The 56,054-nt window shown below is 64.1% G+C and carries 58 protein-coding genes and 1 other RNA gene (2 of these 59 cut by a window edge); 34 read left to right on the forward strand and 25 right to left on the reverse strand.

The features are described from left to right. Positions 1-1,123: the 3' portion of a hypothetical protein gene (locus F4036_00325; GenBank protein MYK36187.1), read on the forward strand. 413 nt of this gene lie to the left of the window's left edge; the window shows 1,123 of its 1,536 coding nt (coding positions 414-1,536); its start codon lies off the left edge, out of view; the stop codon is at positions 1,121-1,123. Here the strand turns inward: F4036_00325 and F4036_00330 are convergent. Continuing rightward, on the reverse strand, positions 1,092-1,526 hold the full coding sequence (locus F4036_00330; protein MYK36188.1) for a DUF2784 domain-containing protein: 435 nt from the start codon (positions 1,524-1,526) through the stop codon (positions 1,092-1,094). The two genes, F4036_00325 and F4036_00330, sit on opposite strands and share 32 nt — an antisense overlap. A 132-nt stretch (positions 1,527-1,658) precedes the next feature. Here F4036_00330 and F4036_00335 point away from each other — a divergent pair, with 132 nt between their 5' ends. Together F4036_00335 and F4036_00340 are read left to right on the forward strand one after the other, a co-directional pair. Beyond that, a complete protein-coding gene (locus F4036_00335; protein MYK36189.1) occupies positions 1,659-1,994 on the forward strand; it encodes a cupin domain-containing protein in 336 nt (111 codons plus the stop codon). A gap of 27 nt (positions 1,995-2,021) precedes the next feature. Further along, complete coding sequence (locus tag F4036_00340) at positions 2,022-2,492, forward strand: OsmC family protein (GenBank protein ID MYK36190.1); 471 nt, start codon at positions 2,022-2,024, stop codon at positions 2,490-2,492. 26 nt (positions 2,493-2,518) lie between these two features. Here the strand turns inward: F4036_00340 and F4036_00345 are convergent, their stop codons facing one another. From F4036_00345 to F4036_00375, 7 genes are all read right to left on the reverse strand, one after another. Continuing rightward, the gene (locus F4036_00345; protein MYK36191.1) at positions 2,519-2,929 is read right to left on the reverse strand and encodes a hypothetical protein; all 411 of its coding nucleotides are present in this window, start codon (positions 2,927-2,929) and stop codon (positions 2,519-2,521) included. After that, the gene (gene ilvA, locus F4036_00350; protein MYK36192.1) at positions 2,926-4,449 is read right to left on the reverse strand and encodes a threonine ammonia-lyase, biosynthetic; all 1,524 of its coding nucleotides are present in this window, start codon (positions 4,447-4,449) and stop codon (positions 2,926-2,928) included. Before ilvA ends, F4036_00345 begins: the two co-directional genes overlap by 4 nt. A gap of 57 nt (positions 4,450-4,506) precedes the next feature. Further along, positions 4,507-5,325, reverse strand: coding sequence for an orotidine-5'-phosphate decarboxylase (gene pyrF / locus F4036_00355; GenBank protein MYK36193.1), 819 nt, complete (start codon positions 5,323-5,325; stop codon positions 4,507-4,509). A 113-nt stretch (positions 5,326-5,438) separates the two neighbouring features. Then, positions 5,439-5,987 (reverse strand): hypothetical protein, encoded by a 549-nt coding sequence (locus F4036_00360; GenBank protein ID MYK36194.1) that lies wholly within the window; start codon positions 5,985-5,987, stop codon positions 5,439-5,441. Beyond that, positions 5,984-6,451 carry a GFA family protein gene (locus F4036_00365; GenBank protein ID MYK36195.1) on the reverse strand — a complete coding sequence of 156 codons (468 nt, stop codon included), beginning with the start codon at positions 6,449-6,451 and terminating at the stop codon, positions 5,984-5,986. Before F4036_00365 ends, F4036_00360 begins: the two co-directional genes overlap by 4 nt. Before the next feature lie 24 nt (positions 6,452-6,475). Further along, positions 6,476-6,910 (reverse strand): type II toxin-antitoxin system VapC family toxin, encoded by a 435-nt coding sequence (locus F4036_00370; protein ID MYK36196.1) that lies wholly within the window; start codon positions 6,908-6,910, stop codon positions 6,476-6,478. Next, a complete protein-coding gene (locus F4036_00375; protein MYK36197.1) occupies positions 6,907-7,185 on the reverse strand; it encodes a type II toxin-antitoxin system prevent-host-death family antitoxin in 279 nt (92 codons plus the stop codon). Before F4036_00375 ends, F4036_00370 begins: the two co-directional genes overlap by 4 nt. A 117-nt stretch (positions 7,186-7,302) precedes the next feature. Here F4036_00375 and F4036_00380 point away from each other — a divergent pair, with 117 nt between their 5' ends. From F4036_00380 to F4036_00390, 3 genes are all read left to right on the forward strand, one after another. Continuing rightward, positions 7,303-9,699 carry a TonB-dependent receptor gene (locus F4036_00380; GenBank protein MYK36198.1) on the forward strand — a complete coding sequence of 799 codons (2,397 nt, stop codon included), beginning with the start codon at positions 7,303-7,305 and terminating at the stop codon, positions 9,697-9,699. Between the two features lie 167 nt (positions 9,700-9,866). Further along, complete coding sequence (locus F4036_00385; protein ID MYK36199.1) at positions 9,867-10,688, forward strand: alpha/beta hydrolase; 822 nt, start codon at positions 9,867-9,869, stop codon at positions 10,686-10,688. 76 nt (positions 10,689-10,764) lie between these two features. After that, positions 10,765-13,191 carry a TonB-dependent receptor gene (locus tag F4036_00390; GenBank protein MYK36200.1) on the forward strand — a complete coding sequence of 809 codons (2,427 nt, stop codon included), beginning with the start codon at positions 10,765-10,767 and terminating at the stop codon, positions 13,189-13,191. 89 nt (positions 13,192-13,280) lie between these two features. Here F4036_00390 and F4036_00395 read toward each other — a convergent pair whose 3' ends face one another. The 9 genes from F4036_00395 to F4036_00435 form a co-directional block, all read right to left on the reverse strand. Next, positions 13,281-14,639: an NAD(P)-binding protein gene (locus F4036_00395; GenBank protein MYK36201.1), complete on the reverse strand. Its 1,359-nt coding sequence runs from the start codon at positions 14,637-14,639 to the stop codon at positions 13,281-13,283. A gap of 21 nt (positions 14,640-14,660) precedes the next feature. After that, on the reverse strand, positions 14,661-15,080 hold the full coding sequence (locus tag F4036_00400; GenBank protein MYK36202.1) for a PaaI family thioesterase: 420 nt from the start codon (positions 15,078-15,080) through the stop codon (positions 14,661-14,663). A gap of 18 nt (positions 15,081-15,098) precedes the next feature. After that, positions 15,099-16,103: an ATP-binding cassette domain-containing protein gene (locus tag F4036_00405; protein MYK36203.1), complete on the reverse strand. Its 1,005-nt coding sequence runs from the start codon at positions 16,101-16,103 to the stop codon at positions 15,099-15,101. Beyond that, positions 16,100-17,065, reverse strand: coding sequence for an ABC transporter ATP-binding protein (locus tag F4036_00410; protein ID MYK36204.1), 966 nt, complete (start codon positions 17,063-17,065; stop codon positions 16,100-16,102). The genes F4036_00405 and F4036_00410 overlap by 4 nt, the downstream gene beginning before the upstream one ends. A 9-nt stretch (positions 17,066-17,074) precedes the next feature. Beyond that, positions 17,075-17,923 (reverse strand): ABC transporter permease subunit, encoded by an 849-nt coding sequence (locus tag F4036_00415; GenBank protein ID MYK36205.1) that lies wholly within the window; start codon positions 17,921-17,923, stop codon positions 17,075-17,077. Positions 17,924-17,976: 53 nt separating this feature from the next. Beyond that, positions 17,977-18,906 carry an ABC transporter permease subunit gene (locus tag F4036_00420; GenBank protein ID MYK36206.1) on the reverse strand — a complete coding sequence of 310 codons (930 nt, stop codon included), beginning with the start codon at positions 18,904-18,906 and terminating at the stop codon, positions 17,977-17,979. 195 nt (positions 18,907-19,101) lie between these two features. After that, positions 19,102-20,670, reverse strand: a complete 1,569-nt coding sequence (locus tag F4036_00425) for a peptide ABC transporter substrate-binding protein (protein MYK36207.1) — start codon at positions 20,668-20,670, stop codon at positions 19,102-19,104. An 8-nt stretch (positions 20,671-20,678) separates the two neighbouring features. Next, entirely contained in the window at positions 20,679-22,139 is a 1,461-nt protein-coding gene (locus F4036_00430) for an amidohydrolase family protein (GenBank protein ID MYK36208.1), read from the reverse strand. Positions 22,140-22,162: 23 nt separating this feature from the next. Next, positions 22,163-23,620 (reverse strand): amidohydrolase family protein, encoded by a 1,458-nt coding sequence (locus F4036_00435; protein ID MYK36209.1) that lies wholly within the window; start codon positions 23,618-23,620, stop codon positions 22,163-22,165. A 114-nt stretch (positions 23,621-23,734) separates the two neighbouring features. On the opposite strand from F4036_00435, the gene F4036_00440 reads away from it, so the two are divergent. The 4 genes from F4036_00440 to F4036_00455 are packed head-to-tail and all read left to right on the forward strand — an operon-like array spanning position 23,735 to position 27,975. After that, entirely contained in the window at positions 23,735-24,571 is an 837-nt protein-coding gene (locus F4036_00440) for a formylglycine-generating enzyme family protein (GenBank protein ID MYK36210.1), read from the forward strand. Between the two features lie 34 nt (positions 24,572-24,605). Beyond that, positions 24,606-26,363, forward strand: coding sequence for a DNA polymerase III subunit gamma/tau (gene dnaX, locus F4036_00445; protein ID MYK36211.1), 1,758 nt, complete (start codon positions 24,606-24,608; stop codon positions 26,361-26,363). Beyond that, positions 26,360-26,968, forward strand: coding sequence for a recombination protein RecR (gene recR / locus F4036_00450; GenBank protein MYK36212.1), 609 nt, complete (start codon positions 26,360-26,362; stop codon positions 26,966-26,968). Before dnaX ends, recR begins: the two co-directional genes overlap by 4 nt. A 50-nt stretch (positions 26,969-27,018) precedes the next feature. Further along, positions 27,019-27,975: an SMP-30/gluconolactonase/LRE family protein gene (locus F4036_00455; protein ID MYK36213.1), complete on the forward strand. Its 957-nt coding sequence runs from the start codon at positions 27,019-27,021 to the stop codon at positions 27,973-27,975. Between the two features lie 41 nt (positions 27,976-28,016). Here F4036_00455 and rsgA read toward each other — a convergent pair whose 3' ends face one another. Next, a complete protein-coding gene (rsgA, locus tag F4036_00460) occupies positions 28,017-28,934 on the reverse strand; it encodes a ribosome small subunit-dependent GTPase A (GenBank protein MYK36214.1) in 918 nt (305 codons plus the stop codon). 42 nt (positions 28,935-28,976) lie between these two features. Between rsgA and F4036_00465 the strand changes: the two genes are divergently transcribed. Then, on the forward strand, positions 28,977-29,525 hold the full coding sequence (locus F4036_00465; GenBank protein MYK36215.1) for an oligoribonuclease: 549 nt from the start codon (positions 28,977-28,979) through the stop codon (positions 29,523-29,525). Here the strand turns inward: F4036_00465 and F4036_00470 are convergent. Together F4036_00470 and F4036_00475 are read right to left on the reverse strand one after the other, a co-directional pair. Then, a complete protein-coding gene (locus F4036_00470; protein ID MYK36216.1) occupies positions 29,517-29,894 on the reverse strand; it encodes a hypothetical protein in 378 nt (125 codons plus the stop codon). The two genes, F4036_00465 and F4036_00470, sit on opposite strands and share 9 nt — an antisense overlap. 10 nt (positions 29,895-29,904) lie before the next feature. After that, entirely contained in the window at positions 29,905-30,807 is a 903-nt protein-coding gene (locus tag F4036_00475; GenBank protein MYK36217.1) for a hypothetical protein, read from the reverse strand. 95 nt (positions 30,808-30,902) lie between these two features. Here F4036_00475 and F4036_00480 point away from each other — a divergent pair, with 95 nt between their 5' ends. After that, complete coding sequence (locus F4036_00480) at positions 30,903-31,382, forward strand: DUF1249 domain-containing protein (protein ID MYK36218.1); 480 nt, start codon at positions 30,903-30,905, stop codon at positions 31,380-31,382. 18 nt (positions 31,383-31,400) lie between these two features. Here F4036_00480 and F4036_00485 read toward each other — a convergent pair whose 3' ends face one another. Beyond that, on the reverse strand, positions 31,401-33,572 hold the full coding sequence (locus F4036_00485) for a tail-specific protease (protein MYK36219.1): 2,172 nt from the start codon (positions 33,570-33,572) through the stop codon (positions 31,401-31,403). A 9-nt stretch (positions 33,573-33,581) separates the two neighbouring features. Here F4036_00485 and F4036_00490 point away from each other — a divergent pair, with 9 nt between their 5' ends. After that, the gene (locus tag F4036_00490) at positions 33,582-33,866 is read left to right on the forward strand and encodes a hypothetical protein (GenBank protein ID MYK36220.1); all 285 of its coding nucleotides are present in this window, start codon (positions 33,582-33,584) and stop codon (positions 33,864-33,866) included. A 166-nt stretch (positions 33,867-34,032) separates the two neighbouring features. Here the strand turns inward: F4036_00490 and F4036_00495 are convergent, their stop codons facing one another. Then, positions 34,033-34,302 (reverse strand): hypothetical protein, encoded by a 270-nt coding sequence (locus F4036_00495; protein ID MYK36221.1) that lies wholly within the window; start codon positions 34,300-34,302, stop codon positions 34,033-34,035. 96 nt (positions 34,303-34,398) lie between these two features. Here F4036_00495 and F4036_00500 point away from each other — a divergent pair, with 96 nt between their 5' ends. Next, positions 34,399-35,562 (forward strand): hypothetical protein, encoded by a 1,164-nt coding sequence (locus F4036_00500; GenBank protein MYK36222.1) that lies wholly within the window; start codon positions 34,399-34,401, stop codon positions 35,560-35,562. Between the two features lie 142 nt (positions 35,563-35,704). Here the strand turns inward: F4036_00500 and F4036_00505 are convergent, their stop codons facing one another. Both F4036_00505 and F4036_00510 read right to left on the reverse strand, forming a co-directional pair. Next, positions 35,705-36,331: a hypothetical protein gene (locus F4036_00505; GenBank protein MYK36223.1), complete on the reverse strand. Its 627-nt coding sequence runs from the start codon at positions 36,329-36,331 to the stop codon at positions 35,705-35,707. Between the two features lie 26 nt (positions 36,332-36,357). Continuing rightward, positions 36,358-36,933 carry a hypothetical protein gene (locus F4036_00510; protein MYK36224.1) on the reverse strand — a complete coding sequence of 192 codons (576 nt, stop codon included), beginning with the start codon at positions 36,931-36,933 and terminating at the stop codon, positions 36,358-36,360. A gap of 80 nt (positions 36,934-37,013) precedes the next feature. On the opposite strand from F4036_00510, the gene F4036_00515 reads away from it, so the two are divergent. From F4036_00515 to F4036_00530, 4 genes are read left to right on the forward strand one after another with little or no spacing between them, the layout of a single operon-like run. Next, positions 37,014-37,487, forward strand: coding sequence for an ASCH domain-containing protein (locus F4036_00515; GenBank protein ID MYK36225.1), 474 nt, complete (start codon positions 37,014-37,016; stop codon positions 37,485-37,487). Beyond that, entirely contained in the window at positions 37,484-38,740 is a 1,257-nt protein-coding gene (locus tag F4036_00520; GenBank protein MYK36226.1) for a mechanosensitive ion channel, read from the forward strand. Before F4036_00515 ends, F4036_00520 begins: the two co-directional genes overlap by 4 nt. Positions 38,741-38,770: 30 nt before the next feature. Next, a complete protein-coding gene (locus tag F4036_00525) occupies positions 38,771-39,808 on the forward strand; it encodes a DUF1838 domain-containing protein (GenBank protein MYK36227.1) in 1,038 nt (345 codons plus the stop codon). A gap of 9 nt (positions 39,809-39,817) precedes the next feature. After that, a complete protein-coding gene (locus F4036_00530; GenBank protein ID MYK36228.1) occupies positions 39,818-40,849 on the forward strand; it encodes a DUF1838 domain-containing protein in 1,032 nt (343 codons plus the stop codon). Positions 40,850-40,858: 9 nt separating this feature from the next. On the opposite strand, the gene F4036_00535 is transcribed toward F4036_00530, so the two are convergent. Then, entirely contained in the window at positions 40,859-41,791 is a 933-nt protein-coding gene (locus F4036_00535) for a cation diffusion facilitator family transporter (GenBank protein ID MYK36229.1), read from the reverse strand. Positions 41,792-41,878: 87 nt separating this feature from the next. Here F4036_00535 and ssrA point away from each other — a divergent pair. The 16 genes from ssrA to F4036_00615 all read left to right on the forward strand — a co-directional run. Beyond that, positions 41,879-42,231: a transfer-messenger RNA gene (gene ssrA, locus F4036_00540) on the forward strand. A gap of 44 nt (positions 42,232-42,275) precedes the next feature. Then, positions 42,276-42,479 carry a type II toxin-antitoxin system HicB family antitoxin gene (locus tag F4036_00545; GenBank protein ID MYK36230.1) on the forward strand — a complete coding sequence of 68 codons (204 nt, stop codon included), beginning with the start codon at positions 42,276-42,278 and terminating at the stop codon, positions 42,477-42,479. Continuing rightward, positions 42,476-42,682: a type II toxin-antitoxin system HicA family toxin gene (locus F4036_00550; GenBank protein MYK36231.1), complete on the forward strand. Its 207-nt coding sequence runs from the start codon at positions 42,476-42,478 to the stop codon at positions 42,680-42,682. The genes F4036_00545 and F4036_00550 overlap by 4 nt, the downstream gene beginning before the upstream one ends. A 66-nt stretch (positions 42,683-42,748) precedes the next feature. After that, a complete protein-coding gene (locus tag F4036_00555; protein MYK36232.1) occupies positions 42,749-43,714 on the forward strand; it encodes an outer membrane beta-barrel protein in 966 nt (321 codons plus the stop codon). A gap of 71 nt (positions 43,715-43,785) precedes the next feature. Beyond that, entirely contained in the window at positions 43,786-44,550 is a 765-nt protein-coding gene (locus F4036_00560; protein MYK36233.1) for an SDR family oxidoreductase, read from the forward strand. Continuing rightward, on the forward strand, positions 44,441-45,340 hold the full coding sequence (locus F4036_00565) for an SDR family oxidoreductase (protein ID MYK36234.1): 900 nt from the start codon (positions 44,441-44,443) through the stop codon (positions 45,338-45,340). The genes F4036_00560 and F4036_00565 overlap by 110 nt, the downstream gene beginning before the upstream one ends. A gap of 6 nt (positions 45,341-45,346) precedes the next feature. Next, the gene (locus F4036_00570; protein ID MYK36235.1) at positions 45,347-46,087 is read left to right on the forward strand and encodes an alpha/beta fold hydrolase; all 741 of its coding nucleotides are present in this window, start codon (positions 45,347-45,349) and stop codon (positions 46,085-46,087) included. A gap of 30 nt (positions 46,088-46,117) precedes the next feature. Further along, positions 46,118-47,089, forward strand: a complete 972-nt coding sequence (locus F4036_00575) for an alpha/beta hydrolase (protein MYK36236.1) — start codon at positions 46,118-46,120, stop codon at positions 47,087-47,089. Between the two features lie 30 nt (positions 47,090-47,119). Further along, a complete protein-coding gene (locus tag F4036_00580) occupies positions 47,120-48,220 on the forward strand; it encodes a hypothetical protein (protein MYK36237.1) in 1,101 nt (366 codons plus the stop codon). After that, a complete protein-coding gene (locus F4036_00585; protein MYK36238.1) occupies positions 48,073-48,699 on the forward strand; it encodes a TRAP transporter small permease in 627 nt (208 codons plus the stop codon). Before F4036_00580 ends, F4036_00585 begins: the two co-directional genes overlap by 148 nt. After that, positions 48,696-49,988, forward strand: a complete 1,293-nt coding sequence (locus tag F4036_00590; GenBank protein MYK36239.1) for a TRAP transporter large permease — start codon at positions 48,696-48,698, stop codon at positions 49,986-49,988. Before F4036_00585 ends, F4036_00590 begins: the two co-directional genes overlap by 4 nt. Before the next feature lie 65 nt (positions 49,989-50,053). Continuing rightward, positions 50,054-52,600: a TonB-dependent receptor gene (locus tag F4036_00595; GenBank protein ID MYK36240.1), complete on the forward strand. Its 2,547-nt coding sequence runs from the start codon at positions 50,054-50,056 to the stop codon at positions 52,598-52,600. Next, entirely contained in the window at positions 52,576-54,024 is a 1,449-nt protein-coding gene (locus F4036_00600; GenBank protein ID MYK36241.1) for a sulfatase, read from the forward strand. The genes F4036_00595 and F4036_00600 overlap by 25 nt, the downstream gene beginning before the upstream one ends. A 19-nt stretch (positions 54,025-54,043) precedes the next feature. Next, a complete protein-coding gene (locus F4036_00605; GenBank protein ID MYK36242.1) occupies positions 54,044-55,372 on the forward strand; it encodes an amidohydrolase family protein in 1,329 nt (442 codons plus the stop codon). A gap of 7 nt (positions 55,373-55,379) precedes the next feature. After that, positions 55,380-55,871, forward strand: coding sequence for a MarR family transcriptional regulator (locus F4036_00610; GenBank protein ID MYK36243.1), 492 nt, complete (start codon positions 55,380-55,382; stop codon positions 55,869-55,871). A gap of 48 nt (positions 55,872-55,919) precedes the next feature. After that, on the forward strand, positions 55,920-56,054 hold the 5' end (the start) of the coding sequence (locus tag F4036_00615; GenBank protein ID MYK36244.1) for a formylglycine-generating enzyme family protein. Its footprint extends 765 nt past the window's final position; the window shows 135 of its 900 coding nt (coding positions 1-135); it begins with the start codon at positions 55,920-55,922; the stop codon falls past the right edge of the window.

A 56,054-nucleotide genomic window follows, 5' to 3' on the forward strand; every position in this document is an offset into this window, starting at 1 on the left:
TCCGCTGGCAGAGCGTTTTGCCCGCGCGCTGGACAGTGATGGCAAGACGCCGCCCTCGCCGGAGCGTGAAGGAGCGGGCATTTTTTCGGTCAACATGCGCGGCCACCGCCGGTGGTCGCCGGCTGACGCTTTCCTGCGGCCGGCGCAAGCCAGCGGGTGTCTTACCGTGACCACCGATGCGCAGGTGGACAGGATCCTGTTCGACGGCGATCGAGCGAGAGCTGTCGTGCTGGCGGGTGGTGGGCGAATCAATGCCCGCAAGGGGGTCGTTCTGTCGGCGGGGGCCATCGAATCGCCCGCCATTCTGATGCGATCGGGCATAGGTCCGGGGCAGGAACTGCAATCACTGGGTATCCATGTGATCCAGGATTCGCCGGAAGTGGGCGAGAACCTGCACGATCATCCGGTGATCGGAGTGCACCATGCCGGCGCGAATTCGGGTTACGGGTTTACGCTGGCGCAAATGCCGGCCTGGGCGATGGCGCCGTTTTCGTACCTGTTGGCGAAAAAGGGTCCGTTCACGTCCTGCATCGTCGAAGCGGGGGCGTTCTTCAACGCAAGGGGCGAGGGCGGTTCGCCCGATGTGCAGGTGCACTTTATCCCCTACATGATGGGTTGGAAGGGCCGGACCCTGGTATGGGGATCGGGCTACTGCGCCGATGTCGGTGTGTCTCGTCCCAGGTCCCGCGGAAAGCTTCGGCTTGCATCGGCCGACGCTGACGCTGCGCCCGAAATCGACCTTGGCCTTCTCAACCATCCCGACGACCTCGCCACCCTGATTGCGGGATTCAGGCGTCTGCGCGAGATCCTTGAGGCGGCGCCTTTCGGATCGATGCGCGCGCCCGAAGCTTTCCCGGCCGGCGCCGTAACTACCGACGAACAGATTGAACGCCATATCCGCGATCGCCTGGCTACCGCCTACCATCCGGTGGGCACGCTGCGGATGGGCGATGGCGAAGCGCCCGTGTCGCCACGCCTGAAGGTAAAGGGCGTTGAAGGCTTATGGGTAGCGGATGCGTCCGTGATGCCTCATGTGACTTCGGCGAACACGAACGCGCCGTCGATCATGATCGGACACCGCGCCGCCCGGTTCATCTCCGAGGATTTGCCCGTACAGGCCTGAAACGGCGCGGACGCACCCAGAGCCAGCTTCCGACGACCGCGGCCCCGAAGAGCGTATAACAGACCGCAAAAACCCATGCCGGCGCCCGGTAGTAAAGCAGCGTTTCCAGCCAGTGCGCCACGAACGATCCCGGATAAGTCGAATCGCCTGCGCGGGAGCGGAGCGTCATTTCAATGGTCGTGAGCGGGCAGATCGCCCCGAACCATGACTGAACCACCACCACCCCTATGGCGAGGAGGTGCGCCAGTCGAAACCACGGATTCCGGACCCACAACCAGCGACGCGCCTTGCCGGCGAGGATGAGCGTGAGACCACCGATAACGAACGCGACGAACAGCGCGTGCAGCAACAGAACCGCATCGGCAGCCAACAGATAGACCGAGGATGAACCTGCTTGCTCCACCGCCTCTCCCGCGACCTGGCTAATACCTAACCCTAACTGATCTTCCGTTCAACTACGGTTCGGTAGCAAGGGAAGGCACACGGCGCCGCCAAATTATTCTCCGAAGACCTACCCGTAGATAATTGATTGATGATGAATTCTGGAAGTGCTGTCCGGCTGACACCGGACGAAATGGCCCGACACATTCCCGATGCGGAAGGAAACAGGTTTCACGTCGGGCTGGAAAGGGGCCAGCTTCAGGTTGAGTTCTACATTCCCGAGGGCGCGGATCTGCAGCAACCCCATAGCCGGGACGAATGCTATGTGGTCATCCGCGGGTCGGGACGATTCCAGATGGGGAAAGACGTGGTCCCCTTCAATGCAGGTGACTTCCTATTCGTGCCCGCCGGCGTGGAGCACCGGTTTCTTGATTTCGGTGACGACCTGGCAACCTGGGTCATTTTCTACGGCCCCGAGGGCGGCGAGTGATCGCCTGGCCGTACGTCTGGTAAGGCAATGAAACGAGAACACACTTACACAACGACTATTACCTGGAAGGGAAACAAAGGCACGGGAACCGTCGCGTACGACGCCTACGCGCGGGACTACGAAATTGCCTGCGACGGGAAGGCAGCGATACGCGGCTCGGCCGATCCAATGTACATGGGGGACGCTAAGCGTCACAATCCGGAGGAAATGCTCGTCGCCGCGCTGTCGGCCTGTCACATGCTTTGGTACTTGCACCTTTGCGCAGCGAACGGTGTCGTTGTAGAGGCGTATGAGGACTCGGCGGATGGGCTAGTGCTGACGCGTCGTGATGGATCCGGTGAGTTCAATAAAGTGACGCTAAGGCCACGTGTAACCATTACGGCCAGTAGCGACGCGGCTGAAGCGGAGCGTTTACACACGAAGGCCAACGAGATGTGCTACATCGCTCGCTCCGTAAATTTCCCCGTACAACACAAGCCGGAAATCGTGCCCCGCTAGCCGGCTCCACTATCACGCGGCGGATTTCAGCAGGTGGTTGGCGTCCACGAGCGCTTGCGTCTGGCTACCTGTCGGGAGCGGTCTTCGCCGTCAAAACTCACCGGCTGCACATGCCGCACGTCGAGTTCCGTCAGTCGCAGATTGACCACTGACCAGGCGCCGTCCTCGTCCGAAAGTACCGCGCCCAGGCAGGTTCCGCACACGCGGCAAATATAGAAATCTGTCGCCCGCAGGCCAAAGCGATACTTCTGCAGATAACGCTCGTCCGCGATTCGAATCGTGGTCGAGCCTTTGGGATCGGCCCAGTATGTCGCACCGTGTTTCTGGCAGAAACTGCATTCGCAGGAACGCGCAACAATGTCATCGAGCGCCGTTCGCGTCGTGAGTTCGAACGAAAGGTTCCCACAGTGACAAGCTCCCGCGATGGTATGAGTCATCGATCGGATCCCAGGAACAGTTCGTAGGCCGAGTTGCCGGTCTCCTCGTGGAATGGGTAGTTCAGTTCCGACAGAAAGGCATGGAATGGCTCCAGTTCTCCGTCCGGCACCTGAATCCCCGCCAGCACTCTGCCATAGGCGGCGCCGTGACTGCGGTAATGGAACAGGCTGATATTCCAGCGCTTGCCCATGCGCGTAAGATAGCGCAGCAGCGCACCGGGCTGCTCGGGCAGATCGAACCGGAACAATCGCTCGTCGCGCAGGCCGGCTGCTCGGCCGCCCACCATGTAGCGCACGTGAATCCTCGCCATTTCGTTGTCTGAGAGGTCCACGACCTTGTAGCGGCGATTCGCCAGGTCGGCAATCAGTTCTTTCTTGTCCGAGCGACCGTTCCTCAGTTCCACGCCCACGAAGACGTGAGCCTTCTCTGCGTCGGCGTAGCGATAGTTGAACTCCGTGATCGACCGTTGCCCGATCGCCTGGCAAAACGTGCGAAAACTTCCCGGCTTTTCCGGAATGGTCACGCCGAGCAGCGCCTCGCGGCGCTCGACCAGGTCGGCAAGCTCCGCTATTCCCCGCAGCCGATCGAAGTCCACGTTGGCGCCGCTGACAACCGCCACCAGCACCTTGCCGGTCCATTCTTCCCGGGCGACGCAACGCTTGAGCCCTGCCAGCGCCAATGCGCCCGCCGGTTCGGCGATGCAACGCGAATCGTCGAAGATCTCCTTGATGGCCGTGCAGATCTCGCGATGGGTGACCGTAACGACCTCGTCCACGCACTTGCGCGCAATCCGAAACGGTTCCTCGCCGACCTGGCGCACGGCGACGCCATCGGCGAACGGGTCGACGTCATCGAGAACCACACGTTCTCCGGCTGCGAGCGCACGCGCCATGCAGGCCGCATGCCTCGGTTCCACGCCGACCACGCGAATGTCGGGGCGCAGCGCTTTCACGTAGGCCGCCATGCCGGCAATCAGCCCGCCACCGCCCACCGGAACGAAGATCGCATCCAGCTGCCCCGGCACCTGGCGCAGGATTTCCATTGCAACCGTGCCCTGTCCCGCAATCACGTCCTTGTCGTCATAAGGGTGAATGAAGGTGCTGCCGAGTTCTTCCGCCTTGTGCTGTGCGAACTCGAACGCTTCGTCATAGTTGCTCCCCTGAAGCTCGATGGCCGCCCCCAGGGCGCGCACGGATTCCAGTTTGATCTGCGGCGTGGTCTGCGGCATCACGATGAGTGCCTGCATGTCCAGTCGTTTTGCGGCCAGGGCGATGCCCTGGGCGTGGTTGCCGGCGGATGCCGCGATGACCCCGCGCTTTCTCGCATTGGCGGACAGCCCCGCCATCTTGTTGAACGCCCCGCGCAACTTGAACGAAAAGACCGGCTGAAGATCCTCCCGCTTCAGGTACACCCGGTTTTCGAGCCGCCGGGAGAGTATCGATACCGCCTGTAGCGGTGTTTCATTGGCGGCCGAATAGACTCGCGAGTTCTCGATTCTTTCTACGTAGTCCTGGAGCATGCGACCCTTCCTGCGTCGAAATCCAAGCTCGCCGGATCGCCTGCCGGAGCAGCCTGTTTACTCGGCTTCGTATCCCGCAATTTGGCCGGAAAGCCGGCGAGTCGCTTCTTCGATACCGTCCGGGGTCCCTCCGCCGGAGTAGATGATGGAACGCGACGCGCTGATGATCAGACTGTTCGGACTGACGGACGACCTGCCGTTCCGGATGCTCGAAGCCAGGGAGCCGTTCTGGGACCCGATGCCCGGCACGAGGAAAGGTACGGAAGGCGCAGCCTTGCGGGTAAGCGACATTTCCTTCGGGAAAGTGGCGCCGACCACGAGCATCACGTTCTGTTTGTCCTGCCAAAGTTCTTCCGCTTCAGCCGCCACTTTTTCGAACAACATGCTTCCGTCGATGTGCATATCCTGCAAGAAACCCGAACCGGGATTTGACGTCTTGCACAAGATAATGGCCCCTCGATCATCTCGCTCAATAAAGGGCTCTATGCAATCCAGCCCAAGAAACGGATTCACGGTTACCGCATCCGCGCCATAGCGTTCAAAGGCCTCCAGCGCGTACATCTTCGACGTGTGCCCGACATCTCCTCGTTTCGCATCCAGGATGACAAGCGAATCCGGCACTTCTTCCCGTATGTACTTGATCGTGTCGGCCAATTCATCTTCCGCGCCAACCGCGTGATAGAAGGCAGCCTGGGGCTTGAAAATGTTGCAGTGGTTCTTTGCCGAGTCGACGACACGTTTGTTGAATTCGAGAATCGGCCGCTTCGCGTTACGGAGGTCGTTCGGAATCTTGTGCAGATCAGGGTCCAGCCCTACGCACAATTGCGCATTGCTCCCACGAAAGGACCTGGCGAGTTTTTCTGGAAAAGTCAGCATTCTTTTGCGTGCACGGATTTTCTTGGTTGGATTTCGCGTATTTTACGGCTCTGCCACGATTCGAGCCATGAGGCCGTACTACCAGTCACCCGGCCCCATCGCGACTGAAGCGGTCAATTCGCCCTGGCAGCTTGTAATGTCCGAATGAAAGCTGCGGGATCCTCCAGGCTAATCAACACCGTCGTTCCATCGTTAAGCGCCAAGCTTGCCACCGACGAGCGGTCGGTCAACGCGACCAGCGCCTTGCCGCCGCCGACCAGCCTGAACCACCCGAGCGAATAACCCAGCGAGCCCAGCCCGTTGGTTCGCAGCCCAAGCCGCACTTCCCGGTCTGTTCTCATGTTCACGACGCGAGCGCCTGCCGGCTCGATTGTGTCAAGAGGAATCGAGCGGCCGTAGACCGGAACGCTGAATTCGAGTGCGTCCTCCGTAATCGTTACGCTGGAACGGTAGCCGCCGTAAAGAAAATAGACCAGGAGCAATGTAACCAACACAGGCAGGCCAACCGAGAGAGCCAGGCTGATCCAGGATTGCGACGCGAAGTAGCGCGCAGGACCTCCTCCGCTTACTACGATGAATACGCTGATCGCCAGTGGCAGGGCCGCCAGCAGCACCAGGACGGTCGAAGCCGTCGCATCAATCGGAATGATCGGAAATCTCATCGCGACAACTCAACGCGCAGTATTTTTGCGTTCTCCGGTTCTGTATTGAAGCACAGGCCGTTTTCCAGCAGAGGCGTAAGCCAGGGTTGCGCGCCTTTGGTCCACAGATGGCAGGTGGGGGTGATGCGGGAGGTGTCGTCGAGGGTGCCGGCCTTGATGCTTAGCGTATCGCTTCGGGCGCTTCGGGTTACGCCGCCCGCGTGGTAGATGCGGGCGCCGCAATTCTCGCAAAACGCGCAGAGTTTCTCCTTTCCCGAACCTCCGCGCGTGCGATAAATGCGCGGTTCCGCGCCCGAAAATTCGATGGCATCGCGCTCCATCCACATGGACAGACCGAACGCGCTCGAAGACTGTTTCTGGCAGTCTTTGCAATGGCAGGCATAAAGCGCCACCGGCGCCCGCAACAGCCGGTAACGAATCGCGCCGCACTGGCACCCGCCTTCCTGTCCGGGTTCGATGAGCATTCTCCTGGTAATTCCGCTGCGGGCCTATGCTGCGGGTTCAGGGATTACCTGCAGGCTCTCCAGTTCCGCCGCGTATGCGAGCCGCCTGTCCAGGCAAACGAATGACAGTGGTGCGGCCAACTGCTCCTGCACCAGGAGGGCTGCACCGAGTTGACCCGCGTCCGCAGCCCGCAACGGGTGCCGGGCAAGCAAGGCATTCGCGCGGGCCCGAACCGCCAGGACTTCGGTTACTTCATCCCAGGTGTCGGCGAAGGTGGCGAACCGCTCAAGCACCTCGCGGCGTTGTGGCCGGGACAGCAGGCCCTCGCGGGTTCGCCGCTCGACCGCGGCCACGATCTCGGTGCGGGACCAGGCCCAGGTCACGATGCGCCCGTCCTCGGCCAGCCAACGGCGCACTGCGTCGCTGGACGCTTCAGCGACGAGCAGCGGAACTAGAGCGGATGCGTCCCAATATCTCACAGCCGGTCGGTCCGATCTTCCATGAGCGCGTCCGACAGGCTGGTGGGCAGTTGAATTGGGGACTCCTCCAGAATAGCGGCCGCTTTTCCCTTGCCCGGCCGCAGCAGCCCGGTCCGGATGAGCGTCTGACGCAACCCGTCGCCGGTAGCCGCCGGAGGCGCCAAGCGGGCAACCGGCGTGCCTCTGTCAAGAACCTGAACCTCGCCACCGCGGCGAACTTCGCGGATATAGCGCGACAGATTTGCCTTCAGGTCCGAGATCGATACCGTCGTCATAATGACTAGTATGACCTATTTATAATGACTTATCTAGTCCACATTGTGACTCGCGGCGCAGCGCGGCGGTTTGGTCAAGGCCTAAGATAAGCAGTGAACCTAACCTATTTGTGGTCAATGCGGATGAGCCAACGCAAGCTCGACTCTTTCCGAATCCTCACGTTCACGGCGCTCTGGCTCGTGTGTGCGACTTCCCAGGCGCAATCTCCGGCGCCGGTGGAGGGCGTAATCGACGAGATCGTGGTTACGGCCACGAAGCGCAGCGCCCGGATTCAGGATGTGCCCTTTTCCGTGGCGGCAAAGACGGGAGAAGAAATTGCGCGCGCCGGCGCCCGGGGCATCGAAGACCTGGCGCTGGGCTTCGCCGGAATGAGCGTCCAGGACCTGGGGCCGGGGCAGAGCCAGGTCGCCATGCGCGGCGTGTCGGCCGGGCAGATCGTCCGCGACCAGCCGGGGGTCAAGGAGCAGGTGGGCATCTACATGGATGACTCGGTGGTTTCGCTCTCGTTGTTCACGCCCGACTTCGACCTGTTCGACCTGAACCGGGTCGAGGTATTGAGGGGTCCGCAGGGAACGCTTTATGGCGCCGGATCGGTGGGGGGCACGGTCCGCTACATCACCAACCGGCCCGAGCTGGAACGGGACTACGGACTCGTGGAAGCCGAGCTCAACTCGATCGCCGACGGCGATGCGGGGTGGCACCTGAAGGGCATGGCCAACGTAGCGCTCTCCGATTCGAGCGCACTGCGGCTGGTGGCCTACACGACGGAGTACGGCGGCTACGTCGATGCCCTGTCGGAGAACGGGGCGCGCGACGACGATGTCAATACGGGTAGCCGGACGGGCGTTCGTCTATCGCTGCTGTGGGATGTGACCGACCGGGTCTCGGTGTTGCCCAGACTTATCCACCAGCGAGTCGAGGTCGATGGTTTCAACCGGGAGGAGGTCTTCAATCTGTTCGCCAACCCCTACACTACGACCCGGCCGGCCATTCAGCTCGGAGACCGCGAGCAATACCTGCTGCTCGGAGAAGAGTTCGAAGACGAAACCACCTTGTTCGACTTCAAGATGAGCGCAAGCTTCGCCAGTTTCGATCTGACCTCCATATCAAGCCTCCTGCGCCGCGAGTTGCTCGCAAGCCGCGATGCGTCGGCGCTCGTGGGCAGCGTCACGGTGTCTCTCGGGTTCCCTCACGAACATGTGGCGATACCGTCCAATCTGCGGGACACGACGGAACTCGACCAGTTCACGCAGGAAATTCATCTGGCCTCGGCAAACGAGTCGCGGTTGCAATGGCTGATCGGTGTGTTCTACTCGGACCTCCAGCGAGACTACGCGCAGCGTCTGCCGACGCCCGGATATGACACCGTGGTGGATGCCGCGCTCGGGGCCGGCACCTCCGCCGGCTCCATGAACGGCTACCCGCTTAACGACAGTCCCTACAACTCCGACCTCCCGTACGACATCTCGCAGATCGCCGTGTTCGGCGAGGCAAGCTATGCACTGACCGACCGCTTCGTACTAACACTCGGGGGACGCTGGTACGACTGGGAGGAGGAGCGCAGGTTCTACTCCGGCGGGTTGTTCTCCAACAGCGATCTGCAGACGGACAGCACCGACGCCAGCGGCTTCAGCCCGCGGCTGCTGGCCAGTTTCCGGTTGAATGAACAGGTGACGTGGAACGCGCAGGCCGCGCGCGGATTTCGTCCGGGCGGCGTCAACGATCCTCTGAACGCAAGCCTGTGCACCGGGTCGGACCTGGCGAACTTCGGCGGTTTCCAGGTCTATGACGACGAGACCATCTGGAATTACGAGACGGGAATCAAGTCGGAGTGGGGCAACGGCGTGCGGCTGAACGCCGCGGTGTTTCATGCGGAGATCGACAACCTGCAGGCGACGCTGGATGCCGGCTCCTGTTCCTCGCGCATCTCCTTTAACGTCGAGGAGGCCCATGCAAGCGGCGTGGAAGTCGAATTGAACCTCACGCCGGCGCGGGGCCTGGAGATCGGTTTTGCCGGCAGCCTGGTTCGGTCCGAGTTCGACTCCACGGTCCTGGCGGAAGAGGGTGGGGTACTTGGCGGTGTGGCCGATGGCAACCGGCTGGCTTCGGTGCCGGAGATCCAGTTCGCTGCAACGATGAACTACACCATCCCGGTAAACCTTTTCGGCGGCAGCGAGCTGTCCATTTTCGCGAGCGTGCAGCACGTCGGCGACCGCATCACGCAACCCGGCGACCAGGTGGCCGGCGCCGGCCGGTTCGTGTCCGAACTGGCCTACGGCGGCGCCACCGGCATGGAAGTAACGGAACTGGATCTGGAGCTTGATCCCTACACGCTGATCGCGGTGCGTGTCGGGATCATCAGGGACGACTGGGAAGTCGCCCTGTACGTCAACAACTTGACCGACGAGAAGGCGGCGCTTTCGTTCGATCGCGAACGGGGAGGTCGCGCGCGGCTGGGCTTCCGGGTCAACCGGCCGCGCACCGTCGGGTTTCTGATCAGAAGGTCCCTCTAGTGCGGCTGATATGATCCGTTTCCCCACTGGAGGAACACGTCATGACAGCCACGCGCAGAGACACACTGAAGTACACCGGAGCCGCGATTGCGGTGATGTCCGCGGCCCGCGCCGGCGCCGCCGAAACGCGGGCGGAAGGCAATCCCTGGGCGGTGAGGTCCGGGCCCATGGAAGTGCCCTATGTGCCCAGGCGCGGCTACGCGGACGGACCGTTCGGGCAGGTCCACTTCCGCGACACGGGCGAAGGAAGGCCCCTGATTCTGTGTCCCCAGGCGCCACAGACCTCGCGCCAGTTCGAGAACGTCTACGAACCCCTGGCGCGTCGCGGGATCCGGGCCATCGGCGTCGATTCGCCCGGGTTCGGGGAATCGGACCCCACACCCTTCGTACCCACCGTCAGTGACTGGGCCGAGGCGGTGCCCGCCGTGCTCGACCTGCTGGGCATCGAAAAGGCCGACGTGCTCGGGCACCACACCGGGGGCATGGTGGCGACGGAAGTGGCTGTCCTGTTTCCGGAAAGAGTGAACAAACTCATCATCAACGGGCCTTTGCCTATGGGCGAGGAAGAACGAGGCAACTTTCTCAAGTTCGTCGAGGAAGGCGAGATCAACTTTGTCCACCAGGCCGACGGCAGCCATATGCAGGACGCTTTTGCCGGACGCTACCGCATGTACGTGGACGGCGGGGGAACTCCCGAACCGGAGCTCATCACCCGTTATACGGTGGAGCGCTTCCAGGGTTACGCGCCGTTCTGGACGGGCCACCACGCGGCGTTCATCTACGATCACAATGCGGGCCTCATGAACGTCATGGTCCCCACGATGATCCTGACCAACACGGGTGACCAGATTTACGAGAGTGCGAAACTGGCCGCGGAGATTCGTCCGGACTTCGATTACGTGGAACTCGAGGGCGGCGGCATCGACATCGTCGATCAGATGCCCGAAGAATGGGCCGACGCGGTGGCGGGATTTCTAACCAGCCCGTAGGACGTGTATTATCCGTCCGACTTGTGCGGCCCCGTTGGGCCGCTTTCGATCTTTTGATCTCGTTGAGGGGAGACCTATGAAGTCACGAAATCTGCTTGCTTCGTCGATTATGGCTTTGATGGCGTTGCCGGTGGCGCAAAGCGTATCGGCGCAGGAACTGTCGCTGGAGGAAATCGTCGTTACCGCGCGGAAGCGCGAAGAGAACATCTACGAGATCCCGATCTCGGTATCGGCATTTTCGCAGGATCAGTTGGACCAGGCGGGCATCGGCGACTTCCATGAGCTGTCGAAGTTCATTCCGGGTCTGGACTTTCATGGGGTGACGGCTACGGCCGGACGCGTCAATCCGCAAATCCGCGTCCGCGGAATGAACCAGCAGATCATTACGCCCTCGACCCAGGTGGGCGCCCTGTTCTGGGACGGGTCGTACATCGCGGCCGGCGGTGGATTTCTTCCGATCACGGACGTGGAGCGCGTCGAAGTGATCAAGGGCCCGCAAACTGCGTACTTCGGGCGCAACACGTTTTCCGGCGCCATCAACTACATTCCCAGGCTTCCCGGCGACGAGTGGGAAGCGGATCTTACGCTTCAGTATTCGCCGTCGCAGCACGACGAGTACATCGTTGGCATCGGTATAGGCGGCCCGATCTCGGACCGAGTGGGCCTGCGCCTGTATGCCGGTTACGAGCAGAATGCCGGCGATTTCAATTTTCAGGACGGCACGCCATTCGGCGTTCAGAAGGACCTCACCTTCAACGGCACGCTGACCATTGACGTCACCGAAGACTTCCGCGTGAAACTCACCGGATACTACGTGGACGCAGAGGATGGCGGCGTCAACGGTGGTGTCGATTCCAGGCTTCACGGCACTCCGACCAGCGAATGCAACAGGACCTATACGGGCGAGTATCTGAATCCAGCCACGGGCCAAAGGACTCCGTTCACCCGAAATATCAGCACCGATTTCACCGGATCTCACTTATGGTGCGGCGATTATCCCGATGGTGAGAACCTCGTGTTCGGCGCAACCAGGACTCCTGAGGGCTACTTCCCAGGTGGCCAGATATTCCTGGGTCGTTCCCTCACCGAACTTCACCCTCTGCTCAGGGAATTCGACATCCTCAAAAACCCGCCAGGCAAGCTGGGCGGCTTCAACCGGACCTACCGTGTTCAATTGAGCGGCGAGTATGACGTCGCCGACCACACACTTTCATTCCAGGCCTCAAGGGCGGATACGGGAACCCTCAACTACGTCGATTTCTGGTATGGCGTTGCAACAATACCCGGCACAGTCTTTGCGCTCGGCAACAACATTGCCACCCAGGAAACCTACTACGAGGCCCGGATCGCTTCCCCGCAGGACCGGAGATTGCGGTATCTCGTCGGCGTCAGCGACTATGACCAGCGCTATCGGCTTGGCAATGTCCCAACTTTGACGCAGCTGGATCCGGCCACCACTACCGCAACGGTGGACTTCCAGGACAATGGGACCACGGCTTTGTTTGCATCGGTGGACTACGACCTCACCGAGGACCTCACAGTGTCGGTGGAAGCCCGCTACACAGATGAACAATCCGTGGCAGTCCTGGAGGGAAACCCGAGCGGCCAATGCGGCGGATTCTCGCCCGTGTGCAACGAAACGAACGAATACACCGATTTCATCCCCAGGGTGATTTTCAGCTACCAGCCGTTTGAAGGGGCCACCACCTACTTCAGCTACTCGTACAGTTCCCTGCTGGGCGTGGCGACCCAGGCCGGGTTCATCAACAGTGTTGCACCGGAAATCATCCCTGACGACCAGCTGGAGGCACTGGGCCTGCACACGCCGCCCCAGGAGAACACCCAGTACGAAATCGGCTGGAAGCAGCAGACGGAGAACTGGGCCTTTACCGCTGCGGTCTTCTACATTGACTGGAAGAATCAGCCGTTCGCATCGGTCATTCTGCTTCCAACAGGCGGGACTTCGTCCTATCGCGGGCCGGGTAATTCGGAATACACGGGTATTGACCTCGAAGCGCAAGGCAATCTGACCGACTGGTTGAGCATTCGGGGAACGCTCACATATGTGGATGCGATCATGGCATCGTTTTCCTCTCGTGGCTCGAACGAGTTTGCAGTGCTCGGATCGGGCACCCTGTCCGTCGTCAACGATGACAATGAGGCGCGCAATACACCGAAGTGGACGGCGTCCCTGAGCCCCACGATGATCGGCAACTTCGCAGGACGGGAGTTCTACTTTCGGACCGATTTCTTCTACGAGAGCCCGAAGTGGGCGGACTACTCGGAGTGGAATCGGACGAAGTCATTATTCAGAATCAATGCCCGCGTGGGATTCGACTTGATGGACAACACCACTGTTGAGGTTTTCGGCACCAATCTCACCGATAACAAGGTCCTGCCCAACACGAACGGAACGACTACCGGTCCCGGCGGCAGCCGCAAGGCTTTCACGGCGGGTTACCCGAAGCGGGAATTCGGCGTGCGCGTAAGGGCGTCCTTCTAACCCCGGGCGGGAGGGCGTCCCGCCCTCGGGGAAGGCGAGACGCCGCGAGGGTCATGCCCTCGCTCCCAGGGAGGGCGCTGGAAGCGGGATCAGGCTTTCCTGAACCGCCAGCCGTACTGCATGCGGCCGTAGAAGTTGAACCACTTTTTCGCTTCGGGGTCTTCGAAGGGGTAGTCGGCGCCGAGTTGCCTGGCCGCGATCAGGCCGGTCACGAAGCAGGTTTCCTGGCTGTTGATCAGCGTGTGGGCGCCGCAGTGCCAGCTTCGCCGCTTGCCTTGGATGAAGCGGAACAACTGGATCAGAACGGCGATGTGGCGCACGTCGTGGACGACGTGCTGGAACCACCACCTTTTGACGATCTTGCTTTCGTCGATCGGGCTGATCGCGTTGTAGGTCACCAGGCAGGGCTTGTCCGAGCGTTTCGCCCAGGGCTGCTGGTTGTGCATGATGTAGGTGATTTCGTAGTTGTCGGGGCGCGCGCCGTACTGCTCGATGTGGTTGCTGCGCGTGGCCAGCGCCTCCACGTCGCTGTCGGGCAGGACCGACGCGTCCGAATGCACGACGGTGTGGTTGTGCAGTTCGCTCTCGTAACGTATCGACGAGAGGATCGAGTTTTCCAGGTAGGTCGGGGCGTCCAGAATCATCAGCGTCTGGTTCGCATTACAGGCGAAGACCACGTCGTCGAACTTCTCCGTCTCGCCGTTTTCGTCCTCGACCAGGACGTGCGAGAGGCGCCGGTACACCTTCCGGACCGGCCGGTTCAGGTAAATTTTGTCCTTGAATCCGCCTGAAAGCGCCTCGTAGATGCGCCGCGTGCCCTGGTCCCAGGTCTTCATCGGCGTCGCGGCCTCGATATCGAAGAACTGCAGGTAGCGGGAGAACAGCGACGCGGGCATGTCGAACACGTTCGTCGCCATCAGGAAGTTGACGAACATGGGCTTCAGGATCTTGTAGCGGAAGTCGCCCGAGAACCGGCCCCAGTTGAGCACCGTGCCCATGCTGACGTAGTTGAACGGGTTCAGCAGGTTGAGCAGCCTGGACCGGGTGTTGTTGACCCGGCCGAACCAGTGCAGACGCTTCAAGAGCTTCTGGAACTTCTCGATTTCCGGCTGCAGCTCGCGGCGGACGTCGGAGTCGAAATCGTGCGCATAGACGCCGCCGCGATACCTGACGCTGTAGCTGAACCGGGTGTCGATCAGGTCGATGCCGTATTGCTGCATGACCAGCAGGATGTGTTGGTAAACGGAGGGGATCAGCGCGGTGACGGAGATGTCGAACGGAATCGAGCTGCCGTCGTCCTGCGGCATGTCGGCGGTAATGGCGTTGCCGCCCAGCCGGGCCTGCGCTTCGTAGAGCCGGAAATCGAACCGGTCGGGATGCCGGCTGAGCGCCCACGCGGCTCCCAGCCCCGAGACTCCCCCGCCGATGATGGCAATCCTTCTCGACATCCCCCCGCCTGCGTGTTCGACCTATTTTTCCGTTGAAGCCGCGACGACGGTGCCCTGGGCAACCGCGCAAAGCGTTTCCCCGCCGTCGCCGGACACCGCGAAGACCTTGCCCTGGCACACGGCCTGGCGCTTGCTCAGGGCCGTCGTGCGCGCGCGTGCGATCAGCCGGCCGCCCACGGCGGGCCGGACGAAGTTGATCTTGAATTCCGCCATCAGCGCGTCGTCGCCGAGCGCAAGGCCGCCCGCGAAGGCCATCGCATTGTCGGCCAGGTAGCTGATGACGCCACCGTGGGCGAAGCCGTGCTGCTGGGTCAGCTCATCGGTGATCGCCAGGGCGATTTCCGCGCTGTCGGGCCCGACCGATTCCAGCGAGGCCCCCAAATGCCTGGTGAAGGGCTGCGAGTCGAAGATCTGCCGGGCGAGCGTCTCCAGAGTGCTCATGGCGCGCCATCTTATCCGCTACTGACGCGGCTGGGCATGCGCATCGCGCCAGTGATGGCAGGCGACGCGATGCGAGGCCGAGACGTTCTCGCGGGGTGGCCGCTTCAGCGCGCATTCGGGCGTGGCGATCGGGCAGCGCGTTCGGAAAACGCAGCCCGACGGCGGGTCCAGCGCCGAGGGGATTTCGCCGGGCAGGCCGCCGGCCATGTCGAGCGGGCCGCGGTCGGGGTCGGCCTCGGGGATCGCGTCGATCAAAGCCCGGCTGTAGGGGTGCCGGGGGTTTTCGAACAGCTCGTCACGCGGGGCGATTTCCATGAGCCGGCCGAGATACAGCACCAACACGCGGTGCGACATGTAGCGCAGCACCGACAGGTCGTGGCTGATGAAAAGGATCGCGATGCCGGTCTCGCGCTGCAGCCGGCGGAGCAGGTTGCAGATCTGCGCCTGTATGGACACGTCGAGCGCGCTGACCGGTTCGTCGCAGACCAGCAGCTTCGGCCCCGTGATCATGGCGCGCGCAATGCTGATGCGCTGGCATTGGCCGGAGCTGAACTCGTTGGGATAGCGGCCGGTCATTTCGGGTCGCAGGCCCACCCGTTCGAACATGTCCGCTACCGTAGCCTGGCGCTCCTGCGCGGACATGTCCGCCGCATGCACGCGCAGCGGCTCGGCGACGATCTCGCCGACCGGCATGCGCGGATTCAGGGCCGACAGCGGATCCTGAAACACGATCTGCAGTTCGCTGCGCAGTTTCATCAGCGTCCTGGCGTCGGTACACGCCAGGTCCACGCCGCGCCAGAGAACGCGTCCCGCCGCCGGCGGGACCAGTTGCAGGATCGCCTTGCCGAGCGAAGTCTTGCCGCAGCCCGTCTCGCCGACGATTCCCAGCGTTTCGCCTTCCGAAAGCTCGAAGCTGATGTCATGGACCGCTCGTAGCGTGCTGGCACTCGAACCGAACACGCCGGCGCGGCGTTGCTCGTAGTCAACGCAAAGCGACCGGACGCTGAGCAGCGGCGCCGTCATGGCGAAAGCAGGTGGCAGGCGGCGGCGTGACGGGCTTCCGTTGCGGAAAGCAGCGGACGCTCGTCCCAGCAGCGATCCATCACGTGTCGGCAGCGTTCGGCGAACGCGCAGCCGCGCGCCGTTGCAAGCGCGTCCGGTGGCTGCCCCGGAATCGCCGGCAAATCGGTCGCGGGGTCGGTGGCGAGGCTGGGCAGCGAGGCGAGCAGACCCGCCGTGTACGGGTGCTTCGGGGCAGTGAACACTTCGCGCGTGGTTCCCGATTCGACCGGCCGGCCGTTGTACATGATCAGGATGCGATCGCAAAGCCCCGCGGCGACGGCCAGGTCATGCGTGATCAACACGACCGAGGTCTTCGCGTCGCGGCGCAGTTCGGCGAGCAGCCCGAGGATCTGCGCCTGAATCGTTACGTCGAGCGCGGTGGTCGGTTCGTCGGCGATCAGCAGGTCGGGCCGGCAGATCATACCCAGCGCGATCATCACGCGCTGGCGCATGCCGCCCGACAATTCGAACGGATACCGGTCCAGGGAGTGCTCAGGATCGGGCAAGCGCACCGTTTCCAGCATTTCAATGGCCTTTGCGCGCGCCTGGCGTGCGTTCATGCCAAGGTGCCTTCGCGCGGATTCCTCAAGCTGGCGGCCAACGCGCAGCGTGGACGTGAGTCCGGACAGCGGGTCCTGGAACACCATGGCGATGCGTCGGCCGCGCAGCGTGTCGAGTTCGCGCCGCGGCGCGTTGAGGATTTCGCGGCCCCGGTAGCGCACCGAACCCTCGGCGCGCGCGTTTTCGGCGAGAAGCCCCAGCGCAGCGAGAAAGGTCTGGCTCTTGCCGGCGCCGGATTCGCCCACCACGCCCAGGCATTCGCCTTCGGCCACTTCAAGGGAAAGCCCGCGCACGGCGGTCAATTCGGCGTCCCCGACATCGAAGCGGACGCTCAGGTCACGAATTTTCAGCAACGCGCTCATTCCCTGGCGCTAGCGGTGGGAGGGGTCGAGGGCGTCGCGCAGCCCGTCGCCGATGAAGTTGAAGCAGAACATCGTGATGGCCAGAAACGTCGCCGGAAACAGGATCAGCCAGGGGGCCGTGTCGAGTTGGCCGACCGCCTGCGATATCAGCAGGCCCCAGCTGGTCAGCGGTTCCTGCACGCCCAGCCCGATGAAGCTCAGATAGCTCTCGATCAGGATATTGGTGGGGATCAGCAGCGTCACGTATACGACCACCGGGCCGACCACGTTCGGAATGATGTAGCGGCGCAGAATGGCTGGTTTCGACAGCCCTATCGCGACGGCCGACTCGACGTACTCCTTGGCCTTCACGCTCAGGGTCTGGCCGCGCACGATGCGCGAGAGCGTCAGCCATTCGACCGCGCCGATGGCGATGAAGATCAGGAAGATGTTGCGGCCGAACACGGTCACCAGGATGATGATGAAGAACAACAGCGGCAGCGAATACAGGATGTCGACAAAGCGCATCATGAACCCGTCGGTGCGCCCGCCCGTGAACCCGGCGACGGCGCCGTAGCCTACGCCGATGCCCAGAGCGACCAGCGTCGTCATCAGCCCGATCGTCAACGATATGCGCCCGCCGTAGAACACCCGCACGAACTGGTCGCGGCCGTTGGCGTCGGTGCCGAACCAATGCCAGTTCTCGAAACTCGGCGGCAGCAGGATGTTCTCCCAGGACGCGTCCTCGACCGCGTGCGGCCAGAATGCCGGGACCAGGACCGACGTAAGCGCGATGACCAGCAGCACGCCGATGCTGATCATCGCGGCGCGATTGCGCCGGAAACGACGCCCGGCCTGGCGCCAGAGCGAGCCGGACAGCTCGCCGCTCGCCGCCCGCCGCAGGGCCGGCGACCGCAATAGCCCGCCGGTGCTCACCGGTAGGTCCTCCGCACCCGCGGGTCCAGCGCCGCGTAGGCGAGGTCCGAAAGCAGGTTCAGCGCGATGATCAGCGTGCCGTAGACGATGACGATCCCCATGACCAGCGGGTAATCGCGGTTCAGCGCGCCCTGGATGAAGTAGCGCCCGACGCCCGGCAGGTCGAAGATCAGCTCGATGACCAGCGACCCGGTCATGATGCCGGCCAGTGCCGGTCCGAGGTAGCCGACCAGCGGGATCGCGGCCGACTGCAGCACGTGGTTGATCACCACCTGGCGTTCCGGCAGCCCCTTGGCGCGGGCCGTGCGAACGAAGTTCGCGCGCAGGACCTCGAGCATTCCGCCGCGCATCAGCCGGGCGATGATCGCGAGCTGCGGCAGCGCCAGCGCGATGACCGGCAGCACCATGTTGGCGGCCGCGCCGCCGTTCCAGCCGGCCACGGGCAGGAGTTTCAGATAGAGCCCGAAGAACAGCGCCAGGATCGGCGCGGTGACGAAGGAGGGGATGGCAATGCCGGTCATCGCCATCGTCATCGTGGCGTGGTCGAATAGCCGGTTGTGCCGCAGCGCGGCGACGATCCCGCAGGTTCCGCCGAGCAGCAAGGCAACGAGCATCGCGGTGAAGCCGAGCTTCGCGCTGACCGGCAGTCCGATGGCGATGAGCTCGGTTACGTTGAAGTCCTCGTAGACCAGGGAGGGGCCGAAATCGCCCTGGAGCACGTTGGCGAGGTAGATCCGGTATTGCTCGAGCAGCGGCTGGTCGAGCCCGTAGGCGCGGTAGAGGTTCTCGAGCACTTCGGGATCGAGGTCCGCTTCGGTGTCGAAGGGCCCGCCGGGCGCCGCGCGCATCAGGAAGAACGATGCGGTCGCGATCGCGAGGAGTGTCGGGATCGCGACGGCGAGCCGCCTCAGCGTGTATGCGAGCATCCGCCGGAGCATAGCAGGGACATTCGGGGCTCGCCGTTCTTCGCCCCCCTTCCTTCCGGGAGACGCATTAATCCATCCATGGAGCTTGGTTCCGCTCTGACGGCAGTGCCGCCAGTGGCTCACACACTCCCGGAAGGAAGGGGGGCGAAGAACGACTTGGGCCGGCGCCCGCTGGGAGTTAGGGCGGCGCCCTGGCTACTGTTTTACGCGATAGAGGAAGCGGGTGGCGGTCATGCCGCGCGAGTTGGGCGTGTAGCCGCGGATGTCCGGCGCCACCAGGTTGCGGTGCACCATGAAATACATCGGCATGACGGGGAAGTCCGCCAGCGCCAGCGCTTCGGCCTCGCGATACGCCGCCAGGCGGGCGTCGGGGTCAAGCTGCGCCTCCGCCGCGGCGATCAGCCGGTCATACTCGGGATTCGAATAACCGGAATAGTTGGTCGTGGCGCCGGACTCGAGAATGAAGAGAAACGTTTCGGGACTGTCGGTGGGGGAGAACCAGGTGAACCGCGCGGCAGTGTAGTCGCCCGTTCCCACCGAGCGGTAGAGCGTGCCGAAGTCGGTGAACAGCAGTTCCGTGTTGACGCCGATTTCACGCCAGATCGCCTGCAGCGCGATCGCAAGCCGGCGGTTTTCCTCCGGCGGTTCGTAGCGAAGTTCGAACGTCAGGGGCCGGTCCGGCCCGTAGCCCGCGGCTTCCAGCAGGGAACGCGCTTCCGCCAATCGGTCGGGCATCGGCCGGTGGGCGTAATCCGGCACCGGGTTGTCGTAGTTGCTGACCACGGACGGCGTCATCGTGTAGGCGGGCGGAACGCCGACCACCATGATCCGGTCCGCGATCTGCTCCCGGTCGACGCTGATCGTCAGCGCCCGGCGCACCCGCACGTCGTCGAAAGGCGGCTTGCGGTTATTGAAGGTGATGTAGCTGATGCCGAGCGCGGGCCAGATCTTGAGCTGGCCGGGCAGGTTTTCTTCGATCCACTCCAATCGGTCGGCCGGGAACGTGAGCAGAAATTCGAGATCGCCCGCCAGGTACCGGCGCATGGCCGTCTCCGCGTTGTTGGTCGGGAAGTACTGCACGGTCTCGATTTCAACTTCGTCGGCGCCGTAGAAGTACGGGTTTTTCTCCAGCTTCAGGTATGACTGCGGCACCCATTCGGCCAGGCGGTACGGTCCGGTGGTGACCAGGCGGCCGGGGCGCGACCAGCGGCGGCCGTGCTCTTCAATGACCGCCTGCGGCATCGCCGCCGCCGCAAAGTTGCTAAGCTTCTCCAGCAGGGTCGGGTCGGGCCGTTGCAGCTCGATGACGAACGTGCGCTCGTCCTCGGCGCGAACGCCGAGTTCGGTCGGATCGAGTTCCCCGCTCATGATGCGTCTGCCGTTCCGGATCGAATAGAAGAAAGACCCGAACCGCGTGCGGTTCCCGGGCGTCAGAAGCCGGCGCAGCGTGTAGACAAAGTCTTTCGCCGCGATCGGCGAGCCGTCGGACCACTTGAGGTTGTCGCGCAGATGGAAACGGTAGGTCAGGCCGTCCTCGCTGATCTCCCAGGATTCGGCGGCGCCGGGGATGAGCCGGCCGGCCGAATCGTAGGAGGTCAGCCCGGTGAAGAGATCGCGCATGATCGTCGACGAGGCGCCGGACACGACCTGCGGATCGAGACTGTTCGGTTCGGCCACGGCGCCGCGCCGCAGCGTGTCGGCCGCGCCGCCGCCGGCCAGCAGCAGCGCCGCCGATGCGATCAGCAAGTCTCGGAAGGCGGGCATCGGCCGGTTCACGCCGCAGCAGGCTGCACGTCGCTCGCCAGCAATTTCGCGACTTCTCCCTCCACGGCGGTACCGACGAAAAACTCGGGATCCATGCCAGCGAACAGGCGTGCGGGATTGTGGAACACGAAATCGGCGAAATCCTCGTCGCTCAGCAGGCCGTCTTCGACCAGTTCGTGCGCCTCCACGAGGACGCCGGCCATGTCGGTGACGTCCCAGTGGCCGAAGTCCGACGAGAACATCGCGTTCAGCTTGCGTCCGCCCGGCAGGACCCGCGTGTCGAATGCGGTCACGTTCATCCGGTCGTCCGCCTCGCAACCGTAGTAGAAGTTCGGCACCAGCCGGTCGAGCAGGTCTTCGACGCTGTTGACGTTGGCGGCCGCGAAGTCGTCGACGCCGTCGCGCTCCACCACGTTGCGCAGGATGGCGCCCTCGGGCAGGCGTCCCGACAGGACTTCGCCGCCATATTGCTCGAACAGCGACCCCATCAGCTCCCGGTCGATCCTGGCCGGGTTGAACTGTTCGATGGCCTCGGCGCTGCGTTTTTCCCAGCGCTCCTTCAGGTCGCAGACCAGGCTTGCGCCCCAGGCGACGCCGCACTCCAGGAACGCGAAATTGAGGTCCGGGAAACGGTGCGTCACGCCGCCGAAGAACAGCGCCTTGGCGAAGGCGTGGCCGGCGTCGGCGAAGTGCCCGGTCTGGTTGTACATGTAGTTGCTGATGGATCGGCGCATGTGCACGCCCTGTCCGACCGCGTGGGCGGTCACCGGGACCTTGAGGTCCATGCAGCGCTGCCAGAGCGGGTCGTAGTCGAAAATGCTGTCGATGGCCAGCGTGTCCACCCAGAACGCGTAGGGCCTCAGGTTCGGGTCTACTTCCTCGACCGCGCCGATCGGACGTTTCACGAGGTTGATGAACATCGGCACCTTGAAGTTCAGTTCTCCGAGCGCGAAATCCAGCTCCTCGATGGCTTCGTGGGGCGTGTGGCAGGGGATGACCGCCGCCGGCGTCAGGCGGTCCTCGAATCCCCGGTAGATGTCCGCCATCATCAGATTGTGGGCTCGGCAGGCCGCGCGGCGCACCTCGTCGTCGGCGATCTCGGGCAGCAGGAAACCGATCGTGGGATAGACCACGGCATAGTCGATTCCCATCTCGGGAAGCCGCTCGTGCATGAGCTTCGGCAGCATCGCGGTCGCGAGGTCGGTCGTGTTCTCGGCGGGCGCGGCCCAGAAGGCGGGACGGATGAGATTGTGGTGGCGGCGCTGGGCGTGGTCCATTTCATACCAGCTGCGATTGTTCTGGCGCCGGAGGCTCGTAAACATCTTCTCGGACATTTCCGGGCCGCCCACCTGCTTGATGTAGTCGAAAATCACCGGGAACAGTTCCACCATGTGCCCGTCCGTGTCGATGACGGGATGGTCAAGACGCTTGCGAAGCTCGCGTGACGGTGAGGACTTCGCTTTACCCATGACCGTTCCGCTTCTCCACCGGTTCAGGCGGCGGCTTGCACGTCCTTTGCCAGCATTTGCGCTACGTCGTCCTCCACGGCCGTGCCCACGAAGAATTCCGGATTCATGCTCGTGAACAGCCGCGCGGCATGGCGGAATACGAAGTCGGCGAAATCGTCGTCGCTTATCAGCCCGTCTTCGACGAGTTCATGCGCTTCGCTCAGAATCCCGGCCATGTCGGTGACGTCCCAGTGGCCGAAGTCCGACGAGAACATCGCGTTGAGTTTGCTTCCGCCCGGAATGAGCCGGGTGTCGAAAGCGATCGCGTTCATCCGGTCGTCCGCCTCGCAGCCGTAGTAGAAGTTCGGCACCAGCCGGTCGAGCAGGTCCTGGACGCTGTTGACGTGGGCGGCCGCGAAATCGTCTTCTCCGTCGTGTTCCGACACCTTTCTCAGGAAGGCGCCCTGCTGCGCGCGCCCGGACAGGACCTCGCCGCCGTACTGTTCGAACAGCGATCTGAGCAGGTCGCGGTCGATCTTCTCCGGGTTCAATTGCTGAATTCCCTTGGCGCCGCGTTTCTCCCACCGCTCCTTGAGGTCGCAGATGAGGCTGGCGCCCCAGGCCACGCCGCATTCCAGGAAGGCGAAGTTGAGTTCCGGGAAGCGGTGGGTCACGCCGCCGAAGAACAGCGACTTGGCAAAGGCGTGACCCGCGTCGGCGAAGTGCCCGATCTGGTTGTACATGTAGTTGCTGATCGACCGGCGCATGTGCATCCCCTGTCCGACCGCGTGGGCCGTGACGGGGACCTTCAGGTCCATGCAGCGCTGCCAGAGCGGGTCGTAGTCGTAGATGCTGTCGTAGGCCAGCGTGTCGATCCAGAAGGCGTAGCGGGACATTTCCGGAGCCTGCTCTTCGACCGCGTCGATCGGGCGGCGGACCAGGTTGATGAACATCGGCACCTTGAAATTCAGTTCTCCGATGGCGTAATCGAGCTCCTCGATGGCCTCCTCGGGCGTCTGGCAGGGAATGACGGCCGCCGGCGTCAGGCGGTCCTCGAAGCCCCGGTACATGTCCGCCATCATCAGGTTGTGGGCCCGGCAGGCCGCCCGCCGGGCATCATTGTCCTTGATGTCGGGCAGCGCGAAGCCGATGGTCGGATATACGACCGCATAGTCGATGCCCATTTCCGGAAGCCGCTCGTGCATGAGCTTCGGCAGCATCGCGGTCGCCAGGTCGAGCGTGTTCTCGGCCGGCGCCGCCCAGTGGGCCGGCCGTATGAGGTTGTGGCGCCGGTGCGCGGCGCGGTCCATTTCGTACCATTTCAGCCCGTCGCGCAGACGCAGGTCCGTGAAGGCCTGCTCGGTCATTTCCGGTCCGCCCACCTGCTTGAAGTAGTCGAAGATCACGGGTGAAAGTTCAAGCATGTGCCCGTCCGTGTCGATGACGGGGTGGTCCAGGCGGGCGCGAAGCTCGCTGGATGGTGAAGGTCTCGCTTTACTCATGGTTCGCCTCCCGGCTGAATTGTAAGCTGCGCCCGCGGGAACGGGCGCCGGGTTGCGCCGAAACGCAAAGGGGTGGAAAAATGGCTCCCAACGGGGCAGGAGGAGGAAACAGGCATGAAGCAGGCGCGGAGCATCCTATGCGTTGTTTCCGCGGCGCTATTTCTTGTCCCGGCCGCGGCGGCCGAAGAGCAATCGCCTCGGCGGGACGCGCCACAGGCGGGCGAATCCTTCTCCGATCCGCTGTCTTCCGGGGGCCTGGGGCCGGAAATGGTCGTGATTCCCGCGGGCGGGTTTTCGATGGGGTGCGTCTCGGGGCTTGATTGCTACGATGACGAGAAGCCGGTTCATCAGGTGACCATTTCCGAGCCGTTCGCGGTATCGAAATACGAGATCACGTTCGAGGACTACGACCGGTTCTCCGGACCCGGCACTACCGACGACCAGGGCTGGGGCCGCGGGCGGCTCCCGGTGTTGAAGGTCAGCTGGAACGACGCGAAGGAATACGTGGCGTGGCTTTCCGCGCAATCCGGCCGGCCGTACCGGCTGCTGTCGGAGGCCGAATGGGAGTATGCGGCGCGGGCCGGCTCGGCGACGAAGTACGCCTGGGGTAACTCGATCGAAGACAACCGCGCCAATTGCTACGGCTGCGGCAGCCAGTGGGACTACGAGCAGGCGGCGCCGGTCGGCTCCTTCGAGCCCAACGCGTTCGGTCTTCACGATGTGCACGGCAACGTTTACGAATGGGTTGAGGACTGCTGGAACGGCAGTTACGAAGGCGCTCCGACGGACGGCAGCGCGTGGCTGAGCGGCGACTGCGGGCGCCGCATCGTGCGTGGCGGCGCCTGGGACGACTTTCCGGATGATCTGCGCATCGCGCTTCGCGTCAGCGCCGCCCCCGACCGGCGCGACAGCTATTACGGCTTCCGCGTCGCCCGGCGGCTTGGTCCCTGAATGTCGGCCCCTGAATACTGATAGGCTTCGCTCCATGAGCTACCTGGTCCTGGCGCGCAAGTGGCGCCCGCGAAAGTTTTCGGAGGTCAAGGGCCAGCCGCATGCGGTGCGCGCGCTGACCAACGCCATCAGCGCCGAGCGGGTGCATCACGCCTGGCTGTTTGCGGGCACGCGGGGAGTCGGCAAGACGACGCTGGCGCGGATTCTCGCCGCGGCCCTGAATTGCCGGAAGGGCGCGGCGCCGGAACCCTGCGGCGAGTGCGAGAGTTGCACGAGCATCGAGGAAGGCAGTTTCGTCGACCTCATGGAAGTGGACGCGGCCTCGCGCACCAAGGTCGAGCAGACCCGCGAACTGCTGGAAAACGTGCAGTACGCCCCGGCTTCGGGCAGTTACAAGATCTACCTGATCGACGAGGCGCACATGCTGAGCGCTTCGTCGTTCAATGCGCTGCTGAAGACGCTCGAGGAGCCGCCGCCGCACGTCAAGTTCCTGCTCGCGACCACCGAGCCGCAACGGCTGCCGGTGACGGTGCTTTCGCGCTGCCTGCAGATCAACCTTCGGTCCATGGACAGCGAGACGATCGGCGATCAGCTCACCGCCATTTGCAAGGGCGAGGGAGTCGAAGCCGAGCCGGGGGCGCTTGTCCGGCTGGCCCGGGCCGCCAACGGCAGCATGCGCGACGCGTTGAGCCTGCTGGACCAGGCGATCGCCTACGGCGCCGACGCGGTGCGCGAGACCGACGTGGCCGACATGCTGGGCGGGGCCGACCAGCCCAGCATCGTGCACCTGCTCAACGCGCTTGCCGGGGGCGACGGGGAGGCCCTGCTGAACGGCGCCAGGGAGTTGCGCGAACGCCTCGCCGATCCGGCCAATATCCTGGCGGAAATGGCGGCGGCCCTGCAGCGGCTGGCGCTGCTGCAGACCGTGGGCGAAGGCGTGCTGGACGAGGATGACGACGCCGAGATGCTTGCGCCGCTGGCCGAAGCGCTCCCCGCCGACCAGGTTCAGCTGTGCTACGAGATTGCGATACAGGGACGAAGCAAGCTGGCGCTCGCGCCGGACCCGGGCCTTGGGCTGGAGATGACGCTGCTGCGCATGCTGGCGTTTCGGCCGGTATCGGCGGCGAAGGCGATGCGGTCCAGCGCGCCTTCCAGGCCCGCACCCGCGCCCGAAGCGCCTGCCGCAATGGCCCCCGAAGTGCCTCCCGCTTCCGTGCCGGAAGCGCCTGCCGCACCCACTCCCGAAGCGGCTCCCGCTTCCGTGCCGGAAGCGCCTGCCGCGCTCGCGTCGGACGCGACTGAAGAGGTTGGGACGCGGGAGGAGGTCAGCGCGCCTGTTGGCGAGGAGGCCTTGACCCCGGGGGAGTGGCCGGAAACGGTGGCCGGACTGGGTCTGGAGGGACTTTCGGGAGACATCGCGGAGCACAGCGAGCTGGTGGACGCCGGCGGTGGATGCCTGCGGCTTCGCCTGGACGGCGCGCACGAAAACCTGCTGACGGAGGATGTCCGGCAGGAACTGGCATCAGCGCTTCTGGCTGCACTGCCGGATGTTCGGAAGGTCGAGATTGAAATTGCCGGCGCCGGTAAAGGGGATACTCTGGCCGCCCGAAACCGGGCGGAAGAGCGCCGGCGCCAGCAGCGAGCCGAGGAAGAGTTCAAGGCGGATCCCTTCGTTCAGGCGTCGCTTGAGATATTCGACGCGACGATAGAGGTTGGATCCATCCGCCCGGTGGATCAGGCCGATGGGGCTGATTCGAGGGCGGGACGCCCTCGCTCCCAGGTCGAGACGTGACGGCCAGTGTCTTTCCGCCGCGGCTGGCGGAACTGCTGGAAGCGCTGAAATTCCTGCCCGGGGTAGGGCCGCGGTCGGCGGAGCGCATGGTCCTGCACATGTTCGCCCGCCAGCCCGAAGGAGCCCGGCGGCTGGCGCGCAGCCTGGCGGAAGCGCTGACTTCGGTCCGGCCCTGTTCGCGCTGCGGCATGCTCGCCGACGGCGACCTGTGCCTGATCTGTCAGTCGACGGGCCGCGACCCCAGCCAGTTATGCGTGGTGGAATCGCCTTCGGACCTGGCCGCGGTGGAGTCTTCGGGCGCCTATCGCGGCCTCTTCTTCGTGCTGTCGGGCCGGCTCTCGCCGCTGGACGGCATCGGACCGGAGGAACTGGGTCTTGAAAAACTGGAGAAACGGCTGGACGAAGGCGTGATCAGGGAACTCATCCTCGCCACCAGCGCCACGGTGGAAGGCGAGGCCACCGCAGCCTATCTGGGCCGCATGGCGCAGCGCCGCGACATCCGGGCCACCCGCATCGCGCAGGGAGTGCCGTTGGGCGGCGAGTTGAGCTACGTGGATTCGGGGACGCTGTCGTCGGCGCTGGCCCAGCGGCGGCAGGTGGACTAGATGGAACCAGCGCGACGCGTTACGCCGCGAAAATTCCTACGGAGAAGTCTATGAGTGAGGAACATGTGTCAACGATGCAGCCGTTTGCGGCCGGGGACATTTTTCTCGGCTGCACGTTGCTGAACGATCCACACGACGATCACGCAGGAATCGGCCGGATTCTTCAGTACGACGCCGACTGCAATCCCAAGGGCGTTCTCTACACGGAAGGCACGCGCCACCTGGTCGGCGGGCTGGCGGTCGATCGCGACGGGGTGCTGTGGGCCTTCGACGATCACCTCGTCATTCACGTGGACCCGACCACCGGACGCCAGCTGCCGGTCAAGGATTTTCTGCCGCGCGTGTACCGCAGCGCCAGTTTCGCCTCCGACGGCAGCGTTTACCTTGGCGAACATCTGTGCGCGGAAGCACCGCCCCCCGGCATCGAGAACCTGACGACAGTCGAGTTTCCGAGGGTTCCGGACAGCGGCGTGCTGGGCTACGGCAACATCTATCGCTACAACGCCGACTGGGAGCTGGATTGCGTGTTCGAAGTCGAGAACGCTCCCGAACCGACCCGCTTCAAGGGCGTAACCCATTCCACGCTGCATCCGGACGAGCGGTTCATCACCTACACCACGGAACTGGGCAAGCGCGTCATGCGCTACGACGTGGTTGAAGGCCGGCAGATGGACGACCTCGTGACCTACCCGGGCGAGGACATCAGCGACGGCCTGTTCGCCATTGCCGTGCGCTACCTGCCCGACGGGCGGCTGCTGCTGACCCGCGGTCGCACGATGGAGATGCTGGACGAGGAGGGCAGGGTGATGCGCGAGTACGAGCTGCCGGAATACGGCTGGTCCGACGTCTCGTCGTGCGGCGATCCCCGTTACGCGCTGCTGAGCAACATCTTCACCGGGATCATGCTCAAGATCGACCTGGAGACCGGGGAGTTCGTCGGCCGCATCGACACCGGCCAGAGCAAGCCCTTGCGGGCGCTGGCCGGCGTCGCCGAGTTTCCCGGTTAATCGGGGAATCCGGGAGTTGCGCCGGTGACAGCCCCGCGGGCCTAAACGGAAGCGGCGAGTTCCTCGAACTCGCGCAGCAGCGCGAGATAGCCGGCATGCCGCCCGGCCGGCAGCCGCCCCGCGGCGACCGCTTCCAGCACCGAACAGCCCGGTTCGTTCCGATGCCGGCAGTTGGCGAAGCGGCATTCCTGGGCCGGCGCGGCAAACTCCGGGAAACCGGCCTGCAGTTCGCCGTAATCGGTCAGGACAGGCATAAGCGAACGCACGCCCGGCAGGTCCATCGCGCGACCGCCGCCGGGCAGGGAGTACATCATCGCCGATGCCGTCGTGTGGCGTCCGCGGCGCGTCTTTTCCGAAAGCTCGCCGGCATCGGCGGCCTCGCGGCCCAGCAGGGCGTTCACCAGCGTCGATTTGCCTCCGCCGGACTGTCCAGCGAACACGCTGGTGTGCGCCTTGAGGCGACGCCTGAGCCGCCTGATCCGCGCACCCTTCAGCGCGCTGACCGTAACGATGTCGAAACCGGCGGCTTCATATTCGCGCAGGCGAACGGGCTTTCCACGTTCCAGATCGATCTTGTTCCAGACGATCAGGCCCTCGGCGCCCGATCCGGCCGCCGCGCACAGCAGCCGGTCGACGAGTTCGTAGTCGGGCGCGGGCTCCGGCGCCGCAACGATCGCCAGAAGCGAAAAGTTGGCGGCCACGACCTCGGTGCGCTCCCTGGCCCCGGTTCGCGAAAGCTCGTTGCGGCGCGGGAGGATGTCCCGCAGCAGGGCCGGCGAATCATCGGCGCGGAGTTCGAACCGGACCTCGTCGCCGCAAACAGGCTTGTGGCGGCGGCTTGCCGCAAGATAGGGCAACTCTTCGCCGGTCGCGGCCTCGATGTGGCCGCGGCGGCCGTAGCAGGCCGTAACCAGCCCGATACCTGGAGAATTTTTGTGAACAGGCACCGGTTTCGGCATATTGAGGCTAGAATCCGCGCCCGAACGACTCGGGAGGTTTACTTGGGCAAGAAAGATTCACGACTGGCATGGATCGACCTGGAAATGACCGGGCTGGACCCGTTGCGGGACCAGATCATCGAGATTGCGACGGTCGTAACCGACGGGGACCTCGAGACCGTGGCCGAGGGGCCGAACATCGTCATCCATCAGCCGCGATCGGTGATGTATGAAATGGACGACTGGAACACCCGCACTCACACGGCTTCGGGACTGTTCGCCGAGGTTCTGGACAGCCGGATCAGCACCGAGGAGGCGGAACGCACGACGCTGGAGTTCCTGAAGGAGCATTGCCTGCCGAAGAGTTCACCGATGTGCGGCGCCAGCATCTGCCAGGACCGGCGGTTCCTGTCCCGCGCCATGCCCGATCTCGCGGCCTTCTTCCATTACCGCAACCTGGATGTGAGTAGCGTCAAGATCCTTGCGGGACACTGGAGTCCCAAGGTGCTCGACGGGGTCGAGAAGGACGACCGGCACCGCGCGAAGAGCGACATCCTCGCATCGATCGCCGAACTCAGGCATTACCGGAAAACGATGTTCCGGTCAGGCTGAGGCGGCGGCCACAAACAGCCCTACCACCGCGACCATTCCCCCGAACCAGGCCACCGAGCGGGCGGTGGAGCGATCCAAAACGTAGAACACGCCGTGCAGGACGCGCGAAACGATGAACAGCGCGGCGAGCAAGTTTGCGATCAATTGGTTCGCGCCCACAAAATGCGCGGTCAGCACGGCGGCGGCAAAAGGAGCGAAAGCTTCCCAGGCGTTGCTCTGCGCCCATATGGCCCGCTGCCTCCAGCCTTCTTGCGCAGCCATCCATTCCCGCGGACGGGAATTGCTGTAGCCCCCTCCCCACTTCGACAGGCCGGCCCAGAGCAGCGGCAGCCACAGGCCGACGAAAACGCACCAGAGCGCAAAGGTCATGGGCGGGGACTCATGTCGCTACTGCGGTTTGCGACTCCGACCCGGCCCTGTGCCGGGCCACGAACCATGCCAGTCCGCCGAGAAACGCCAGCAGGATGAGCACGTTGGTGAAGGGGAAACGGAACGGGTAGATCCACGGCTCCGTATAGAGCTGCCACGCGGACCCGGCTTCCACGCAAAACCACAGCACGTTGGCGCAGGGCACCGCGTAGCGCAGCGCGGCGGCCGGCCGCCGGAAGGGCAGCATGCGGAAGAACAGCAGCCACAGCCCCCAGAGCAGCACGGCGCACACGACGACAATCGTCGCAGGATGAAACGGCCCGAGCACGCGCGGGTCGAACAGCCACAGGATCAGCACGTAGAAGAACCAGTTGATCATGATCACTTCCAGCGCCACGATGCGCGAAAACTGGCGCTTGTAGCCCGGCGTACGGCGCGCCGGCGTGAGCTTGAGGTTGCGGTGGAACCACATGAACATGCGGCAGTGCGTGTCCTTGTTCGACCCCAGCCAGATCAGCAGGGCGACCAGGATCACGGCGGTGGCCTGCAGCAGCAGGAGGTTGGCGGTGAACAGTTCCACGCCCATGAACATGAGCTTGGGCGGATTCAGCCAGTGACCCATGAATTCGAACGATCCTTCCATCCAGCCCAGCCAGATCAGGCCGCCTCCCATGAATCCCAGAATCGTGGCCGGGAGGTCGTCGGCCTTGAAGCCCTTCCAGACCATGATCCAGCCGGCCAGGCCGACGAGGAAGCTCACGAGATAGGCGGGCACGACCGCCATCTGGCCGTATTGCAGCACCATCAGCGTGTGCGCGAGCGGCGTCCACAGCAAGACCGTGGTCCAGGCCATCAGCCCCAGCAGCGGGGGGCGCATCAGCGCTCCGTTGGCCGTTCTGATCACGGCGTTCATTCGACCCTCCTCCTTTCCTGAACTGCGCTCTCGGAGATTACCGCCGCCGGGACGTGCGTGCAAGCAGTTTCGATTCTGCTATATTCCGGGTTCTCATGCTTGCGCTCACTCAAGTCTCCCGGCAACTGGCCCCGGCCATGCTTCTCGGCAATCGGCCGCTGGGACTGGGCGCGCTGATCGACGTGTACGAACGCAACTACGCCTTCCTGTGGCGGCTGTTCGGGCATGCCCTGCGCGAGCCGGGCTGGCACGTTTCGCACAGCCCCGTGAACGGCGAACTGCACATCGAAGTGGAGCGCAGGTCGGCGTTTACCACGGTATTGCGCATGACCTACCTGTTTCCCGAAGAGGGCGACAGCGAAGCGGAGCCGGATCTGATCGTCAATCTGTACGACGACGCGCGGGTTGCCGAGGTCGTGCACTGGTCGCAGCGCTACGGGACCTGCTGCGAAGCGCCGGGCGGCTTTGCCGATTGCTGGCGGCGCAACTGCGTGCTGGGCAAGTGGCTGCAGTTTCTGGCCGATTCGCATCACGGCCCGATGCAGGCGCGCACGGCCGGCCGGCCGCCGTTTTAGGGCCCGGATCAACAGGCCCTAATGCAGCGAACTGACGGCGGTTGCCCGGGAAGAGGCCGCCTGAAGCCGCAACAGGTCGACGACAACCTGTGAGGCCTGCTCCAGGGCCACGTCCGGCAGGTCCATACCTCTCAATTCCTCCAGGCTTTCGATTGGCGGCAGTTCGTTCTCCGCCAGCCACTCGTTGGTCATGGCCAGCCTTTGCGCCCGGCGGACCTTCTGATCCGCCCGCCGCCGTTCAAGATGGATGGGCTCGGACTTCCGGTCGGTCAGTTCCTGCATGGCCTGTATGCGGCCTTTCAGCAATCGCAGGTCCGGGTCCTCCGATTCACGCCTCTGGTGATTGGCGACCAGCATGCTCAGGGTAGCTCCGTCCACGCTCCCTCCGCGGTACTCGGTTTCCGGGATCGTGTCCCAGGGCAGGGCATTCTCGCTGGCGCTTTCGCCGATGTCCTCCCCGATGACCTGGTTCGGGAACACCAGCGGTAATTCCGCCGCCGCCGCCGAAAGCGTGATGTCGGGCGCGACGCCGCGGTGCTGCGTGCTCTCGCCGGTCACCCGGTAGTACTTGCCCATCGTCAGCGTCAGGCGTCCCGGCATTTCCTCGCCACGCCGGCGAATCTGGTAGATGTTCTGCACCGTGCCCTTGCCGAAGGTGCGCTGTCCGACCACCACGCCGCGGCCGTAGTCCTGGATGGCCGCAGCCAGGATTTCCGACGCGGAGGCGCTGAGCCGGTCCACCAGCACCACCAGCGGGCCGTCCCACACCGTTTGCTGGCGCCGGTTCTGCAGTACCTGCGTGCGCAACTCCGAGTCGCGCACCTGGACCACCGGACCCCGGCCGACGAACAGGCCGGCCAGCGAGATCGCTTCATTGAGGTGGCCGCCCCCGTTGCGCCGCAGGTCCAGGATCAGGCCGGCCGCGCCCTCGGTCCTCAGTTCCCCGATCAGGCGCTTCACGTCGCGGGTCGAACTGGGGTAGTCCTCCAGCCCCGCCTGGCGACCCTCCATGTCGTAATAGAAGTTGGGGATCCGAACCACTCCCACGCTGAATTCGGCCCCCTCGCGCTCGACGTTCAGCAACTCCTTTTCCGCTCCCATCAAGCGAACGCGTCCGCGGGTCAGGTCGAGCATGAACGATTCGTTACCGGCGGCGTCGCCCCCCGGCAGGATGCGAAGAACGACCGGCGTGTCGGAAGGCCCGCGGATCAGCTCCACGACGTCCTCGAGCCGCCATCCCACGACGTCGGTTACCTCGCCCGAGCCGGTGGTGTCCACGCCGGTTATGCGATCGCCGGCGCGCAGCCGCCCATCCTTGTCGGCGGGCCCGCCGGGCAGCACTTCGCGCACCAGAACGTAGTCGTCCTCCGCGCCCAGGGAAGCGCCTATGCCGTGGTAAGCGCGGCTCATCTGGATTCGGTACTCCTCGTAGTTATGTGGCGAGAAGTAGGTGGAATGCGGATCCAGGGTGTGCGTGAAGGCGTTCATGAATACGGAGAACACGTCGTCGGCGTCCTGCCCGTACAGGCTCTTGCGCTGCCGTTCATAGCGCTTGCGCAGCGCCTCGGTGGCCTCTTCGTAACTGCGCTCGTCCAGAATGAGATTGATGAGTTCGTGGCGGACCCGGTCTCGCCAGACTTCGTGCATCTCGTCCTGGCTGGACGGACGTGGCCTGTCCTCGCCGCGGCGGATCCAGGTCCGCTCCGTGTTCAGCTCCGGTTCGGTATCGAGGTATTCCAGCGCGAAGTCGAAATAGCTGGTCATGCGCGCCCGGAACAGCCGGTAGATTTCGAGAACGGGATCCAGTTCGCCGCGCTCCATCGCGTCGTCCAGCCGGGCGCCGTACCGGTCGAGGAAATAGTCCTCCTGGTGCTTGAGGAAATAGAGTTTCTGCCCGTCGAGCAGGTCGATGTATTTGCGCAGCGTCTCTCTGGACAGGCTGTCGTCCACCGCGATGTTCTGGTAGTGGGCCCGCTCGGCATAGGCCACGACGCGCTGGACCGTTTCGCGGTGACCGTCGGTGATCCGCAGGGTTTCGGGCCTGTCGCCGGTCGCGGCGTATGCCTGCGCCTGGACGCCGAGCGCCAACAGCGTTGCAAGGGCCGCGGGAGTCGCCTTTCCTGCCCGGCCCGATGTGCGCGCAGTTATGATTCGCATGCAGAGCAGTCGTTTTTGTTTCCGGCGGATCATACCAGCAGCATGCGCCCCTTCGGTATTCTTCTCGGCGTGTTTCTCGGCAGTTGCCTGGCCATATTCGCCGGGCTTGCCATCGTCTGTTTCACGTTCTGGGTGATCATGGACGACTATCCGCGCCTCGAAGCCGAATTGCCGCTTCTCATCGTGGCAACGGCCATGTTCGGCGGCTGTTCGGCATTGGGCGGAATGGCCATGTGGGGGCACCTGAGCCGGGCGGCCTGGCGGTGGGCGCCGCTCTGCCTGTTCTGGGCCTCGCTGGCGGGCGTAGGCGCCTACTTCTGGCCCTAGTGGATAGCGTCGTGGTTACGTCGACGCGCAGTCGCTTTTGCACTGTCCTTCCGGGAGACGCATTAATCCATCCATGGAGCTTGGTTCCGCCATCCCTGGCTCACACACTCCCTGAAGGACAGTGCAAAAGCGACTGCGAAAATCGCAAGCTGCTCCAAGGAAGTCTCTAACGTACGAATTTGCGCCAGGCGCGGAAAGCGGCCCAGCCGATCTGGAACATGAGCAGCGGCCCCAGCAGGAAGATCAGCCCGGCGCCCCCGAACCCGAACGCGTCGCCGTAGATGCTGGTCCAGAAAACCAGCAGACCCCCGGGGTCGCCGTATTCACCCGCGGCCTTTTCGCCCAGCCAGTAGGCCACGATCGGGCCGGCCAGCAGTCCCAGCAGCAGCGCGCCGGCCGAACCGGCGATCCACGGCAGCGTTAATCGCCTGAGCATTCCCACGGCATCCGATTGTGCGCACTCGTGTGCTGTCCCGCAAGCACGTTGCCTTTAGAATGCAACTTCGTTTCGAATTGCATGGGAGGAGGAACCATGACGAAGGGGACAGGCATCGACCGCAGGAGTCTGCTGCGGGGCGCGGCCCTGACGGGTCTGACGGCGGCCACCGGCGGTATCGCGGCGCGCAGGGCCATGGGCGCGGAGCACGGCGGCGGGGAAGACGTATCCGTTCACGCCGACGGCACCTACGCTACCGTGCCGCTGGCCAGCGACAACGTGCGCCTGGGTGTCGTGCAATCGGTGGTTCGGCCGGTCGACGAGACCAACCCGGGGCCCGGCAAGCGCCGCAACCTGAACCATATGCTGGATCTGATCGACATGGCACAGGGTTCAGGTATGCCGAAGAACATCTTGTTTTTCCACGAGTTTCCGATAACGGGTTTTCGGTTCCACTGGAATCGTGACGACGTGCAGCGCATCGCCATCGAAGTGCCGGGCGAGGAGACCGAAGAGATTTCGAAGAAGGCCAGGGAGTACGGCTGCTTCATCGTGTTCGGCAGCTATGTGAAGGACAGCGACTGGCCCGGGCACAACCTGTCCATCACCACGATCATCGGCGATGACGGCGAGGTGCTGGCGCGGCACTGGAAGGCGCGAAACATCAAGGGCGTGTTCCAGGCCGGCGCGCGCACGATCGAACTGATGACCACGACGATCTACAACGTCCTCGATGAATACGTGGAGATGTACGGCGAGGACGAAGTGATCCCGGTCACTCGCACCAAGTACGGCAATATCTGCACCACCGCGGTGCAGCGCGAGCCGGAACTGATTCGCGCATTTGCGTTGAAAGGCTGCGAGCTGATGTTGCGCACCGCCACGGGAGGCTTCAACCACATCGACGTGCGGTCCGGCGCGATGCACAACGGCATCTACACGGCACTGGTCAACAACGCCCATTCGCCCGGCACGCCCGGCATATTTGGCGATACGGGCGGCGGCGGGTCCGGCATCTGGGGACCGGGGGGCGAAACGCTGGCGGAGGCCAGGAGCGGCTTCGAGCAGCCGATCAGCGCGACGATCCCGCTGGCGGCCTACCGGGCGCGCAACAGGATTCCGGACGTGCACTGGGACCTCTACCGTCCCGTCTACGACCGCTATGTGCCCAAGTTCGGGCCGAACCTGTTCTCGGAGTACCTGCCGGCCGACCTGGACGACGCAGGCGTCTACCTGTCCGACAAGTCCCGCTGGAAGTAGCTCCCACCGTAGCCCCTTTGTGTGCCTCCTTCTTGCGGGAACGTTGAAGCAGGGATAGCGAGAATCGAGCCAGGATGGCGCTTCCCGCGAGAAGGAGGCACACAAAGGGGCGGGATCAAAGCACCCCCCGTTTCGGCGGAGATCAGTCGAGTTCGAGGTAGTCGCGCAACTGGCTTGCGAGGCTGTCGCAGGCCTTCTCGCGGGTGCGCGCAATGATCGGAACGGGGATGACCAGCGCGGGTATGACGGACGTGCCGCGCACGTTCGCCTTCATCGCACCCATGTCGCTGAGTTCGTCCATGTCCCAGACCGACGCGGTGTATTCGGAGTTGTTCTGCCACCAGGCCACCCCGAAGCAGCCCGCGCCGCCGGGACCCGCCGCGCAGGACAGGCTGCCGCCGCTGCCCTCCCGCAGCGTCTGTCCGCTCAGCCAGACCATGTAGCGCACGCCCTTTCGGCGGATCACCTCGCCCACGCCGGGCCTGCCCATGAATTCGCTCAGATCGGCGCTTTCGCGCGGCATCGTGCGCGGTTCCAGCCAGGGATAGAGCTCATCGACGAATTGGCGCTCGGGATGGACATTCGGCCGTTTCGCGCTGGAGCGGAGTTTCTTCGAGACGCAACTGACGAAGGCCTCTTCGGTACGGTTTCCCGCCAGGTAACTGGTCCGGAGCAGGACCAGCGACTCTGCGGCCTCTTCGGCAGGCGCCGGGGATGGCGCCGCTCCCGCCGCCAGGCCGAGCAGAACCGCCGGAGCGATTGATCGCATCCAACGCACGGCCCTTTTCCGGTGAATCATGATCGGCTCCCGACAAGGGCAAGGATAGCAGCGTCCTGGCCAAGTTCCTGCGTCAGCGTCGCCCCGGCGTCGCGCAACGCGTATTCGGCCGCTTCGCTGAGGTTTCTGCCCAGTCCTCCGCCCCCGTGCGAGCCCTCGCCGTAGCCGGGAATCTTGAGGCGGGTCAGGGGCGCGCCATCGGCCGCGGTGATGCGGATGTCGAATTCCACCCAGGCGGCCGGAATGTCCACCTTGGAACGCCCCGGGACGCCCAACTCGAAGCGGATGATTTCCGGTTCGATGATCAGGTCGGGGGCCGGTCCGGCGCCGTCCGTCGGAACCAGCGTCAGGCAGGAGCCGAGGACGCTGTCGAGCATTCGTATGCTCGGGAGGCCGAGCGCGATGGTCCAGCGGGTAGTGTCGAGCGCTTCTTCCACGTGCGAGAACTCGCTGAGGCTTGCCGGGTATTGCACCTGCGCGGTCAGCGGCAGGCGCTTGGTCATGGGCGCAGGGAAATTGGCGCTCAGGTTCACGGTTCCGCCGCATCCCGCAAGGGCTACGGCCACTGCGCCCAATGCCGTCACGGACCGCATTCGGAACCTCGAGAAGCCTTTTTTCGTCACGTGCTTGAGTATACTCCCCGAACCCTTTAGCAAGCGTTGCCGGCAGCCATATGAACGTAGAAGATTTTCTCCAAAAGGCCAGCGAGGCGGGAGTGCCGCCGATGAGCGGCGGTCGCCTGGTGGCGCGGCGGCTGGGATCCACGCACGAGATGTGCGATTTGCTGCTTGGGCTGGTGATTTCGGAGCAGAAGACCTGCACCTATTCGCTGGTTGAGCTTCTCGAGGACGAGGGCGGGCTGCTCGAGCCCGGCGACCGGATCGTGTTCCTGGACGCCGACCAGCACCCGCGCTGCGTCGTCGAACTGGATGAATGCGAGCAACTGGCTTTCGACGAGGTGAACGAGCGGCACACGGCAGGCGAGGGTCCGGCGGCGCGCGACGTTAAGGTGTGGCGCAAGATTCACGCCGCCTACTGGGGCAAGTGGCTCAAGTCCCGGGGGCAGGAGTTCCACGAGCAAGTGCCCGTCATGTGGCAATCGTTCCGCCTGCTGTACCCGCGACCGGATTCGTCGAAAGAGGCATGAGCCCGGACGAAATCCGGGCCGCCGCGGAGGGTTGGCTCGCCCAGTACCCGGCTGCTGCTGCGGCGCTGGCCGTTCTGGCCCTGGCGCTGGCGGCGCTGATCGCGGACTGGCTGGCGCGCCGCGTGATTGCCGCGGCAGGCCGCCGCCGGCTCAAGTCCTCCGCCTCCGGCCCGTTCGCCACGGCGCTGCTGGAATCGCGGGTGCTGCTGCGTTTCGCGCGCCTGGCGCCGGCGCTGGTCCTGTTCTTCGGCGTACGCGCCCTCGAACCGCAACTTGGGGCGAGCTGGACCCGCGCGCTTGGCGTATTGGCCTTTGCATGGGTGATCGTGGCCGCGATCGCGGGCGGCGTTTCGGTGCTCAAGGCTGCAGGTCTATACCTTCAGAGCACGCCCGGCAGCCACGCGCGCCTGCCGCTCAAGGGCTACGCGCAGGCCGTCTCGCTGGTGCTCTACATCGTCGCCGGCCTGGTGATCGTGGCCTATGCGGCCGAAGTGTCCGTCTGGCTCCTGCTGAGCAGCCTGGGAGCGCTGACGGCCGTGTTGCTGCTGGTGTTCCGCGACACCCTGCTGTCGGTGCTCGCCAGCATCCAGATTTCGGTCAACGACGTGGTGCGGATCGGGGACTGGGTGGAAATGCCCTCGCACAACGTGGACGGCGACGTGGTCGATATCGCGCTGCACACGGTCACCGTGCGCAACTGGGACAAGACGCTGAGCACGATCCCCACACAGGACTTCATCACCGGCTCGTTCAGGAACTGGCGCGGAATGAGCGAGGACGGCGCGCGCCGGATCAAGCGTTCCGTCTACATCGACATGGCTTCGGTGCGCTTTCTCGAGGAGGAGGAAATCGAGCGCTTTTCGAAGTTCAAGCTGCTCGAGGACTACATTCCCGACAAACACCGCGAACTCAACGAGTACAACACCCGCATCGGCGCCGAATCGTTGGCCGTCAACCTGAGGCGCCTGACCAACGTGGGAACGTTCAGGGCCTATCTGTACAACTACATCACGAACCATCCCAAGGTGCATTCCGAACGCACCACACTGGTTCGGCAACTGCAGTCCGGTCCGGACGGACTGCCGATCGAGATCTATTGCTTTGCCGCGACCACCGACTGGCAGGCCTACGAGGACCTGCAGTCCGATATTTTCGACCACATTCTGGCGGTGGCGCCCGAATTCGGGCTCAACGTATTCCAGCGTGCGTCGGGACGCGACCTGCGCGAGACCGCCCGGCCCGTTGTCACGTAATATCAGGAATCCAACTATTGGGAGTGGACCATGTTCATGAATTCGATACTCACGAGCGTTGTCAGCCGGCGCGCGCTGATGGGCGGGACGCTGGGCGGACTGGCCGCGGCGGGACTCACCGCCTGCGGTGCGCCTAACGGCAGCGAGGAAGAACCCGCAGGCGCCGGGGCGGCGGACACCGGCGAGGGCCTGGATCTCAGCAAGCCCGCCGACAATCTCTACGCCTTCGGCAAGATTTGGGGCACCTACGCCGATTCGCCCACCTACGGGGGCTACCAGGGCGTCCAGTTCGCGCGTATCGGCGTGAACAAGCTGGTCCCGCTGTTCGGCTACGTGGGCTGCGGGAACATGCAATGCAAGATCGACGAGAACGGACACCTCCGGATCCGGGGCACCGAGGCGGGCTATTTCACGGATCTGGCAAGCGGCGAAATCATCGACTACTGGGACAACCCCTACAGCGGCGAGCGCGTCGAAGTGGTTCCCTTCTTCAACTACGGCCTGCGCGGGCGCCTGACCGAGGAGATGCCGCGCTTTTCGATGGGCGGCGCACCGGACGACAACACGCTGATGAACGCGGCCGACGCCCGCATGAACGAAGAAGGGGTCATCCCGTTCATCATGCCGTTTGAGAAGGTTCACGATCAGTACCTGCTCGCCTGGGAGTACGCACACGAGTACACCAACCCGGTTACGCCGGAGGGCTGGCCCAAGGCTTCGACCGGGCCCAAGATCAATCCCTCGGAACACTTCGTCTTCTATATTCCCGCGGCGGAGCTGGAAGACCGGAGCAATCCGTCGGCCCGCTTCCACGCCGGCTTCATGCGCACGTCGCCGTGGTGGCCGTGGATGCGCATGGGGCAGACGGACGTGCGCGACGGCGCCCTGTTCGGGCGGATGCACAGCTTCAAGATCTCAGGGAAGCTCGACAATATTCCGCGCGTGGTGCTGGAGCGCCTGGAGCGGGACAAACCCGAGTTGCTTGAGCCGCAAACCGGCTGGGATGGCATCACCAACCCGCGCGGCACCTGGGAATTGTTCGCCGACGAGATTCCCCGGGAGGTCTAGGGGCACGCCATGTTCATGAAGTCCTTGCTTGAAGGCGTTGTCAGCCGGCGTGCGCTGATGGGCGGGGCGCTGGGCGGACTGGCAGCGGCGGGCCTCACCGCCTGCGGCGCGCCGAACGGCAGCGAGGAGGAGCCCGCTGCCGCCGGTGCTTCGGGCACGGACGGCGCCCTGGATTTCAGCAAGCCTGCCGACAATCTCCACGCGTTCGGGAAGATCTGGGGCACCTTCGCCGACAAGCCCGTCTACATGGGTTTCCAGGGCGTTCAGTTCGCGCGGATCGGCGTGAACAAGCTGGTCCCGCTGTTCGGCTACGTCGGTTGCGGCAACAACCAGTCCATGATCGACGAAAACGGCCACCTGTGGGTGCGCGGGACCGAGGCGGGCTATTTCACCGACCTGGCTTCCGGCGAAATCATCGACTACTGGGACAACCCGTACAGCGGCGAGCGGGTGGAAGTGTTCCCGTTTCTGAACGACCGGTTCCGCGGCCGGGTCACCGAGGAAATGCCGCGCTATGCCATGGGCGACGTGTCCGACGACACCCGGTTGAACCCCGCCGACGCGGTTGAAGAAGAAGGCGGCATGATTCCCTTCCTCCTGCCGTTCCAGCGCGTCCACGACCAGTACCTGCTGCCTCTGGAATACATGCACGAGTACGTCAACCCGGTCACGCCCGAGGGCTGGCCCAGGGCCTCGACCGGACCCAGGATCAACCCCTCCGAGCACTTCGTCTTCTATGTTCCGGCAGCGGAGCTGGACGACCGCAGCAATCCGTCGGCCCGCTTCCACGCCGGGTTCATGCGCACGTCGCCATGGTGGCCGTGGATGCGGATGGGCCGGACCGAGGTGAAGGATGCCGCCCTGTTCGGGCGCATGCACAGCTTCAAGATCTCGGGCGAACTCGACAATGTCCCGCGCGTGGTCCTGGAGCGCCTGGAGCGTGACAGACCCGACCTGCTGGAGCCTCAGACCGACTGGGCGGCCCTGGAGCCGATAGGCACCTGGGAGGCGTTCGCCAGGGAGGTCCCGCGGGAGGTCTAGGCGGCGGCGTCAGGCCTTGCCGAATTCGCGGGGGCCGGCGTGGTAGCCCTCCGGATCGGGGTGCAACAGCAGTTCGCAACCGGGAAACTCCGCGAAGATGCGCATCTCCACCTCGTCGAGGATTTCATGGGCTTCCGCCAGGCTCAGGCCGGCGTCCAGCAATACGTGGAACTGCACGATGTAGTTCGAGCCTCCGTGGCGCGTCTTCAGGTCGTGAATGTCGATTACGGCGGGGTGGCTCTCCGCAAGTTCGGTAATGAGCTCGCGGTCCTTGTCGGGAATCTCCCGGTCCATCAGGATGTCCAGCGCGTGTTTTGCGATCTTCCAGACGCCGAACAGGAGATAGGCAATCACCGCCGCTGCCACCAGCGGGTCGGCCAGCCAGCCGCCCGGCCAGGCCGCCACGGCGATCGCCGCGGCCACGCCCAGGTTGATTACCAGGTCGGTCCTGTAATGCATGGCGTCCGCTTCGATTGCGGCGGATCCCGTCACGAGGCGAACGTAGCGTTGAATCCCGAGCAGCAACAGCGTCATTGCGACGGACACCCCCATGACCGCAATGCCGGTCGAGGCATTCTCGACGGCGGCGGGCGACAGGATCCGCTCCACCGACTCCTTCAGCACGAAGACTGCCGATGCGGCGATGATCAGGGACTGCGCCAGCGCCGCCAGCCCTTCCGCCTTGCCGTGGCCGAAACGGTGTTCCTTGTCGGCAGGCTTGAGCGATACCGTAACCGCGAAGAACGTAATCAGCGATCCCAGAACGTCCAGCGTCGAATCCACCAGCGAACTGAGCAGCGACACGGAGTCCGTGGCCTGCCACGCCCAGGCCTTGATGACCACCAGTATTGCGGCGGTGGTCACCGAAGAGTAGGTGGCCAGGCGCAACAACCGGCGCCGCAAGCGCCCCGCAACCATGGGTCCACCGGCTCCCGCGGTCATGTGGAGCAGGCGTTTCAAACGGGTGCGAAGAGAGCGGGACACGGGTGCGTTTGAATCGGTCGCAAAGCGGTACAATAGCCCATCTACGGGGGCGACACGGCTTCGACGTGGGCTGTGAGACCCTTGGTGTGCATGCCGAGGCGCAGGGTTCCTCGTTAATCCGCCTGCAAACCCAATAGTTGCCAACGACGACAACTACGCTCTAGCGGCTTGACCGCTAGCGTTCCTGCCAGGATTTCCTGTGGCCAGGCCGGAGCGTCGCTTGCACAGGATCGCTCGTAGAACCGATCGGCGATTACGAGTTAAGAGATAGCCGATCACAGCGGCAATTCATTCCTGCCCGTCGGAGAATTACCGTCTATCAAGACGCGGCTAAGCATGTAGAGCGCCTTGGGCAGTAGCGCTTGCGGACGCGGGTTCGATTCCCGCCGCCTCCACCAAGTTAAACTATTTTGAATGTTCCATCCTATCGCGGGAGGGCATCATGAATTTGAGAGTTGTGGTTCACGAGGCCGAGGAGGGCGGCTACTGGGCGGAGGTGCCGGCCGTTCCCGGGTGCGTGACCCAGGCGGACACCCTGGAAGAACTGCGCAAGAACATTCATGAAGCGATCGAAGGTTGTCTTTCGGTCGAAGTGCGGGACATTGCTATAACGGAAACCGATCAAATTATTGAAGTTGCGGTGTGAAATCCGTAAGCGGCAAAAGGATTTGCCAAGTGCTTGAATCAAAGGGCTGGCAATTGAAGCGGATACGCGGAAGTCATTTCATTTACGCAAAAGAAGGTCAAGTTGCCCGCATTTCAGTTCCCGTTCATGGGTCTGCAGCGCTGAAACGCGGATTGCAGGCGCATCTTATGAAAATCGCAAAGATAGATGCGAGCGATTTGTAGGAATCCCCGCTGCCGCGACAAATTTGATCGGGCGGTTCGCGAGTTTGAGGAAGCCCTGAAGCCATAATGGGTGCTGCGATGCTCCACCTTTACTTCAACCGTGCCTCCGGTAACGGTTACAAGCCGACACTGCTGCTTGCCGCATTGTTCCTTGCGTCCTCCCTCTCTCCAGCGCAGGCGCAGGACGGGTTTTATTTCGGGTTGGAAATCGGCGCGGCGTCGGCGCCGGGGGTGGATACGTCGATGACCGACAACGACGTGTCAACCCGCTGTGACGGCTTCATCAACAGCGAGGCCTACCTGGAGGACCCGGCAGGCCCCGGATGCGCCGATCCCGCGCCCGGGCTCTGGTTTTTCGAGCATGACGGCGGTAGCGGCATTCTCGCCGGGGTGTCGGTGGGATACCGCCGGGGGAACTTTCGGCTTGAAGGCGAGTACTTCTATGGCGGCGTCGAACACGATTCCACAGACGACTCGGTAATGATCGCCGACGAGGACGCGATACAGCGTCTGAAGCGCGAGCAGGAACTGGCGGTTGTGGAGGCCGTGCTGGGCGATGCCGTTTCACACAGCCTGTTCGCCAATCTGCACTACGACTTCCGTTCGGCATCGCGGCTGACGCCCTATGTGGGCGTGGGCGCCGGATTTTCCAGGGTCTCGCTCGATTACTTCAACCGCTGGGCGCGGCGCATCGATCCGGCGAGCATCACCACTTTCGGCAGCGAACCGCAGGGTCTCAGGCTGAACGAAAAACTGGCCGGAACCACCACCATCGCCAACGCCAGGCATTCCGACACGGTATTCGGCTATCAGCTGGTCGCGGGAGTGGATTACCGGCTACGGGAGGCGCTGAGCATCGGGCTCAAGCTCCGCTGGGCCGACTTCGGCGAATTCGAGCACGAGCGCGAGTGGGACCAGCTGCGCAGCCATGACTCGGCACGCAGCCCCGGCGGCGTCCGGGTGCGGTATAAACTGATGAGCGAAGATCTAAGGTTCCTGAGCCTCGGCCTCAATCTGAAGTACCACTTCTAGCCCTCGAACATAGTACCCATGGCGCGGACCATGAACCGCGCCATGGGTACTATGTTTGGCGAGAGGCGCCGGTGGACGAATTTTCGGAAAGAGTTGCTGTCGTTACGGGCGCGGCAAGGGGTCTGGGGGCCGCCTACGCACGCGCTCTGGCCGAACGGGGCGCCGCCGTCTCGGTGCTGGATGTGTTGGCCGATCAGGCCAAAGGCGTGGCGGAAGATATTGTCTCCAGGGGCGGACGCGCACTGGCCGTGGAAACGGACGTTTCGGACCGCAACGCCTTTGGCGCGGCCGTGGACGCGACCATCAGGGAGTTCGGACTGGTCGACATCCTGATCAACAACGCCGGTTTCGGCACCACCGATCAAACCCATGGGGTGCCGTGGTACGAATGGCCGGGAGAGGCATGGGACGAGGTCGTGGCCGTCAACATGCGCGGGTGCTTCTTCGGCGCCCAGGCGGTCGCGCCTCACATGATGGAGCGCGGCTGGGGCCGTATCATCAACGTGTCATCGGCCACCTTCTGGAGCCCCGTGGCCGAAGCCGCACACTACGTGGCCGCGAAGGGAGGAGTGATCGGTCTCACCCGGGCGCTGGCCAAAGGACTGGGCAATCACGGGGTGACGGTCAATACCCTGGTGCCGGGGCTGACCCGGACCGAGCAGATGGACGGCATGTACCCGCCCGAAGTCTTCGAACAATACGCCAGGATGCGCGCCATTCAACGGGATGAGGTTCCCCGGGACCTGGTGGGGACGGTCCTCTACCTGTGTTCAACCGCCAGCGACTTTGTTACCGGCCAGGCATTCATTGTGGACGGCGGGCATATCTTTGACTGAACACGAAGAGACGATTCCAAATGCGTCCAGCGCATTGTCCGCCGGCGAGCTCGACGGAAAGGTCGCGGTGATCACCGGAGGCGGGGGAGATATCGCCCGCCACTACGCCAGGGCCATTGCCGAAGCAGGCGCGGCCATCGCTCTAATCGACATTATGCCGGACAAGGCGGCAGATGCCGCCGAAGCGTTAACGAATGCGGGATATGATGCCCTGGGCCTGACTGCTGACGTAGGCAACAAGAAACAGCTTCAGGGGGCAGTGGACAGGATCATCGACGGCTTCGGCGGTATCGATATTCTGGTCAACAACGCCGGCTATGCCACCACCATCGACTTTGTGGACATTCCGGAGGAAGAGTTCGACAAGGTCCTCGATGCGAACCTCAAGGGCGCATTTCTGTTGAGCCAGTTGGCGGTTCCCTCCATGAAACAGCGCGGAGGGGGCAAGATTGTCAATCTCACTTCCACCGTGTCCAGGACGGGACCGGGAGACCTGGTCCATTACGTGGCTGCCAAGAGCGGGATCATCGGCATGACCCGGGCCCTGGCCCGTGCCCTGGGGCCTTTCAACATTACAGTAAACGCGCTGGCCCCCGGCATGGTCGCGACCGAACCCATCACCGCTTTGTATCCCACGGAAGTCCTCGACCGCTCCGCCGCGGGCAGAGCCATCCAGCGCTGGGAATACGCGGAGGACCTGGTGGGGACACTGACGTTTCTCTGTTCCCCGGCCAGCGACTTCATGACCGGCCAGACCATCTTCGTCGATGGCGGCCATGTATTCGATTGACCGGCCATGCCCCACGTCACCAACGATGCCCTGAAGCTGCACTACGAGACCGAGGGCGCCGGACGGCCGGTCCTGTTCCTGCACGGCTACACGTCCACCATCGCCCTATGGCACGACCAGGTTCCCGTTTTCCGCCCCCACTACCGGCTGATCCGCATGGACCTCAGGGGTCACGGCGAAAGCGAGGGGACTGGCATGGACGGCTATACCTTTGCCGCCCTGGCCGGAGATGCCCTGGCCGTCCTCAATCGGGAGGGCATTGAACGAGCCACGATCGTCGGTCACTCCATGGGCGGCATGGTCGCGCAGGAACTCCTCGCCCGCCACGGCGACCGTGTGAGCGCTGCCGTTTTCAGCAGCACCACCTGCAAGGCGCCCGCGCGGGAGTACTTTCAGCCGGTCGTGGAGTGGGCCGTAAAGCTGGGCGATATCCCCCCCGGTGAACGCGCCGCCGATCCGCTGACGCGCAGTTGCAAGCCCGTTTCCGAGTCTACCGCCCGGGGCTGCGGGGAATTGCAGATGAATATGGAGAACTTCGCAGACTCGCTGAAAGGCAGCACCACGCCATGTCTTGTCATCCGGGGCAGCGAAGAATCGGCCACCATCGTCAGCGGCTCGTCCATGCTTCTAGACGTACTGCCCATTGCGCAGGAGGCGGTCATTGACGGGGCCGGCCACGTGCCCCAAATCACCCATTCCGCTGTATACAACGACGTTCTGGCCGATTTTTTGCGCCAAATGCACTAGTATTCGGAGGAACACCGTCCGGGGACAACCATGAAATACCTTCCTCTCTTCGTTGCCATGTTGGGCGTGTCTTTTTCGGCGCTTGCGCAGGGACCTTCGCCTATCAGCCTGGACGAGCTTCGCAAGAAATACGCCGGTGACGGCAGCCGGTTCGTGACCATCGACGGCGCCGAGATTCATTACCGCGACGAAGGGCAGGGCCCGGCCGTCGTTCTGCTTCACGCCTCGTACTTCAATCTGCTGTCGTGGGACGGACTGACGGAAGCCCTTGTAAACGACCACCGGGTAATACGGTTCGATTTTCCGAATGTGGGACTGAGCGGGCCGGAGACGAAGGAACCGCCGGGCGGCAGGTTCAACCTGATCGAGCGCAACGTGGAAGTCTTGAGCGGCCTTGTCGAGGAACTCGGCCTTGACCGGTTCGCCCTGGTCGCGACGTCCAGCGGGGGCAGCGTCGGGTTCCGTTACGCGTCCCGGTTCCCGGAAAACGTAACGCGGCTTGTGCTCATCAATTCCGCCGGCATGCCCCGGACGGCGCGCACGGACCCGAACCGGGCGCGTCCGGAAACCGCGCAATGGGACGACATGCCGGTCAGGCCCCGCGAGTTCTGGGAATTTTCGGTCAACCAGAATTTCCCCTCCGATGCCGACGCGCCCGACTGGTTCGTCGATCTCGCGTACGACCTCAACCGCCGCACCGAAACAACGCCGGTCGAAAAGTACTTTTTCGAGACCGGCGATCCCCAGTCCATCCTTTCCGGAATACAGGCGCCGACACTGATCCTTTGGGGCAAGGCGAACCCGACCGTCATGCACCTGGAGGGCGATGTGTTCCAACACTGGATGACCTCCGCTCCGAGCTTCCTCAAGAAATACGAGGGACTGGGGCACTACCCCTATGTCGAGGCCCCGGAGCGGGTCATCCCGGACGTTGCGGCGTTTCTCGCCGGCTCATGGGACGACAGGTTGAGGCAGACGCAGCGGGTCAAGGTAACGCCTTAGGGGGTTGACCTGCCCGATCCGGTGGCGCCGATGGACCGCTCCGCCTGGCCTTGCGGGCTGATCGGCGCGCTGTTACTCGTTTGTGCGCCGGCGGCGGCAAGCGCGGCGGACCCGGTCGAACTGGTAGTCAACCAGGTCGCGCCGCCGAATCACTTCTACCACAGGGACGTACTCGTGCCCTGGGCCGGGGAGGTCGCCCGGGTCACGCAAGGACGGGTCAGGCTGAGGTTCAGCGTGGCGCCGCTGGGCAGCTACCGCCGCAACTTCGACATGGCCTGGGCCGGCCTGGTCGATATCGCCGGCGGCAACCAGAGCTCGACGCCGGGCCGCTTCGTCGTGACGCAGGTCAATGAAACGCCGTTTCTGGCCAGCAGCGACGTCGAGGCTCTTTCGGTCGCATTGTGGCGCACGCACGAACGCTTTCTCCACAGGGCCGAGGAATTCGCGGGGACCCGGTTGCTGGCGCTGCACGCCAGCGGCACCCAGCACTGGTTCACGGTGGAGAAGCCGATTGAGCGGCTTGACGACATACGCGGGCTCAAGATGGCGGCGCCCAGCGACGTGGGCGCCCGGTTGCTGTCCGCCGTCGGCGCGATTCCCGTTTTCCTGACCGCGCCGGAAATCCACGATGCGCTGTCGCGCGGAATCCTCGACGGCGTGAGCATGCCCTACAGCGGCGTTACCCGCCTGGGCCTGCAGCCGTATCTTCGCTATCAGACGCGCCTGGCCGGCGGCGTGGGTTTGAGCTTCGGGGGGTTTTTCCTGACCGCCAATGCTAGGAGCTGGTCGCGCATACCGACCGCTGACCAGGCGGCGATACTCGGGATTTCGGGCGAGGCGTACGCCCGCCGGGCGGCCAAGGTCTTCAACAGGGAAGGGGCGGCGTCGGCGCGGGAAATGCTGGCGGCCGGCATCGTCGATGTGGAGACGGCCGCCGGGTTTGACGACGATCTTCGTGAGGCCACGGCGTTCCTGGACATCGAATGGATGGCGAAGGCCGAGGCCGCGGGGGTGGACGCCGGGGCCGCGCTTCAGTACTTCCGCGAGGAGGTGCGGCGCGAGAGCGAGCGGCTCGGGGGCCCGCGCCCGGCAGGCGAAGTCCCGGGGGACGAAGGCGAGGCCGCGCGGTGAAGCGTTTTCTGCTGCTCTCCAGGCGGGTCCTCCAGTGGCTCACGGGAAGCCTGCTGATCGTATTGATGCTGCTGACCTTCGTCGACGTGATCGGCCGCTACTTCCTCGGGCAACCCGTGCCCGGCGGTCACGTGCTCGTTCAGTGCCTGGTCTGCCTGCTCGTGTTTACCGGGCTGCCCCTCGTGGTCCTGGACGACGAGCACCTGCGCGTGCGCCTGTTTGACCGGCGAATGACGCAAGGGCAACGGAAGTGGCGGGACTTCGCCGTCAAACTCGTCATCGTCGGCGCGCTGGCGGTCCTGGCCGGCCAGATGTTCTGGCAGACGGCGTATTTTTCCGGCAACGGCGAGTATTTCGAGTCGATCCGAATCCCGGTGAGCTGGATGGCGGGCTACGCCGCGGTCACGACCGGCGTCGCCGCCCTTTTCGCTATCGGCAATCTTTTCGTCGGGCCGGGCCCCGGGGAGGAGCAGGCGTGACGCTGTTCGTCGCGGCCGTCGTCCTGCTGCTGTTGCTGCTGCTGGCGGGCCTGCCGATCGCGTTCAGCCTGGCCCTGGTAGGCGTGGGCGGATTTGCGCTCGTGCGCGGTCCCGACGCCGCCTTCATCATGATCGGCCAGGTCGGCCTGGACGCGGCCACGAACTACAACTTCTCGGTCCTGCCGCTGTTCATTCTGATGGGCAACATCATCGGGCGCACCGGGCTTGCGCGCGACCTGTACGCGTGCGCTTACGCGTTTCTCGGCCATCGCCGCGGCGGCCTGGCGATGGCCACGATCGGCGCCAGCGGGGGCTTTGCCGCGATTTCGGGCTCCAGCTACGCCTGCGCCGCTACGATGACGGGGATCTCGGTACCGGAAATGCGCGATTACCGATATGAGCCCGGTTTCGCCGCCGCGTCCGTGGCCGTGGGCGGCACGCTGGGCGTTCTCATTCCGCCCAGCGTGGGCATGGTCTTCTATTCGCTCATTACCGGCGTGTCGCTGGCCAAGATGATGATTGCCGGCATTCTCCCCGGCCTGCTGACAATCGTGCTGTACATGCTCACGATTTCCGCCGTGACCCGCTGGCGCCCCACCTACGGTCCCGCCGGGGAAAGGAGCGGCTGGCGCGTGCGCCTGCGTTCGCTGACCGGAGTCTGGCCGATCCTGGCGCTGTTCACGCTCATCATCGGCGGCATATACGTCGGGGTCTTCACCGCGATGGAGGCGGCCGGCGTCGGCGCGGCGGGCGCTCTGGCGATTTCGCTGATCCGGCGGCAACTCACCGTCGCGGCCCTGATGAAGGCCCTGGTGAGCACCGTCAAGACGTCGGTCAGCCTCTTTCTCGTGTTCCTGGGCGCCCTGTTGTTCGCCAACCTCGTGACCATTACCGGCGTGCCGGTCATCCTGCTGGAGCTGATCTCGGATTCCGGTTTTTCGGCGATGACGATACTGGGAATCACGGTCCTGGTGTTCCTGGCGCTCGGCTGCATCCTCGAGAGCAGTTCCCTGCTGTTGCTCACGCTGCCCATCTTCTTCCCGGTACTCACCGGAGTGGGTTTCGATCCGGTCTGGTTCGGCATATTCGTGATCATCGTCGCCGAGATCGGACTCATCACGCCGCCGGTGGGGATGAACGTTTTCGTGGTCGGTTCGATGCTGCCGGACGTGCCCGTGCAGAAGATATTCCGCGGACTGGGACCGTTCCTGCTGGCGGATTTTCTGCGGCTCGCGCTGCTGATCCTGCTGCCGGCCATCGCGCTGCTGCTGCCGAACCTGATGTCCTGAGCGCCTCCTGCGCACCCGATTGACGGGTGAAAAGGTTTAGCTGTAAAGTGTTTGCGTTTTGATCCATGGAGCCTGCGGTGCCCCGGGGGCCGTCAGGCGCTGCCCACAAGGGGGACCCAATGACCAAAAGGACCGTTTTTTCACTTCTGCCGCTGCTGGCGTTGAGCCTGCCGGCGTCATTGCCCGCGCAGGAGGACGGCGCGCAGGCACTCGACGAGATCATCGTGACCGCGCAACGCCGCGAGCAGACCCTGCAGGACGTGCCGATCAGCATCACCGCGTTTTCCGCCGAGCAGATCGAACGCAGCAATTTCAAGGGCGCCAGGGACTTCCTGGAGATGACGCCCAACGTTGCGTTCACGGCCAACGATCAGCAGGGCAACAAGAACGGCGACATTTCGATTCGCGGACTGGGCGACCTGACCAACGGCGGCAATGAGCGCCTGATCCAGTCCCGGCCCACCATCGGCTATTTCGTCGACGATTTCAGCACCGCCTTCGTGGCCAGCGGCAGCGCCAATCCGCCCCTGGACGACATCGAACGCATCGAGGTCCTGCGCGGTCCGCAAGGGACCTACTTCGGGCGCAACGCGACTGGCGGCGCCATCAACGTCATCTCCAAGAAGCCCGACGAGAACGGCATGGCCAAGGTCCGGCTGGCCGTCGGCAATCACGGCGGCTACGAATACGGCGTGATCGGCAATGTGCCCGTCAACGACGAGCTGTTCGCGCGCGGCGGCGCAGCGTTCACCTCCAGCGACGGCTTCGTGGACAACCTGCATCCCACCGGCAACGACACGGGCTTTGACAATCTCAACATGCGCGCGGCCGTGCGGTGGAAGCCGGGCGACTGGACGATCGACCTGGCGGGGCAGTACATCGAGGAAGAGGACCACCAGCAGGCGCGTATTCCGAGCATGTCCGGACCGGCCGGGTTCCTGTTCAATGCTTCCGGCGGACCCGTGGCGGATGCTCCGACCTGCGGCCTCGGTGCATCGATATTCGCCGAGAACGGCAACAGCGACAAGATGTGCGAAGACCAGCCCGGGTATACCGACGTCGAGAACCTCGTCCTCACCGCGAAACTCGAGTACCTGGGCTCGCGATTCGGCATTACCGCGATTACCGGAATGATCGACAGCGACATGTACCAGTACGAGGACATCGACAACAGCGGCATGGATTTCTTCAACCGGATTTCCGATTACGAGAGCGAGTCCATCAGCCAGGAAGTGCGCCTTTTCTCGACCGAACCCCTGATGATGGGCGCGACGCCCGTGCAATGGATGGTGGGCGCCATCGCCTACGACGATGAGGCCCAGGTGAACAACACGATCATCTCCGGCCACGATGTGATCGAGGCCGGCAGGTTCCCGGGTGGAGGACCGCTTGGCGCCACGACTCCGGGCGACCATCCCAACGAGAACGAAATCACCGTCCAGCGTGACGGCTTCGCGGCCTTCTTCGACCTTGGGTTCGAGGTCACGGACGCGGTAACGGTATCGGTCAGCGGTCGGTATTCGTCCGACGACGACCGGCAGTTCTGGCAAAACACCTATGCGTCCTTCGCCTGCGGCCGCCGCGCGGTGGTCGACGGCGTGCCGGCCCCCTTCCTTGACAATTGCGCGCTGCAACCGGAGCAGAACGTGCTGATCTACACCGGCCCCAACGGCGCTCAATTCACGAGCGGCGGTCGGTTCGACCAGACGATTGACAATCCCTATCTGGATACAAGCAACGACGGCAGCAACTTCTCCCCCCGCGTGGCGCTCAACTGGAACTACAGCGACGATGCGTCGGCCTACGCGACGATCTCCACCGGCTATCGTGCGCCAGGGGCCCGGACGGCGCCCGATGGCGTGTCACGCACCGGCGGTCCAAGCTACGACCCGCGCTCTCAGTTTGACGAGGAAACCGTCACCAATTACGAGATCGGCTGGAAGGCGTTCCTGAACAATCGCCGCACCCAGGTGGAGGCCGCCGTCTTCCGCATGGACTGGGAGGACATGCAGGTGCGCCTGGCCCAGACGCGCTGTCTGCCCGGGCAGGAAATCAGGCCCTCGCCGGCGGACTGCCCGCCCAACGGGACCGGCTTTGCCCCGCTTAACGTGGTGGCGAACGCCGATTCCGCCAGCAGCCAGGGCCTCGAGATCAGCGCCCAGACCCTGGTCGGCGATTCGATCACGCTGATGGCCGCAATCGGATTCATGGACGCCAAGTTCGACAGTTTTGCCAACGCGCCCCAGGGCGACGTGAGCGGCGAGGAATTGCCCAGCGCACCGGAAACGACAGCGTCCGTCTCCGGGCAGTATGACTGGGAAGCGAACGGCTTCAGCGGCTATGTGCGGCTGACGGCAAACTACCGCTCCGAAATGGTCGCGCGTTTCTCGGACATTCCGGCCTCGGTGTTCCCCCGGGTTTCGCCCTCCGCGACGATCGTGAACCTTCAGGCGGGACTGGACTGGAGTAATCACAGCCTGACGCTCAATATGTCGAACCTGCTGGACGAGGACTATTACTCGGGCGTGGACAGCTTCTCGCATTCGGGCGCGGTGACCACGCCCGGCGGCCAGTTCGTCAACCTCGCCTGGACGATGACCGCGGACTTCTAAGAGGACTCTTGCCGGCACGCCACGCACGCGCCCGCCTGCCTGAAATTGCGGCGGTTCTGCTGCTGGCGGCGGGCTGCGCGGGCCCCGATACTCCTGCGCCGGGCAGTCCCGATGCGGGGCCGGCGCGGCCTGCTGGCGGCGGTCCATCCGCCCGGGCCGCAACACCGCCCAATATCGTCGTAATCCTCGCCGACGATCTCGGTTACGGCGATATCGGCGCATACGGCGCCAAGCGGATCAGGACGCCGAATATCGACCGCCTTGCGGCGGCCGGATTGCGGTTCACGCAAGGCTATGCCAGCGCAAACGTCTGCTCGCCTTCGCGGGCGGGACTCATGACGGGCCGCTATGCGATCCGCTCGGGCCTGGCCTTCAAGGTGGTCGACGCGGGTTCAACGCACGGACTCCCGGAAGCGGAGGAAACGCTGGGCGAACTGGTGAAACGGGAGGGCTACAGGACGCTCTACGTGGGCAAGTGGCACCTGGGTAATTTCCCCGAACATCTCCCGCTCAAACATGGCTTCGACGAATTCTTCGGGGCTCCGGCAAGCAACGACATGCCGAATTTCGCGCTCTACGACGGCGACGTCCTGGTCGAGCAACCGGTCGACCAGAGCACGCTTACCCGGCGGTATACGGACCGCGCCATGCGTTTCATCGCGGAGAATTCGGACGCGCCGTTCATGCTGTTCCTCGCGCACACCTTTCCGCACATCCCGCTCTACGCCTCCGGGGAGTTTCTCGGGAAATCCGGGGCCGGCCTGTACGGCGATACGGTTGAAGAGCTGGACTGGAGCACCGGGCAGTTGCTGGCCGCGCTCGAAGAGCAGGGCATTTCGGAGAACACGCTGGTCATCTTCACCAGCGACAACGGCCCGTTCTTCGAAGGCGGGACCGGCGGACTCCGGGGCGGCAAGGGCACCTCCTGGGACGGCGGCTACCGCGTGCCCCTGATTGCGAGCTGGCCCGGGGTCGTCGCTGCGGGCCGCGTGACCGGCGCCATGGCGATGAACATCGACGTGCTGCCGACGATCGCCGACATACTCGGCCTTGAGGCGGCGGCGGCCACGGTGGACGGGCGCAGCCTGCTGCCCGTGTTCCGGGGCGCGGAGGAGTCCGCGCACGATTTCCTCTATTACTTCAACAACGAGCGCGTGGTCGGCGTGCGCTCGCAAGACTGGAAATACGTAACCCACGCGTACTACCTCGGCAGCCTCGGCGCGTTCGAGAAGTTCGACCAGCTGCCAGGTTTTGCCGCGCCGTACGAGATGCTGCTGGACGCCGACGGCATCGACGGCGAGGCCTACAGCTATGCTGACCGCTTTCCGGGCATACTGAACGAACACAAGGAAGCGCTGATGAGCGCCCGGCGGCATTTCGACACGCTGCGCACGCGCGACCTTGAAACAACCTATCCGCAGTAGCGGGGCATTGGGAGGAGCGATGGACTGGAAACGGCTGCTGCGAGGATCGCTGGCCGGCGCGGTGCTTGCCTGCCTGGGGCCGGCGCTCACGGCTGAAACGGATACCGGCCGGCAGCAGCCGGGCGTGCTGGTCGTCCATGCCGGAACGGTGATTGCCGTGCCGGGCAGCGAAGTGCTCACGGACCAGACCATCGTAGTAAGCGATGGAAGGATTGCCGCGGTCCGGGACGGCTTCGTCGATCCGTCGGCCGCGGCGGACAGCGACAGCGCACACGTCGAGTTTCTGGATCTGAGGGATGCCGTGCTGCTGCCCGGCCTGATGGACATGCACGTGCACCTTTCCATGGAGTTCGGCGTCGAAGGCCAGCGCAGTTACGGCGTATCGGACCCGTATGCGGTCCAGCATCGCGTCGCGAAGGACGACGCCTATTTCATGGTGAACGCGATTGACAATGCCAGGAAGACGCTTGAGGCCGGGTTCACGACCGTCCGGAACGTCGGCGCCGACGGTTGGCATATCTTCGCGTTGCGCGACGGGATTCGCGACGGCCTCCTGACCGGCCCGCGCATCATCACCGCGGGACACCATATCCGGCTGGGCGCCGACGAGGGGCCGGGCGCCTGCTGGAGCGTCGAGTCCTGCCGCCGCGCAACCCGCGTGCAGATCGACATGGGCGCCGACCTGATCAAGGTCGTGGCCACATGCAGCGGCTCGAAGCCCTGCGGCAACCAGTTCGCTCCTGCGGTCATTCTGGAGGACGAGTTTCGGGCGATCGTGGAGGTGGCCGGCACCCGTGGGCTGAAGGTGGCCGCGCACGCACACGGCACCGACGGCATCAATCTGGCGGCGCGTCTCGGCGCGTGGTCCATAGAACATGGTTCGTTCAACGACGCGGAATCCCACCGGATCATGCGCGAGAACGGCGTTTACCTGGTGCCGACGCTGGCCGTACAGGACAACATCCGCGCGGACATCGACAGCGCGGACGACGACATGGTCGGCCTGATGCGGAGCTTTCTCGACAATCACGGGCCCCGCATATTCGCCGCGCACAAGGCCGGCGTTACGATCGCGGCCGGCACCGACGCCGGGGTCACGAAGCACGGCAACAATGCGCGCGAACTCGAGTTGTACGTCGAGCACGGCCTGACACCGGAAGAGGCGATCGTTACGGCTACCGTGAACGCCGCGGCGGCGATCGGCATGGAGGACGAACTGGGAACGGTGGAGCCGGGCAGGATTGCCGATCTGATCGCCGTTGCCGGCGACCCGCTAACCGATATCTCGGTGCTCATGAACGTCCAGGTCGTAATTCAGGGCGGCCGGGTCGTCAAGGACACGCGCTGAGGGGCAGATGGACAAGCCGACCGTATTCGACCTGGTTCTGGAGTCGCTGCCGGAGAAAGCCCACCATCGCCGGGCCTGGCTGGGGCTGCTCCGGTGTTTCTCAAGCATCGACCGGGTGCTGATGCGGCGCTTTTCGGAAAAATTCAATTCCAGCCTGCCGCGCTATGACGTCCTGACCGCCCTGGCGCTGTCGCCGAACGGCATGACCATGGGAGAACTGGCCTCCAGCCTGATGGTTACCAAGGGCAACATCACCGGCGTCGTCAGCCGGCTGAAGCAGGACGGCCTGGTCAGAAAAATCACGTCAAGATCGGACCGGCGGATTCAGTCCGTGACCCTTTCGGCCGAGGGCAGGGCGCTTTGGGACGCCATGCACGCCGACTACGACGAAACGGTTTCGGAGATTCTTTCCGGCCAACCCACCGAGGATCTGGACGCGCTGTCCGAAATGCTGGAAAACACGCGCGTCGCCGTCCAGGGCAAAACCCGGGCAGGCTAGTGCCGGTCCTGGGCGCGAGGACGTCTCGTCCTCGGCGATAATTCGCCAATGCAGTGGGTAACACGCCTGCGACGCACGCTGCCCGCGGGACTGGCGATCTCCGCCGCGCTGGCTTGCGGCTGCGTTGGCCCGGCCGCTCCCGGCGCGCCGGGGATGCTGCTGGTCCCGGGCGGAGAATTCACG

The organism is Gammaproteobacteria bacterium (assembly GCA_009845905.1).
Classification (GTDB): Bacteria; Pseudomonadota; Gammaproteobacteria; order Steroidobacterales; family Foliamicaceae; genus Foliamicus.

What these genes read in the sequence shown, in the direction of transcription:
- F4036_00335 (MYK36189.1), top strand. Translation starts at nt 1,659, where the DNA reads ATGAATTCTGGAAGTGCTGTCCGGCTGACACCGGACGAAATGGCCCGA.
- F4036_00340 (MYK36190.1), top strand. Translation starts at nt 2,022, where the DNA reads ATGAAACGAGAACACACTTACACAACGACTATTACCTGGAAGGGAAAC.
- F4036_00345 (MYK36191.1), bottom strand. Translation starts at nt 2,929, where the DNA reads ATGACTCATACCATCGCGGGAGCTTGTCACTGTGGGAACCTTTCGTTC.
- ilvA (MYK36192.1), bottom strand. Translation starts at nt 4,449, where the DNA reads ATGCTCCAGGACTACGTAGAAAGAATCGAGAACTCGCGAGTCTATTCG.
- pyrF (MYK36193.1), bottom strand. Translation starts at nt 5,325, where the DNA reads ATGCTGACTTTTCCAGAAAAACTCGCCAGGTCCTTTCGTGGGAGCAAT.
- F4036_00360 (MYK36194.1), bottom strand. Translation starts at nt 5,987, where the DNA reads ATGAGATTTCCGATCATTCCGATTGATGCGACGGCTTCGACCGTCCTG.
- F4036_00365 (MYK36195.1), bottom strand. Translation starts at nt 6,451, where the DNA reads ATGCTCATCGAACCCGGACAGGAAGGCGGGTGCCAGTGCGGCGCGATT.
- F4036_00375 (MYK36197.1), bottom strand. Translation starts at nt 7,185, where the DNA reads ATGACGACGGTATCGATCTCGGACCTGAAGGCAAATCTGTCGCGCTAT.
- F4036_00380 (MYK36198.1), top strand. Translation starts at nt 7,303, where the DNA reads ATGCGGATGAGCCAACGCAAGCTCGACTCTTTCCGAATCCTCACGTTC.
- F4036_00385 (MYK36199.1), top strand. Translation starts at nt 9,867, where the DNA reads ATGGAAGTGCCCTATGTGCCCAGGCGCGGCTACGCGGACGGACCGTTC.
- F4036_00390 (MYK36200.1), top strand. Translation starts at nt 10,765, where the DNA reads ATGAAGTCACGAAATCTGCTTGCTTCGTCGATTATGGCTTTGATGGCG.
- F4036_00395 (MYK36201.1), bottom strand. Translation starts at nt 14,639, where the DNA reads ATGTCGAGAAGGATTGCCATCATCGGCGGGGGAGTCTCGGGGCTGGGA.
- F4036_00400 (MYK36202.1), bottom strand. Translation starts at nt 15,080, where the DNA reads ATGAGCACTCTGGAGACGCTCGCCCGGCAGATCTTCGACTCGCAGCCC.
- F4036_00405 (MYK36203.1), bottom strand. Translation starts at nt 16,103, where the DNA reads ATGACGGCGCCGCTGCTCAGCGTCCGGTCGCTTTGCGTTGACTACGAG.
- F4036_00410 (MYK36204.1), bottom strand. Translation starts at nt 17,065, where the DNA reads ATGAGCGCGTTGCTGAAAATTCGTGACCTGAGCGTCCGCTTCGATGTC.
- F4036_00420 (MYK36206.1), bottom strand. Translation starts at nt 18,906, where the DNA reads ATGCTCGCATACACGCTGAGGCGGCTCGCCGTCGCGATCCCGACACTC.
- F4036_00425 (MYK36207.1), bottom strand. Translation starts at nt 20,670, where the DNA reads ATGCCCGCCTTCCGAGACTTGCTGATCGCATCGGCGGCGCTGCTGCTG.
- F4036_00430 (MYK36208.1), bottom strand. Translation starts at nt 22,139, where the DNA reads ATGGGTAAAGCGAAGTCCTCACCGTCACGCGAGCTTCGCAAGCGTCTT.
- F4036_00435 (MYK36209.1), bottom strand. Translation starts at nt 23,620, where the DNA reads ATGAGTAAAGCGAGACCTTCACCATCCAGCGAGCTTCGCGCCCGCCTG.
- F4036_00440 (MYK36210.1), top strand. Translation starts at nt 23,735, where the DNA reads ATGAAGCAGGCGCGGAGCATCCTATGCGTTGTTTCCGCGGCGCTATTT.
- dnaX (MYK36211.1), top strand. Translation starts at nt 24,606, where the DNA reads ATGAGCTACCTGGTCCTGGCGCGCAAGTGGCGCCCGCGAAAGTTTTCG.
- F4036_00455 (MYK36213.1), top strand. Translation starts at nt 27,019, where the DNA reads ATGAGTGAGGAACATGTGTCAACGATGCAGCCGTTTGCGGCCGGGGAC.
- rsgA (MYK36214.1), bottom strand. Translation starts at nt 28,934, where the DNA reads ATGCCGAAACCGGTGCCTGTTCACAAAAATTCTCCAGGTATCGGGCTG.
- F4036_00470 (MYK36216.1), bottom strand. Translation starts at nt 29,894, where the DNA reads ATGACCTTTGCGCTCTGGTGCGTTTTCGTCGGCCTGTGGCTGCCGCTG.
- F4036_00475 (MYK36217.1), bottom strand. Translation starts at nt 30,807, where the DNA reads ATGAACGCCGTGATCAGAACGGCCAACGGAGCGCTGATGCGCCCCCCG.
- F4036_00480 (MYK36218.1), top strand. Translation starts at nt 30,903, where the DNA reads ATGCTTGCGCTCACTCAAGTCTCCCGGCAACTGGCCCCGGCCATGCTT.
- F4036_00485 (MYK36219.1), bottom strand. Translation starts at nt 33,572, where the DNA reads ATGATCCGCCGGAAACAAAAACGACTGCTCTGCATGCGAATCATAACT.
- F4036_00490 (MYK36220.1), top strand. Translation starts at nt 33,582, where the DNA reads ATGCGCCCCTTCGGTATTCTTCTCGGCGTGTTTCTCGGCAGTTGCCTG.
- F4036_00495 (MYK36221.1), bottom strand. Translation starts at nt 34,302, where the DNA reads ATGCTCAGGCGATTAACGCTGCCGTGGATCGCCGGTTCGGCCGGCGCG.
- F4036_00500 (MYK36222.1), top strand. Translation starts at nt 34,399, where the DNA reads ATGACGAAGGGGACAGGCATCGACCGCAGGAGTCTGCTGCGGGGCGCG.
- F4036_00505 (MYK36223.1), bottom strand. Translation starts at nt 36,331, where the DNA reads ATGCGATCAATCGCTCCGGCGGTTCTGCTCGGCCTGGCGGCGGGAGCG.
- F4036_00510 (MYK36224.1), bottom strand. Translation starts at nt 36,933, where the DNA reads ATGCGGTCCGTGACGGCATTGGGCGCAGTGGCCGTAGCCCTTGCGGGA.
- F4036_00515 (MYK36225.1), top strand. Translation starts at nt 37,014, where the DNA reads ATGAACGTAGAAGATTTTCTCCAAAAGGCCAGCGAGGCGGGAGTGCCG.
- F4036_00520 (MYK36226.1), top strand. Translation starts at nt 37,484, where the DNA reads ATGAGCCCGGACGAAATCCGGGCCGCCGCGGAGGGTTGGCTCGCCCAG.
- F4036_00525 (MYK36227.1), top strand. Translation starts at nt 38,771, where the DNA reads ATGTTCATGAATTCGATACTCACGAGCGTTGTCAGCCGGCGCGCGCTG.
- F4036_00530 (MYK36228.1), top strand. Translation starts at nt 39,818, where the DNA reads ATGTTCATGAAGTCCTTGCTTGAAGGCGTTGTCAGCCGGCGTGCGCTG.
- F4036_00535 (MYK36229.1), bottom strand. Translation starts at nt 41,791, where the DNA reads ATGACCGCGGGAGCCGGTGGACCCATGGTTGCGGGGCGCTTGCGGCGC.
- F4036_00545 (MYK36230.1), top strand. Translation starts at nt 42,276, where the DNA reads ATGAATTTGAGAGTTGTGGTTCACGAGGCCGAGGAGGGCGGCTACTGG.
- F4036_00555 (MYK36232.1), top strand. Translation starts at nt 42,749, where the DNA reads ATGGGTGCTGCGATGCTCCACCTTTACTTCAACCGTGCCTCCGGTAAC.
- F4036_00565 (MYK36234.1), top strand. Translation starts at nt 44,441, where the DNA reads ATGAGGTTCCCCGGGACCTGGTGGGGACGGTCCTCTACCTGTGTTCAA.
- F4036_00570 (MYK36235.1), top strand. Translation starts at nt 45,347, where the DNA reads ATGCCCCACGTCACCAACGATGCCCTGAAGCTGCACTACGAGACCGAG.
- F4036_00575 (MYK36236.1), top strand. Translation starts at nt 46,118, where the DNA reads ATGAAATACCTTCCTCTCTTCGTTGCCATGTTGGGCGTGTCTTTTTCG.
- F4036_00580 (MYK36237.1), top strand. Translation starts at nt 47,120, where the DNA reads ATGGACCGCTCCGCCTGGCCTTGCGGGCTGATCGGCGCGCTGTTACTC.
- F4036_00585 (MYK36238.1), top strand. Translation starts at nt 48,073, where the DNA reads ATGGATGGCGAAGGCCGAGGCCGCGGGGGTGGACGCCGGGGCCGCGCT.
- F4036_00595 (MYK36240.1), top strand. Translation starts at nt 50,054, where the DNA reads ATGGAGCCTGCGGTGCCCCGGGGGCCGTCAGGCGCTGCCCACAAGGGG.
- F4036_00605 (MYK36242.1), top strand. Translation starts at nt 54,044, where the DNA reads ATGGACTGGAAACGGCTGCTGCGAGGATCGCTGGCCGGCGCGGTGCTT.
- F4036_00610 (MYK36243.1), top strand. Translation starts at nt 55,380, where the DNA reads ATGGACAAGCCGACCGTATTCGACCTGGTTCTGGAGTCGCTGCCGGAG.